At 68.9% G+C, this 42,315-nt stretch carries 38 protein-coding genes (1 of these 38 running past the window's edge); 21 read left to right on the top strand and 17 right to left on the bottom strand.

Annotation, left to right across the window (positions count from 1 at the left end; genetic code table 11):
* Positions 1-88 precede the first annotated feature (88 nt).
* The 6 genes from ftsY to FHX50_RS08760 form a co-directional block, all read right to left on the bottom strand.
* The gene (gene ftsY, locus FHX50_RS08785) at positions 89-1,450 is read right to left on the bottom strand and encodes a signal recognition particle-docking protein FtsY (RefSeq protein WP_221187295.1); all 1,362 of its coding nucleotides are present in this window, start codon (positions 1,448-1,450) and stop codon (positions 89-91) included.
* A 171-nt stretch (positions 1,451-1,621) separates the two neighbouring features.
* Complete coding sequence (locus FHX50_RS08780; protein ID WP_183376672.1) at positions 1,622-1,930, bottom strand: hypothetical protein; 309 nt, start codon at positions 1,928-1,930, stop codon at positions 1,622-1,624.
* 126 nt (positions 1,931-2,056) lie between these two features.
* Complete coding sequence (gene ndk / locus FHX50_RS08775) at positions 2,057-2,479, bottom strand: nucleoside-diphosphate kinase (RefSeq protein ID WP_183376670.1); 423 nt, start codon at positions 2,477-2,479, stop codon at positions 2,057-2,059.
* A 441-nt stretch (positions 2,480-2,920) separates the two neighbouring features.
* Entirely contained in the window at positions 2,921-3,307 is a 387-nt protein-coding gene (locus FHX50_RS08770) for a hypothetical protein (protein WP_183376668.1), read from the bottom strand.
* 40 nt (positions 3,308-3,347) lie between these two features.
* Complete coding sequence (locus FHX50_RS08765) at positions 3,348-3,755, bottom strand: DUF4233 domain-containing protein (protein ID WP_239376340.1); 408 nt, start codon at positions 3,753-3,755, stop codon at positions 3,348-3,350.
* A 2-nt stretch (positions 3,756-3,757) separates the two neighbouring features.
* A complete protein-coding gene (locus FHX50_RS08760; RefSeq protein ID WP_343064075.1) occupies positions 3,758-5,113 on the bottom strand; it encodes a bifunctional folylpolyglutamate synthase/dihydrofolate synthase in 1,356 nt (451 codons plus the stop codon).
* A gap of 187 nt (positions 5,114-5,300) precedes the next feature.
* Here FHX50_RS08760 and FHX50_RS08755 point away from each other — a divergent pair, with 187 nt between their 5' ends.
* On the top strand, positions 5,301-7,007 hold the full coding sequence (locus tag FHX50_RS08755) for an alpha/beta hydrolase (protein ID WP_183376666.1): 1,707 nt from the start codon (positions 5,301-5,303) through the stop codon (positions 7,005-7,007).
* A gap of 66 nt (positions 7,008-7,073) precedes the next feature.
* Here FHX50_RS08755 and ileS read toward each other — a convergent pair whose 3' ends face one another.
* The 3 genes from ileS to FHX50_RS11910 form a co-directional block, all read right to left on the bottom strand.
* Entirely contained in the window at positions 7,074-10,403 is a 3,330-nt protein-coding gene (gene ileS / locus FHX50_RS08750; protein ID WP_183376664.1) for an isoleucine--tRNA ligase, read from the bottom strand.
* 214 nt (positions 10,404-10,617) lie between these two features.
* Positions 10,618-10,896 carry a hypothetical protein gene (locus FHX50_RS08745; protein WP_183376662.1) on the bottom strand — a complete coding sequence of 93 codons (279 nt, stop codon included), beginning with the start codon at positions 10,894-10,896 and terminating at the stop codon, positions 10,618-10,620.
* Positions 10,893-12,263 carry a PspC domain-containing protein gene (locus FHX50_RS11910; RefSeq protein ID WP_221187294.1) on the bottom strand — a complete coding sequence of 457 codons (1,371 nt, stop codon included), beginning with the start codon at positions 12,261-12,263 and terminating at the stop codon, positions 10,893-10,895. The genes FHX50_RS08745 and FHX50_RS11910 overlap by 4 nt, the downstream gene beginning before the upstream one ends.
* Positions 12,264-12,277: 14 nt before the next feature.
* Here FHX50_RS11910 and FHX50_RS08735 point away from each other — a divergent pair, with 14 nt between their 5' ends.
* The 4 genes from FHX50_RS08735 to FHX50_RS08720 all read left to right on the top strand — a co-directional run bounded on the left by FHX50_RS08735 (position 12,278) and on the right by FHX50_RS08720 (position 15,005).
* Entirely contained in the window at positions 12,278-13,645 is a 1,368-nt protein-coding gene (locus FHX50_RS08735; protein ID WP_183376660.1) for a sensor histidine kinase, read from the top strand.
* Positions 13,642-14,295 (top strand): LuxR C-terminal-related transcriptional regulator, encoded by a 654-nt coding sequence (locus FHX50_RS08730; RefSeq protein WP_183376658.1) that lies wholly within the window; start codon positions 13,642-13,644, stop codon positions 14,293-14,295. Before FHX50_RS08735 ends, FHX50_RS08730 begins: the two co-directional genes overlap by 4 nt.
* A 93-nt stretch (positions 14,296-14,388) precedes the next feature.
* The gene (locus FHX50_RS08725; protein WP_183376656.1) at positions 14,389-14,661 is read left to right on the top strand and encodes a 2Fe-2S iron-sulfur cluster-binding protein; all 273 of its coding nucleotides are present in this window, start codon (positions 14,389-14,391) and stop codon (positions 14,659-14,661) included.
* A gap of 35 nt (positions 14,662-14,696) precedes the next feature.
* Positions 14,697-15,005 (top strand): 4a-hydroxytetrahydrobiopterin dehydratase, encoded by a 309-nt coding sequence (locus tag FHX50_RS08720; RefSeq protein ID WP_183376654.1) that lies wholly within the window; start codon positions 14,697-14,699, stop codon positions 15,003-15,005.
* On the opposite strand, the gene FHX50_RS08715 is transcribed toward FHX50_RS08720, so the two are convergent.
* Positions 14,989-15,777, bottom strand: coding sequence for an SDR family oxidoreductase (locus tag FHX50_RS08715; RefSeq protein ID WP_183376652.1), 789 nt, complete (start codon positions 15,775-15,777; stop codon positions 14,989-14,991). The genes FHX50_RS08720 and FHX50_RS08715 overlap by 17 nt on opposite strands.
* Before the next feature lie 192 nt (positions 15,778-15,969).
* Here FHX50_RS08715 and FHX50_RS08710 point away from each other — a divergent pair, with 192 nt between their 5' ends.
* The 10 genes from FHX50_RS08710 (at position 15,970) to FHX50_RS08665 (ending at position 27,699) form a co-directional block, all read left to right on the top strand.
* Positions 15,970-17,286 carry an MFS transporter gene (locus FHX50_RS08710; RefSeq protein ID WP_183376650.1) on the top strand — a complete coding sequence of 439 codons (1,317 nt, stop codon included), beginning with the start codon at positions 15,970-15,972 and terminating at the stop codon, positions 17,284-17,286.
* A gap of 111 nt (positions 17,287-17,397) precedes the next feature.
* A complete protein-coding gene (locus FHX50_RS08705) occupies positions 17,398-19,263 on the top strand; it encodes a BCCT family transporter (RefSeq protein WP_183376648.1) in 1,866 nt (621 codons plus the stop codon).
* Positions 19,260-20,063, top strand: coding sequence for a creatininase (locus FHX50_RS08700; protein WP_183376646.1), 804 nt, complete (start codon positions 19,260-19,262; stop codon positions 20,061-20,063). The genes FHX50_RS08705 and FHX50_RS08700 overlap by 4 nt, the downstream gene beginning before the upstream one ends.
* A 132-nt stretch (positions 20,064-20,195) precedes the next feature.
* A complete protein-coding gene (locus FHX50_RS08695; protein WP_183376644.1) occupies positions 20,196-21,440 on the top strand; it encodes an aminopeptidase P family protein in 1,245 nt (414 codons plus the stop codon).
* 164 nt (positions 21,441-21,604) lie between these two features.
* On the top strand, positions 21,605-22,384 hold the full coding sequence (locus FHX50_RS08690; RefSeq protein WP_183376642.1) for an IclR family transcriptional regulator: 780 nt from the start codon (positions 21,605-21,607) through the stop codon (positions 22,382-22,384).
* A 97-nt stretch (positions 22,385-22,481) separates the two neighbouring features.
* Positions 22,482-25,157 (top strand): valine--tRNA ligase, encoded by a 2,676-nt coding sequence (valS, locus tag FHX50_RS08685; protein ID WP_183376640.1) that lies wholly within the window; start codon positions 22,482-22,484, stop codon positions 25,155-25,157.
* Between the two features lie 8 nt (positions 25,158-25,165).
* On the top strand, positions 25,166-25,963 hold the full coding sequence (locus FHX50_RS08680) for a spermidine synthase (protein WP_285262501.1): 798 nt from the start codon (positions 25,166-25,168) through the stop codon (positions 25,961-25,963).
* 127 nt (positions 25,964-26,090) lie between these two features.
* Entirely contained in the window at positions 26,091-26,741 is a 651-nt protein-coding gene (locus FHX50_RS08675) for a hypothetical protein (protein ID WP_183376638.1), read from the top strand.
* Positions 26,738-27,175 carry an OmpA family protein gene (locus FHX50_RS08670; protein ID WP_183376636.1) on the top strand — a complete coding sequence of 146 codons (438 nt, stop codon included), beginning with the start codon at positions 26,738-26,740 and terminating at the stop codon, positions 27,173-27,175. The genes FHX50_RS08675 and FHX50_RS08670 overlap by 4 nt, the downstream gene beginning before the upstream one ends.
* Positions 27,176-27,219: 44 nt before the next feature.
* Positions 27,220-27,699: an SRPBCC family protein gene (locus FHX50_RS08665; RefSeq protein ID WP_183376634.1), complete on the top strand. Its 480-nt coding sequence runs from the start codon at positions 27,220-27,222 to the stop codon at positions 27,697-27,699.
* A gap of 28 nt (positions 27,700-27,727) precedes the next feature.
* Here the strand turns inward: FHX50_RS08665 and FHX50_RS08660 are convergent, their stop codons facing one another.
* A complete protein-coding gene (locus FHX50_RS08660; RefSeq protein ID WP_183376632.1) occupies positions 27,728-28,330 on the bottom strand; it encodes a hypothetical protein in 603 nt (200 codons plus the stop codon).
* Complete coding sequence (locus FHX50_RS08655) at positions 28,330-28,953, bottom strand: GntR family transcriptional regulator (protein WP_239375914.1); 624 nt, start codon at positions 28,951-28,953, stop codon at positions 28,330-28,332. The genes FHX50_RS08660 and FHX50_RS08655 overlap by 1 nt, the downstream gene beginning before the upstream one ends.
* Positions 28,954-29,221: 268 nt before the next feature.
* Here FHX50_RS08655 and FHX50_RS08650 point away from each other — a divergent pair, with 268 nt between their 5' ends.
* From FHX50_RS08650 to FHX50_RS08630, 5 genes are all read left to right on the top strand, one after another.
* Positions 29,222-30,442: a sarcosine oxidase subunit beta family protein gene (locus FHX50_RS08650; RefSeq protein WP_183376628.1), complete on the top strand. Its 1,221-nt coding sequence runs from the start codon at positions 29,222-29,224 to the stop codon at positions 30,440-30,442.
* A 33-nt stretch (positions 30,443-30,475) separates the two neighbouring features.
* A complete protein-coding gene (locus tag FHX50_RS08645) occupies positions 30,476-30,769 on the top strand; it encodes a sarcosine oxidase subunit delta (protein WP_183376626.1) in 294 nt (97 codons plus the stop codon).
* The gene (locus FHX50_RS08640) at positions 30,766-33,756 is read left to right on the top strand and encodes an FAD-dependent oxidoreductase (RefSeq protein ID WP_343064074.1); all 2,991 of its coding nucleotides are present in this window, start codon (positions 30,766-30,768) and stop codon (positions 33,754-33,756) included. The genes FHX50_RS08645 and FHX50_RS08640 overlap by 4 nt, the downstream gene beginning before the upstream one ends.
* Complete coding sequence (locus FHX50_RS08635) at positions 33,749-34,402, top strand: sarcosine oxidase subunit gamma (RefSeq protein ID WP_183376624.1); 654 nt, start codon at positions 33,749-33,751, stop codon at positions 34,400-34,402. Before FHX50_RS08640 ends, FHX50_RS08635 begins: the two co-directional genes overlap by 8 nt.
* Before the next feature lie 237 nt (positions 34,403-34,639).
* On the top strand, positions 34,640-35,686 hold the full coding sequence (locus tag FHX50_RS08630) for a homocysteine S-methyltransferase family protein (protein WP_183376622.1): 1,047 nt from the start codon (positions 34,640-34,642) through the stop codon (positions 35,684-35,686).
* A gap of 105 nt (positions 35,687-35,791) precedes the next feature.
* Here FHX50_RS08630 and FHX50_RS08625 read toward each other — a convergent pair whose 3' ends face one another.
* On the bottom strand, positions 35,792-37,213 hold the full coding sequence (locus FHX50_RS08625) for an MFS transporter (RefSeq protein ID WP_183376620.1): 1,422 nt from the start codon (positions 37,211-37,213) through the stop codon (positions 35,792-35,794).
* 98 nt (positions 37,214-37,311) lie between these two features.
* Positions 37,312-37,644, bottom strand: coding sequence for a chorismate mutase (locus FHX50_RS08620; RefSeq protein ID WP_183376690.1), 333 nt, complete (start codon positions 37,642-37,644; stop codon positions 37,312-37,314).
* A 173-nt stretch (positions 37,645-37,817) separates the two neighbouring features.
* Here FHX50_RS08620 and FHX50_RS08615 point away from each other — a divergent pair, with 173 nt between their 5' ends.
* On the top strand, positions 37,818-39,446 hold the full coding sequence (locus FHX50_RS08615) for an inorganic phosphate transporter (protein ID WP_183376618.1): 1,629 nt from the start codon (positions 37,818-37,820) through the stop codon (positions 39,444-39,446).
* A gap of 111 nt (positions 39,447-39,557) precedes the next feature.
* Here the strand turns inward: FHX50_RS08615 and clpX are convergent, their stop codons facing one another.
* The 3 genes from clpX to FHX50_RS08600 all read right to left on the bottom strand — a co-directional run.
* On the bottom strand, positions 39,558-40,865 hold the full coding sequence (clpX, locus tag FHX50_RS08610) for an ATP-dependent Clp protease ATP-binding subunit ClpX (RefSeq protein ID WP_183376616.1): 1,308 nt from the start codon (positions 40,863-40,865) through the stop codon (positions 39,558-39,560).
* Positions 40,866-41,101: 236 nt separating this feature from the next.
* Positions 41,102-41,785: an ATP-dependent Clp protease proteolytic subunit gene (locus FHX50_RS08605; RefSeq protein WP_246370930.1), complete on the bottom strand. Its 684-nt coding sequence runs from the start codon at positions 41,783-41,785 to the stop codon at positions 41,102-41,104.
* A gap of 26 nt (positions 41,786-41,811) precedes the next feature.
* Positions 41,812-42,315 carry the 3' portion of an ATP-dependent Clp protease proteolytic subunit gene (locus tag FHX50_RS08600; protein ID WP_183376614.1) on the bottom strand. Its footprint extends 114 nt past the window's final position, so the window shows 504 of its 618 coding nt (coding positions 115-618); the start codon falls outside the window, past its right edge; the stop codon is at positions 41,812-41,814.

Genomic DNA, 42,315 nt, shown 5'->3' with positions numbered 1-42,315 from the left:
CCCGCATGCCGGGCCCGACCATCCTACCGGTGGCGGATGGGGCCCCGCACGCGGGTGCGGCGGGTGAGGTGAGGAGTCCGTCGGCCGCTCAGGCCTCAAGCAGGGCGTCGACGAAGCCGTACGGGTCGAACGGGGTGAGGTCGTCCATGCCTTCGCCGAGGCCGACGAGCTTCACCGGCACGCCGAGTTCGCGCTGCACGTTGACGACGATGCCGCCCTTCGCGGTGCCGTCGAGCTTGGTGAGGGCGATGCCGGTGATGTCGACCGCTTCGGCGAACACGCGCGCCTGCTGCATGCCGTTCTGACCGGTGGTGGCGTCGATGACCAGGATGATCTCCTGGATCTTCGCCCCCTTGAGCGCCTTCGATGCGACGCGGCTGATCTTGCCGAGCTCGTCCATCAGGCCCTTCTTGTTCTGCAGGCGGCCCGCGGTGTCGATGACGACCACGTCCACATCCTGCTTGATGCCCTCGGTGACCGCATCGAACGCGACCGATGCGGGGTCGGCGCCCTCGCGGTCGCTGCGGACGGTGTCCACGCCGACCCGTTCACCCCAGGTGGTGAGCTGTTCAGCAGCCGCGGCGCGGAACGTGTCGGCGGCGCCGAACACGACGGTGCGCCCCTCCGCGATGAGGACGCGGCCGAACTTGCCGGTGGTGGTGGTCTTGCCGGTGCCGTTCACGCCGACCATCACGATGACCGACGGGACCCGTTCACCGCTGGGCGCTTCGATGGCGCTGGCGGCGATGCGGCGGTCCAGGGTTGGGTCCACGACCTTGACGAGCTCGTCGCGGAGGATGTCGTGCACCTCCGCGGGGTCGCGGGAGCCGAGCACCTGCACGCGGGCGCGCAGGCCGTCCATCAGCTCATCGGTGGCGGCGGGCCCAAGGTCGGCGAGCAGGAGGGTCTCTTCGATCTCCTCCCAGGTGGCGTCGTCGATCTCGTCGCGGGTGAGGAGGTTGAGCAGGCCGCGGCCCATGGCGCCGGAGCGCTGCAGGCGGGCGCGCAGGCGCACCATGCGGTCAGCGGTCGGTTCCGGCTGCTCGAGCTCGACCGGTGCTTCGTCCACCACCGTCTCATCGGCCGCTTCGGCTGGCGCGGCTGCCGACTCGGTCTCGGCCTCGGGGGCGGCGGCCGCGGGGGCGGCGGCCGCGGCGGTGGAGCCGCCGGCCGACGGAGCCTCTGCTTCACGCGCTTCCGGAGCTTCAGCGGTCTCGGGGCCTGCGTCGGCCGCCTCCTCCGACTTCTTCGGTGCGGCGGGGGCAGTCAGCGTGTCACCCCAGGTGGGTGCGGCGGGGCGCGGGCGCGCCGGCGGGCGGACGGTCTCCGCGCCGCGGCCTTCGGGGCGGCGCCCGTCGGTCTTGGTGGTGGGTTTGGTGCGCGAGCGCATGCCCGCCCAGATGCCGCCGCCGATGACGGCGAGTCCGCCGCCGCCGGCGAGAACGGCCATCAGAATGTCATTGGGATCCACAGGCACCTCCGTAGTGTTGCGCAGCCGGGCGCGGTGGGGCGCCGGTGCGGGATGCGGGCGGGCATGCGCCCGAGGGGTCAGTCAGCGCGCCGGAGCACCGGATGCGCGCGGGCGCACCGGTTCAGCGCTGAGACCAGTCTATGCGGGAGGTCAGGCGGCGATGGAGTCGCGGCGCGGGCGACGCGGCGAACGGTGGATGCCCGTTGCGCGGCGCAGCACGGTCGCCTCCTCATCGGGGACGATCCGACGGGGCGCGGGGCCCGTCGGCGCACTGCGATGGCGCACGCCCGGTGCGGCCGGCTCGGCCGGCGCGGGCGTGTGGGCCGGCACGCGCACGGCGGTCGGGGAATCGGTGACGCGGGAACGGCGCGATTCAGCGAGCGCAAGGGCTGCGACGACGATGAGCAGGACTGCTGACACGGCCACAGCGAAGAGGAGGAAGATCACGACGGAAGCCATGCCCATAGTGTGCACCAGCAGCCGCCCTCCCGGTAGGGGAATTCGTCACCAAGGATGAACCGGGAATGTGAAACGCGCGACCCCACAAGTGAGGCCGCGCGCATCGAACGGGTTCGGGGCAGAGGATCAGAGGTTCGGGAACCAGATCCCGATCTCGCGGTCAGCGGATTCGACGGAGTCTGAGCCGTGCACCAGGTTCTGGATCACCGGGGCGTCCCATTCGCGACCGAGGTCGCCGCGGATCGTACCCGGCGCGGCCTCGGTGGGGTTCGTTCCGCCGGCGAGGGAGCGGAAGCCCTTGATGACGTTCTCGCCCTCAGCAACCAGGGCGACGATCGGTCCGCCGGCCATGTAGGTCACGAGCGGGTCGTAGAAGGGCTTGCCCTCGTGCTCGGCGTAGTGAGCGGCGAGCTCTTCCTTGGTGGCGGTGCGCTGCGACAGGGCGACGATGTCGTAGCCCTTCGCCTCGATGCGGCGGATGATCTCACCGCGCAGGCTGCGCTGGACGGCGTCGGGCTTCAGCAGGACGAGTGTGCGTTCAGTGCTCATGGGCCCACACTATCCGGTGCGGCCAGCGGGGCACTCCCACGGGCCGGTCGGACCGGGTGTGGACGACCACTTCCCCACACCCGACAACACCCTTTAATACCCTGCGAACTGGGCATTCGCCGACCTCGACTTTAAATGTCGCACCCCTCCCCCAGCCTGACCGCACCCATCGGAACAGGACGCCGTCGGCCGGAAGGAGGAGAGATCATGGCGCTGGACATCGAGCCGCTGCGGACGCTGCCGAAGAGCGGTGACAGCACACTGGACAGCATCCACCAGGCCGCGGTGAACCTGGCAGCGCAGGCGTCCGCCCTGCACGCAGACCTGCTCGGTGCCCCTCTCGCGGCCGGTCAGGACTACGCCAGCGCCACCACTGCCGTCGCCGCTGCCCGTGACCAGATCACCCTGCTCCTCGGCACGCTCGCCGCGGAGGCCACCCGCTCAGCGGTCCACGAAGTCGCCACCTGGACCCGCCAGTCCCACCACCGCGCCCGCCGATTCATCACCGGGCACGCCCTGATGAACGCTGCGATGCCGCGCCTTCGGGAAGCCGTCGCCACCGGGGCCATGGAGCACGAAGCTGCCCTCACCATCACTCACGAAGCCTCCCTCGCACCGAGCCTGGATCATCAGCGTGAACTCGACCGGGTCCTGTCCGAGGACGCCCCTCAGCTCACCGCCGCGGGGACCCGAGCGTGGCGGGACCATACGCGGCGCCGCATGGCGGAGCTGGACCCGCAGACCGTGTACGACCGGGCTCAGCGCGCCCACCAGAACCGCCGCGTCACGCTCCGCGACGCCGACGACCAGGCGGGCCCTCGCCGCCATGATCGCTGCGCCTATGCGGGGCGCCGATCCGCGAATGCGCTCAGCCGCGCCCGTCGATGCCGAGGACCCGCGCGTCCACCGCGTCCTTCTCCCGGTCCATCGTGTGGCCCTTCACCACGCTCACTAGGTACAGGATCGCGAACGCTGCGCCCACCACCCACATGGCGGGAACCACCAGACCCATGAGGAGAACCGGGAGCTGCAGCACCAGGCCCAGCCAGTACCCGGCAGCCGTCGGCCGCCTCATCATGCCCACGGCGACCAGCAGCAGGACCACCAGGGCCAGACCGACCGTCCACGTCACCGTTCGGTGCTCCGGCGCCAGACCATGCGCCACCAGGACGGAGAAGAAGATGACCGCGGCCTCGCAGATCAGCGTGGTCGCCGCCAGCATGCGCTGCGCTGGACCCTTGCGGCGGGACGGGGTGAAATCGAACATTCCGGCCATGATCACACCTCACCATTCCGGCCGAGGAGCTGACGCACTTCAGCGGACAGCGTCACCGACCCCGCGGCCACGATGCCGCCGAACGAATCACCGCCGGCCTCCGCGATATCGACCGCGCGCTGGATCGCATCCGGCAGGTGCGCCGCTTCGATCACGCGGTCCTCATCACCGAAGACGTCCTCCGCGATCATCGACAGGCGGTCCGCCGGGATCGCCCGCGGCGACGACGTCTGCGTGATCACCACCGTGTCCATCAGCGGTTCGAAGATCGACAGGATCTCGTGCACGTCCTTCTCCTGCAGCACCGCCACGATCCCCGTGACCGAGGTGAAGCGGAAGTTCTCCCGCACCGTCTCCACCAGTGCTTCGGCACCCGCAGGGTTGTGCGCCGCGTCGACCACGATCGTCGGTGACTGGCGCACCACCTCGGCGCGGCCCGGCGAGGTCACCGACCCCGCCGCTTCGCGCAGCAGCTCCAGGTTCAGCGGCTCATCGCCGCCTCCGAGGAACGCCTCCGCCGCCGCAATCGCCAGCAGCGCGTTGGACGCCATGTGCTCCCCCAGCAGCGGCAGGAACACCTCGTCGTACCGGCCCGCGATGCCCTGCACGGACAGCATCTGCCCGCCCACACCGGGAACACGGTCCAGCACCGCGATCTGCTCGCCCTCAACAGCCGCCGTGATGCCGCGCTCCTCCGCGACCTCCTGCAGCACGTCCATGGCCGACGGGTGCTTCTGTGCGCCCAGCACAGCGATCGCACCCGGCTTCAGGATCCCGGCCTTCTCCCCCGCGATCTCCTCAATCGTGTCGCCCAGGTACTCCTGGTGGTCGAGGGAGATGGAGGTGATGACGGTGACGTCGCTGTCGATGATGTTGGTGGCGTCCCAGGTGCCGCCGAGCCCGGTCTCGATGACGGCGGCGTCGACCGGGGCGGTGGCGAACGCCTGGAACTGCATCGCGGTGAGGACCTCGAACATGGTCATGCGGGGGCCGCCGGCGGCGAGGGACTCCTGATCGACGCGCTCCACGAACGGCATGACGTCCTCGAACGCCTGCACGAAGTCGGCTTCGCTGATGGGGTCGCCGTCGATGGCGATGCGCTCCGTCGGAGAGTGCAGGTGGGGGCTGGTGATGCGGCCGACCCGCAGGCCCGCGCCCATGAGGATCGCTTCGGCGACCCGGGCGGTCGTGGTCTTGCCGTTCGTGCCGGCGATGTGGATGCTGCGGTAGGAGTTCTGCGGGTCGCCCATCAGCTCCATCACCCGACGGATGCGCTCCAGGCCCGGCTCGATCTCGTTCTCAGGGGCGCGCGCCACCAGTGCGGCGTAGGCGCGTGCGAAGTCCTCTGAGTGCTCCACGCTCTCTCCTCCACGAATCAGACAGGGACCGGGTGCTCCTGCGGCCCCGAGCCAGTCTACGGGCGCGATGTCCACATTCCCGCCCCCACCCGGTTGTCCACAGGCCGACGGGTGCCGTGCGTCTCCCCGCGCTGCTCTCCCTAGCCTGGACCGCATCATCCGCTCCACCCGGGAACGAGGACACTCCATGACTGCACCCGCCGCCGACCCCGCCGTCACCGCCCCCACCGCTGCTGACGCGATCGGGATGGACCCCGCCGCTGTCGAGGCCGCTGCGACAGCCCTCGAGGAGGCCGCCGCCACGATCCTCACCGGGCAGAAGGACATGGCGCACATCGCCACGTCCATGTCCTGGGACGGCCCCGATGCCGATGAGCACCGGCGATGGGTGCGTCAGGTGTTCGACCGCGACTGCCAGGAGGTCGCCTCGGAGATCAGCCGCATCGCCCGGGAACTGCACGACCAGGTCCGCCACCAGATCGACGCCTCCACCGCCCGCGGCATCATCCCCGACCCCGGGGGCTTCGGCTCCGCTCTGCGCAGCGGCTTCCAGCAGGGCGCGCCGCACATTGCCCGCGGCGTGCCGCTCGGCTACGGCCCCGCCCGCACATTCGGGGCGCCGACGGGTTCCACCAACGGATACCTCGACGACGATGACCCCGCGCCCGACTGGCTCGAAGGCCCGGTCGAGAAGGGACTGTCGCTCATCGGGCAGGGCGGCCGCGCGATTGTTGGGGCCTGGCAGGACGAGCGCGAGGCGAAGCTGCGTTCTCAGGGAGTCCACCCGGACATCGTGGAGCAGGCGCGCCGCAATGACGAGATCGCCGTGGAACCCCTGTTGAGGTTCATCGATGGGACCGGTCCCGCGCCTTCAGCGATGGAGACCGCATCCGGGGCCGCTCTGCTCCTGGCCAGCCCGTTCCTCGCCCATGGGCAGAACCTCCAGGGCATCGCCAACGCAGTCACCGCAGTCGTCAACGGTCAACCGATTCCCGATTTCGCCAATGCCGAACCGGCGGTCCTCGACGTCGCCACCACCGAGGGAGGCACAGTCCCCGCGAACACTGCTGAACTCGTCCTCGGCATTGAAGACGTCCGTGCACCCACGGTGGAGGCCGGCACCGACCAGGGCAGGATCTCCGTCACGCAACTGCGGGACGAGAACGGCCAGGCCACGGCGATCGTGCACGTCCCGCCCACAGAAGGAACACCGATCGATCAGATCGACGCATGGACCGGGGCGCAGGGAAACAACCGCGACTGGCTCAGCAACGTCCACCTCGCGTCTGCGGACCGCGACGCAGCGGCCGTGAAGGACATCGACGTGGCTCTGAAGGAGGCGGATCTGCCGCCGGGCACTCCTGTGCTCCTGGTCGGCCATTCACAGGGCGGGCTGGCGGCGGCGCGATTCGCCCAGGATCCGCAGTACAACGGCCCGGGGGCCCACCTCGTGACGGATGTCGTCACCGTCGGATCCCCCGTGGACTCCATTCAGCCCGCGCACACGAACACGCAGCTGACGTCGATCTCGCACGGGGACTCCTACCTCGAGGTCGGCGGCATGCGTGTGCCGCTCCCGACCGATGGCGACATCGTCCCCGCTCTCGACTTCAACGAGCGTTCGCTCAACGAACAACTGGTCGCGATCGACCTCCCCGATCAGGAACCGGCGCCGAACTCCGAGGTCAACTACCTGGATCTGAACCACAACAGCGGGCACACTCACCCGAACGGCGAGATCCGCAGGGACTGGGGCTACACCGGCTCCATTGCGAAGTTCGAGAACAGCAACGACCAGCTGATCGCCCTGAACCGGCGGCTTGAGGGGACGTACACCGGTGAGAACGTGACAGCGGTGCGCACCACCGTCGTCACCACAGGGGTGGAGAGGTGATGCGCACCGCTGACGCCGGGGCGCGGCCCGGCTATGCGGCGCGGCCGGTCACGCCGAGGAGCGTGATCACGCCTTCGCGAGCGCGATCGCCACGGGCCCGGCCGTCACCGATTCGTCGGTGCTGAAAAGGGGGTCGCCGCCGAACGCGTCGGCCGCGGACCCGCCGATGCTGACCTCACGCGCGAGGACCTCACCGGCGACCAGCTGCTCGAAGGAGCGGACTGCGGACTCGATCGACTCGGCGGATGCGGAATCGGCGCCGGCGATGTGCAGGCGGATGCGGTCGGAGATGTTCAGACCGGCGGAGCGGCGTGCGGACTGCACCGCACGCACCACGTCACGGGCGGTGCCTTCGGCTTCGAGCTCCGGCGTGAGCTGCGTGTCCAGCACGATGAACGCGCCGCCGCGCAGCACACCGATCGCGACACCGTCGGCGGCCGCATCGGACCCGGCCACGAGGTCGAGCGTGTATTCGCCGTCCACGAGGTCGATGCCGCCGGCAGTGACGGTGCCGTCCTCCGCCACGGACCAGTCGCCGCTCTTCGAGCCCTTGATCACCTGCTGCACCTGCTTGCCGAGGCGGGGCCCAGCGGCGCGGGCGTTGACCGTCAGCTTCTGCTCCACGCCGAGGTCCTGCGCCTCCGGCGAATCCAGGTCCAGCAGGCGCACCGACTTCACGTTCAGCTCATCGGCGATGATCGAAGCGAAGTCCTCCAGCGACGCCGACTGCGGGTGCACCACGGTCAGGCCCGCGAGCGGCAGGCGAGCACGCAGATGCTCCTTCTTCCGCAGCGCGTTGCCGGTGCTGGCGACCTCGCGGACCGCGTCCATCTCCTCCACCAGGGCGTCATCGGCGGGGAACACGGATGCGTCGGGCCAGTCGGTGAGGTGCACGGAGCGCTCACCGGTGAGCTGCTGGTAGATCTCCTCGGACAGCATCGGCAGCAGCGGGGCCATCACGCGCAGCAGGGTCTCCAGGACCGTGAACAGAGTGTCGATGGCCTGCTCGTCGCCCTCCCAGAAGCGGTCGCGGGAGCGGCGCACGTACCAGTTGGTGAGCATGTCCAGGAACGCCTGGATCTCCGCCGCGGCGCTCGCCACATGCAGACCCATCATCTGCCCGCGCACGGACTCCACGAGCTGCCCCGTGCGGGCCAGCAGGTAGCGGTCCATGACGTCCGTGGAGTCGTACCGCAGGCGCCCTTCGTACCCGGCGGGGCGGCCGTCGGCGTCCTTCGTCCCGGCGGCGTTCGCGTAGAGGGCGTAGAAGTACCAGACGTTCCACAGCGGCAGCACCACCTGGCGGGCGGCGTCGCGGATCGCGGCCTCCCCCACGATCAGGTTGCCGCCGCGCAGGATCGGGCTGGACATGAGGAACCAGCGCATCGCGTCCGCACCGTACTTGTCGTACATCTCGCGCACGTCCGGGTAGTTGCGGCGCGACTTCGACATCTTTTCGCCGTCGTCGCCGAGGACGATGCCGTGGCAGATCACCGAGGTGAACGCGGGACGGTCGAACAGGGCGGTGGACATGACGTGCATGACGTAGAACCAGCCGCGGGTCTGCCCGATGTACTCCACGATGAAGTCCGCCGGGTTGTGCGAATCGAACCAGTCCTGGTTCTCGAACGGGTAGTGCACCTGCGCGAACGGCATGGACGCGGAGTCGAACCAGACGTCGAACACGTCCTCCACGCGCCGCATCGTGGACTTCCCCGTCGGGTCGTCCGGGTTGGGGCGGGTGAGCTCGTCGATGTACGGGCGGTGCAGGTTCACCTCGCCGTTCTCATCGCGCGGCAGCTCACCGAACGCCTCCTCCAGCTCCGCGATGGAGCCGTACACCTCGGTGCGGGGATGGTTCGGGTCGTCGGACTTCCACACGGGGATCGGGGAGCCCCAGTAGCGGTTGCGGGAGATCGCCCAGTCGCGGGCGCCCTCGAGCCACTTGCCGAACTGGCCGTGCTTCACGTTGCCCGGCACCCATTCGATCTGCTCGTTCAGCTCGAGCATGCGCTCGCGCTGGTCGGCGACCTTGATGAACCAGGAGCTGACGGCCTTGTAGATCAGCGGGGTGCGGCAGCGCCAGCAGTGCGGGTAGGAGTGCACGTAGCTCTTCTCCTGGAAGAGCCGCTGATCCTTCTTCAGGATGGTGATGATGGGGCGGTTCGCCTCGAACACCTGCACACCGGCGATCTCGTCGAGCGCGGTGCCGCGGAAGTAGTCGAGGAACTGGGCGGCCTCATTGACCGAGACGATGACGGGGATGCCGTAGGCGGCGTTGACCTTCTGGTCCTCTTCACCGTACGCGGTGGCCTGGTGGACGATGCCGGTGCCGTCACCGGTGGTGACGTAGTCGGCGACCGTGATGATCCAGGCGTTCTCGGTGCCCCACTTCTCCCGGTCGGCGGAGTAGACGTCCCACAGCGGTTCGTAGGTGATGTGCTCCAGCTCGGTGCCGACGAAGCGCCGCTCCTCCACCGCGGCGTCGAGCGCCTCGGCGTCGTCGTAGCCGAGCTCCTTCGTGAACTGAGTGAGGAGGTCGGCGGCGACGATGTAGCGGGCGCCGTCGGACGCAGCGCCTCCGTCGGCCGCCCCGTTCGGGCCCGCCGGCACCACCACGTACTCCACCTCGGGGCCGACCGCGAGGGAGAAGTTCGTCGGCAGCGTCCACGGAGTCGTGGTCCAGGCGAGCGCGTGCACGCCGTCGAGACCGAGGCCGGCGGCCTTCTCGCCGGTGAGCGGGAAGGTGACCACGACCGACGGGTCCTGGCGGTCCTGGTAGACGTCGTCATCCATCCGCAGTTCGTGGTTCGACAGCGGGGTCTGGTCGCGCCAGCAGTACGGCAGCACGGAGTGGCCCTCATAGGCGCGGCCCTTGTCGTGCAGGGTCTTGAACGCCCACAGCACCGACTCCATGAACGGCAGGTTCAGGGTCTTGTAGTCGTTCTCGAAGTCCACCCAGCGGGCCTGCCGCTCCACGTACTCCTGCCACTGGTCCGTGAACTTCAGGACGGAGGAGCGGGCGGCGGCGTTGAACGTCGCGATGCCCATCTCTTCGATCTCGCGCTTCTCGGTCATGCCGAGCTCGCGCATCGCCTCCAGTTCGGCGGGCAGGCCGTGGGTGTCCCAGCCGAAGCGGCGGTCCACCTTGTAGCCGCACATGGTGCGGAAGCGCGGGATGACGTCCTTGACGAAGCCGGTCAGGAGGTGGCCGTAGTGCGGCAGGCCGTTGGCGAACGGCGGGCCGTCGTAGAACACGAACTCCTCGGCGCCGTCGCGGTTGGCAATGGAGGCGCGGAAGGTGTCGTCCTGCTTCCAGAAGCCGAGGACGTCGGACTCGACCTCGGGGAGGTTCGGGGAGGCGGTGAGGTCGTCACCGTTCTTCGGGTAGGCCATCGGGCACTGCTCCTTGCGCTGCTGCGGGTCGGGAAGTCTCAGACCCGGGAACGCTGGGCGCGCGGTACCACCCCGGTTGGCGCCCCGTGGGGCGCCCGCTCATTCATCAGCTGTGACGGGCTGGTCCCGGCGGGTTCTACTGAGGCCGCTCTGGGGCGGCCGGTTCTTCCCGCGGCTCTCCGGTGATGGCCGGGTCGATGCCGATGGGGTGAGTCTAACCGACCTCGTCGGCTGGGCGCGAGGGGGTCTCGGGCGCGGTGGGCGCGGACGCTGCGGTCTCGATGGGTGCGGGCTCGGTGGGCGCGGGGCGGGCGGGCCGGAGGAAGGCCGACGGCAGCATCGCCAGCACCCCGGCGCTGAGGATGCCCGCGGCGATCAGCCACAGCGGCAGCGCATCGCCGAGCACGAGCACCGCCGCGAACAGGCCGGTCAGCAGAACGAAGAACAGCCCGGCGCTCACGCCCCAGGCGCTCGAGGTCATGCGGGAGATCATCGTGCCTCCTTCCAGGTGACGTCGCCGACGCCGAGGCGCCCGATCACGCGGACCTGCACAGCCGACGGGTTCCACGCATCCGTGCCGCGATGCTCCGTGCCGCGCTGCCTGCCCATGCCGGTGGTGATGTCCGAGCCCACATCCCAGGAGTGCTTCGGCATGATCACGGTGACGTCCCCGACGGGCCGGTCGCACACCACCCGCATCGCCAGCTGCGGGGACTCGGCGGCGGGGGCCGACGGGTTCTTCGCCCGCCACTGCGCCTCCGCTTCCGCCGGGTCGGGCGGCGGCGGCAGCGCGGACATGTCCAGCACCACGGGCGTGGACCAGTCGCGCGGACCGCCCGGTGAACAGGGCACGACCGTGCCGGGCTCGTACTCGGCGACGCTCACCACCACCGGGTCCTGGTGGCGGGAATCGGTGAGCCGCACCCACATCACCGAGCCCGCGAGCGCGACGGCGCACACCGTGCCGAGGACCACGAGTCGCGTATCGGTGCGGCCGCGCAGGCCGAGCACGATCAGCGCCGCGCCGGTGAGTGCGAGGGTCGCCGAGGCGCCGGCGCCGATCCGGCCGATGAAGGCCAGCGGCCCGTCGGGGTTGAGGGTCGGCGCGAGGTGCGGGAAGAGGGACAGGATGCTGAACGCAGCGATGCCGGTGAGAGCGGCGATCGCGAACAGGACCGTGGAGGTGCGGGGATCCGTCGGCCTTCCACCCGGGTCGGTGGTGGCGTCGGCGCGGCCGGTGGCGCGGGGATCGGCGTCGGCGCCCCACGCCAGCGGTGCGTCGCGGCGCAGACGGCCCACGAGGTCGGCGAGTTCGTGCTCGGTGAGGATGCCGGCTCGGGCACCGAGCTGCCCGACGATGTAGGCGGAGCGGGCGCGGGAGGACTGCCAGCCGCCCACCACGACGATCGCCAGCAGCACCAGCAGCAGCGGCAGCAGGAATGCGAGGGCGAGCACGAACCAGCGGATGTAGGCCCAGACGGCGAGCCCGGCGAGGATCACCGCCGGGGGGATCGCGGCAGCGATGACGAGGTCGCCCGGCTGCGGGCGGCGCCGGCGCAGCGCCTGCAGGGGCGTGTCGAAGCGGGAGCCGGGCAGCTGGCGCGGCAGCAGGATCAGCAGGATCAGGTAGATGAGGGGGCCGATGCCGAGGATGCCGAGGAGGACCGCGCACGCGCGGACCAGGCGGGTGGGAAGGCCGAACCCGTCGGCGAGGGCGAGGCACACACCGCCGACGAAGCCGCCTCCGGGCCGGCGCACCACGCCGTAGCGCAGGGCGCGGTCGCGCGGTGTGAGGGAGCGGGGCGGCGCGATGACGGTGTCGAAGACGCTGCGGGACCCGTCGTCGTGGGGTTCTGCCATGGCACCATAGTGGCATGCCCGAGATCACCCAGCCGTCGGCCGATCGATGGGCGCGGACCCTCACCGACGCTCAACTGGTCGGCGTGTGCGGCGCCCTCGCCCGCGGCTGCGGTGTGCCGGTCGCCCCGATCCGGGGCCTGACCCTTCTGTCCTTCGTGATGATCTTCGCCGCTGTGCCGGTCACGCTCGGCCTCAACCAGCCGCCGATGGTCGCGCTGACGTTCGCGGGCCTGGCCAGCGGCATCGTGTTCGCCTACATGGTGGCCTGGTGGGCGCTGCCGCTGGACGAATCGGCGGAGCGGGAGCTGCTGATGGGGCTCTCGCAGGCGCCGATGCGGGGCCGGCCGGCGCTGTCGGATGCGTCGATGGCGCTGCGCTCCCCCGCCTCGCAGCTCCTGCAGTGGATGCTCATCGCTGCTCTCGTCGGCGCGGCCGTGATGCTGACGGTGACCGGCATCGGCACCACGGTGGTGTGGGCGCTGCCGAGCTGGCCTCAGATCGCCGCGTTCTGCGGCATCAGCGCCGCCGGCATCGCCCTCGGGGTGCTGCCGCTGAACGCGGTGGACCGCGCCCGGTGGGGCGGTCGGATCGCGCAGGTGCCCTCGGTCGCGATCGTGGCGCTGGGGCTGTCCGTGGTGCTGCTGCTCGCCGGGTCGCTCGGCATGGCCGCCGCCCTGTTCGGCCCCCGCGCTCTGCTGGTGGCGCTGGCCGTCGCGGTCATCGTGATGCTGCTGGTGGCGGCAGTGCTGGTGCCGTGGCTGCGGCGACTGTGGCGGGGCCTGCAGGAGGAGTCGCAGGAGCGGGCGCTCGCGCAGCAGCGCCAGGAGATCACCGCGCACCTGCACGATTCGGTGCTGCAGACCCTCACCGTGATCCAGCAGTCCGGCCGCGACGGCGAGTCGATGAAGCAGCTCGCGCGGCTGCAGGAAGCGGAGCTGCGGCGATGGCTGTACGGGCAGCAGGACGCCCAGGCGGAGGCGGACGGCAGCAGCCTGCGCACTGCGGTCGAGGAGATGTGCGCGGATCTGCAGGCGGAGCACGCCGTGGAGATCGTGACGGTCATCGTCGGCGACGCCCCCCTGTGCCCCCGGGCGCGGCCGCTGGTGAAGGCGCTGCGGGAGGCGACCAGCAACGCGGTTCGGCACGGCGGCACCGGTGTGCGGGTGTTCGTGGACATCTCCCCCGACGTCATCGAAGCGTTCGTGCGCGACCGCGGTGAGGGCTTCGACCTCGACGCGGTGCCGGAGGACCGCCTGGGTGTGCGAGAGTCGATCATCGGCCGGATGAGGCGCGCCGGCGGCACCGCCCGGGTGCGCCGCGCCGCCGGCGGCGGCATGGAGGTGGCGCTGCGACTGGAGCGCCCCGAGGAAGGACAGCCATGAGCACGAAGGACACGGTGAGGATCGTGGTGGTGGACGACCACCGCATCTTCCAGCTCGGCGTCATCGACGAACTGCAGCGGGCCGACCCGTCGATCGAAGTGGTCGGCACGGCCGCGACCGTCGACGAGGCGATCACCGTGATCGGGCGGGAGAAGCCCGACGTGGTGCTTCTCGACGTGCATCTGCCGGGCGGCCACGGCGGCGGGGGTGCGGAAGTGGCGCGCTCCGTCGGCGAGGAGGTGCGGTGCCTGGGCCTCAGCGTGTCCGACGCCGCCGATGACGTCATCGCCGTGATACGCGCCGGCGCCCGCGGCTACGTCACGAAGTCCATCACCGGCGAGGACCTCGCGGATGCGGTGCACCGGATCGCGGAGGGCGATGCGGTGTTCTCCCCGCGCCTGGCCGGGTTCGTGCTCGATGCGTTCCGGGGGCAGGCGCCGCCGAGGCCGACGGAGCTGGACCTCCTGTCACCGCGCGAGACCGAAGTGATGAAGCTGATCGCCCGCGGGTACACGTACCGGGAGACCGCGAGCGAACTGTTCATCTCCGACCGCACCGTGGAGACGCACATGTCGAAAGTGCTGAAGAAGCTGCAGGTATCCAACCGCTACGAGTTGACGCGGTGGGCGCGGGACCGGTTCGTGATCTGACCGATGTGATGGAGCAGGCAGACCCTTCGGGTCCACAGCGCCCGTGTGAGAACCTGTGTGCGCTGTTCCCATCAGCTGGATCGAGGAGATGACATGTCCCTGTTCGGAGAGCCGTTCACCGCGAAGTGCCTGAAGTCGCAGAAGACCGTCGAGGTCGAAGAGGGCCAGTCCCTGCTGCAGGCCCTGCTGGACGCCGGCATCGACATGGACTACTCCTGCGAGGGCGGCGTGTGCGGCACCTGCGTGGTGCCGCTGGTGTCCGGCGAGGTCGACCACCAGGACGAGTTCCTGATGGACGACGAGCACGAGACCCACATGACCACCTGCGTGTCCCGCGGAATCGGCGAGATCGAGATCGACGTCTGATCCTGCGCCCAGCGCACCTGGCCTAGCGTGGGGCCATGACGAAGAACCACGATTCCATCACCGACGCCGCGGCGGCTGAGCGCATGCCGCAGTGGCGCATTGAGGACTCCACCGCACACCTGCAGGCGAAGGGCCGGTCCTTCGCGGATGCGATCCGCTTCGTTACCGGCGTTGCGGAGCTCGCGGAGGCCGCTGACCACCACCCCGATATCGACATCCGGTTCAACCGGGTGCGCCTGGCGCTGTCCTCGCATGACGTCGGATCCCTCAGCGACAGGGACGTCGCGCTCGGCGAGCAGATCGTTCGGCTCGCAGAGGAGCAGGGGCTCACGGTGTCCGCTTGACCTCGAGGGGTCGGCGCATCAGTTTGTGGGCCGCCGCCTGCGCCACCGGCCGCATCGTGATGAGGTCGAGGTTGACGTGGGCGGGCAGTTCGATGCTGTAGGCGATGACATCGGCGACGTCCTGCGCGGTCAGCGGCTTCTCGACGCCCTCGTAGACGGCATCGGCCGCGGCCTGGTCGCCGCCGAGGCGGGTCAGGGAGAACTCGTCCGTGTGCACGAGACCGGGCGCGACTTCGATGACGCGGATCGGCTCGCCGGCGAGTTCGAGCCGCAGGGCCGCTGCGAGCATGTGCTCGGCCGCCTTCGCGGCGTTGTATCCGGAACCGCCCTCGTAGGCGACCTGTGCGGCGGTGGAGGTCAGGAAGACGATGTCGCCGCCGCCGGCGGTGCGGATCTGCGGCAGCAGCGCTTTGGTGACGCGCCCGGCGCCGAGGACGTTCGAGGCGTACATGCCGGTCCACTTCTCGAAGTCCGCGCGCTCCACCCAGTCCACTCCGAGGGCGCCTCCGGCCACGTTGATGAGGGCGCTGACGCCCTGGGGGAAGAGCTCGGCTGCGCGTTCGGCGAGGCGGTCCACGGATGCCCCATCGGAGACGTCCACGACGAGTGTCGAGACGCCGGTCTCGGCCGCAAGCGCCTCGAGCCGGTCGCCGCGGCGGGCGACGGCGAGGACGTGGAACCCGTCGGCCTGCAGGCGGCGGGCGACGGCGCGGCCGATGCCGGAGCTCGCGCCGGTGACGACGGCGGTGCGCTGATTCTCGTTCTGGTGCATGCGGATTCCTCCGGGGATCGGGGCGGGTGATGCTGTCATCGTACGGCGATGCCCGGGCACTCGCCGGGCGAAGCAGTAGACGCAGATCACAGTCGGTGGTTCAATAGCCAGCCAAGGAGTTGCAATTCCCGCAACCCGGTTGCCTTCGGCGCGGCGATGACGCCTGCAGCGCCCCCGACTCAAAGGATCACGATGAGTTCAGCACCCACCTCCACCACCCTGTCGGGCCAGCCCCGCAAGGCCGAGACCCTCCGCCAGACCCGCACGCGGGTCCTCACCGCCAGCTTCATCGGCAACTTCGTCGAATGGTTCGACTACGCCGTCTACGGCTACTTCGCGGTGGTCATCTCCGAAGTCTTCTTCCCGGATTCGAAGAACAAGCTGCTGCTGACCTTCGGCCTGTTCGCGATCTCCTTCCTCATCCGCCCGCTCGGCGGCTTCTTCTGGGGACACCTCGGCGACCGGATCGGTCGGCGCACAGCTCTGAGCTGGTCGATCCTCATCATGAGCGCCGCCACCTTCTGCATCGCCCTCATCCCCGGGTACGCCACGATCGGCGTGGCCGCTCCCCTGCTGCTGCTGGCGTGCCGCCTGGTGCAGGGATTCTCCGCCTCCGGCGAGTACGCGGGCGCCTCCGCATTCCTCGTGGAGTACGCCCCGGCGGACAAGCGGGGCCGCTACGCCGCAGTGGTCCCCGCCTCCACCGCCACCGGCCTGCTGATGGGCTCGCTGTTCGCAGCGGTGTCCACCGCCGTCCTCACCGATGCGCAGATGCACGACTGGGGATGGCGCGTCCCGTTCCTGCTCGCCGCACCGATGGGCCTGATCGGCCGCTACATCCGCAACAAGCTGGAGGACACCCCGGCCTTCCAGGAGATCTCCGCGGAGGACGAGGTCATCAAGGCCCCGATGATGCAGATGTTCCGCGACCACTGGCCTGCGCTGCTGCGAGCCTTCGGCGCGGTGCTGCTGAACGCAGTGGGCTTCTACGTGATCCTCAGCTACATGCCGACCTACTTGTCCGAGGTCGTGAAGCTGGATTCGACCCTGAGCTACATCGCCACCACGGTCGCGCTCATCACCTACATCGGCTTCATCTTCGTCACCGGCTCGCTGTCGGACCGCTTCGGGCGCCGACGGGTGCTGATGGCCGCGGCGGTCCTGGCCGTGGTGCTGACGATTCCGGCATTCATGCTGCTGAACACCGGCAGCTTCGTCGTGATCCTGCTGGTGCAGGTGGTCCTGGGCTTCGCCCTCACGCTCAACGACGGCACCCTGCCGAGCTTCCTGTCCGAACTGTTCCCCACCCGGGTGCGCTACTCCGGCTTCGCCGTCAGCTTCAACCTGGGCAATGCGATCTTCGGCGGCACCGCGCCGGCGATCTGCACCTGGCTGATCGCGACGTCCGGTTCGCAGATCGCGCCGTCCTACTACCTGATCGGCGCCGCTGTGGTGTCGTTCATCGCGGTGGCGCTGTCCCCCGAGACGAGTCGTCGCCCGCTGACCTGAGGAGTCCGTGATTCCATCGTGACCCCGGTCACGATATAGTCTTTTGCAACCTAGTTGTTGCTGACGCAACTTTTTGACCATCTGCGCCGCGCCTCGCAAGGAGGAGAACGCATGCCCTCATCATCCATCCCCCCAGCATCACCCGGCTCCCAGCCACCGACGGAGCAGGTGGGAGTCGATCTCCCCCGCTTCCGCGGACGGTCGATCCCGCCGATCGACTCCCTCATCATCAAGGTGCTGCCGCCGATCCTGATCGTCGCACTGGTCATCACCGTGACCGTGGCACCAGATGCGGCCTCGGACTTCATCTCCTATCTGCGCACCAAGGTCACCTCCGGCTGGACCTGGTACTTCGTGATGTACTCGCTGATCGCCGTGGCGCTGTGCACCTGGCTGTGCTTCTCGAAGGTCGGCAAGGTGCGCCTCGGTGGGCCGAAGGCGAAGCCCGAGCACTCGAACTTCGCCTGGTACTCCATGCTGTTCGCCTGCGGCCAGGGCATCGGCCTGATCTTCTGGTCGATCGCCGAGCCGATCATGCTCAAGCCGGAGAGCGAGCACCGCGTCATCGCCGGCGGCGCCAACACCGGTGATGTCGGCATCGTGTGGACGTACTTCCACTGGGGTCTGACCGCCTGGATCATGTACGGCGCCGTCGCCGTGTGCCTGGCGTACTCGCACCACAACCTCGGCAAGACCCTCACCTTCCGCGAGGCGACCGTGGACTTCCTGCCCCGCGCCGCGCAGCGCCCCGCCGGCGTGGTCGTGGAGATGCTCGCGATCATCGCCACCACGCTGGGCCTGGCCACCTCCTTCGGCTTCGCCGCCATGCAGTTCTCCTCCGGCATCGCCTCCTTCACCGGCCTGACCAGCTCGCCGGTGCTGTGGTTCACAGTCATCCTCGGCCTCGGCGCGCTCACCGCGGTATCCGCCTTCATGGGCGTCAACAAGGGCATGAAGCGGATCTCCGAGCTGAACTCCTACCTGTCGGTGGCCCTGATCGTCGGGGTGTTCGTATTCGGACCGACCGTCTACATCCTGTCCACCCTGTTCGAGACCTTCGGCTCGTTCATCCAGAACTTCATCTCGATGAGCTTCTACACCGGCGCCGACGGCGCCACCGGCCCGCTGGAGACCTGGCAGGACTCCTGGAACGGCTGGTGGACCGTGTTCATCTGGTGCTGGGTGATCGCCTTCAGCCCGTTCGTGGCCGGCTTCATCGCCCGCATCTCCCGCGGCCGCACCATCCGCAGCTTCGTCCTCGGCGTCACCATCGTCCCCTCCCTCATCGTCATGGTCTGGGTGGGCATCATCGGCGCCGCCGGCCTGTTCTACGACCAGCGATCGAATGAGGCGATCTCCGGCGCCATCGCGGAGGACACCTCCGCGGGCCTGTTCGCAATGCTGGACATGATCCCCGTGGTGGGCACCGTCCTGCTGGTCGTCGCGACCATCCTGGTGGCCACCTACTACGTGACCTCCCTGGACTCGGGCACCTACGCGCTCGCCGAGTTCGTGTCGGCCCCGAAGAAGTCCGGCCCGTGGTTCCGCGTGATCCTGGTGTTCTCGATCGCAACCGTGGCGGTGGTGCTGCTGTCCATCGGCGGCAGCGCCGTGGTGGACACCGTGCAGACCGGCACGATCCTCGGCGCATTCCCGTTCTCGTTCGTGCTGCTGATCATGTACTTCAACCTGTTCCGCCGCCTGCGCGCCCGCAACAAGAAGATCAAGCAGCTGGAGCGCGCGGTCAACGACCCGAACCATCGCCCTGAGGATGCATTCGTGGACGAGCACGGCATGCCGATCGAGGGAACTCCGCACCCGCACAACATCACCCTGGCGATGGAGGAGGGCAAGGACCCGTTCTCGCGAACCGGTGAGATCGAGATCCCCGAGGAGTTCCGCCGGGACCCGGCGGTCGCCGACATCGACTACGACTTCGACACCCGCAGCCCCAAGCCAAAGGGAGGACAGAAATGACCGAGCAGCCCATCGACCTGGCACTGTTCGATGCCGTCGCCTACCGCGAGTGGACGGAGGGGACCTCGGTGGTGCTGATCCCCGTCGGCGCGTTCGAGCAGCACGGCCCCCACATGCCGCTGGGGACGGACGCGATCCTGTCCACGGCGATGGCCCGCGGGACAGCGGAGCGGATCAACCGCGTCGCCCCCGGGGCGGCGGCGGTGGCGCAGCCGTTCACGCACGGCTACAAGTCGCAGCAGAAGTCCGGCGGCGGCGACCACCTGCCGGGCACCATCAGCCTCGACGCCTCCACGCTGATCGCCCAGACCCGCGACATCGCCCGCGGCTTCCTCCAGCAGGGGGTGAGCCACGTGGTGTTCGTCAACGGGCACTACGAGAACTACCAGTTCCTGTACGAGGGCATCGACCTGGCGCTGCGGGACCTCGGGATCAGCGAGGAGGGCGGGCAGTCGGCGATGCTGCTGAGCTATTGGGACTTCGTCACCGAGGACACTCTGCGCGCCGTCTACCCGGACGGCTTCCCCGGCTGGGACATCGAGCACGGCGGGGTGCTGGAGACATCGCTGATGCTGCATCTGCGTCCCGAGCACGTGCGGATGGAGCGGGCGGTGTCGCATCCTCCGGCGGAGCTGCCGCGCTTCGACCGTCTGCCGGTCATCGCCTCCCGCACCCCGGAGACGGGGTGCCTGTCGGCGCCCGACGGATCCTCGGCCGAGAAGGGTGAGCTGCTGTTCGCGCAGGCGGCGGGCCTGATGGCGGAGGACATCGCAGCCGAGCTCCGGCTGGCATCCGCGTGACGGAGCGCAGGACTTGACGTTCGTCACACCATGAGTATCCTTGAGGGGAACGGCGTTGCAGGTGCCGCAACAGGGCAGGCAGGTCCGTTCCCTTCAACTTTTCCACCGTTCTTTCGACCACAAAGGAGTGTCATGAATACCACCGTCACCTCGGTCAACGACCTCGACCGCCTGAAGACCCTGCACAACGGTGAGAAGCAGCAGCTCACCTTCTCCGATGCCGAGTTCGAGCGCCGCCTGAAGGGCCTGCGAGAGATCATGGCCGCCAAGGACATGGACGCGGTCATCCTCACCTCGTACCAGGGCATCAAGTACTACTCGGACTTCCTGTTCACCTACTTCGGCCGCTCCTACGCGCTCGTGGTGACCCAGAAGAACACCACCACCGTCACCGCGAACATCGATGCGGGCATGCCGTGGCGCACCAGCTTCGGCGACAACATCGTCTACACCGACTGGCGCCGCGACAACTTCTACTACGGCCTGCAGGAGGCCCTGAAGCGCGACGGCGTCAAGGCCAAGAAGATCGGCATCGAGGACGACACCGTCCCCGCCCTCATCCGCGAGCGCCTTCAGGATGCCTTCCCGGATGCGACCCTCGAGGACGTCTCGCAGGACGCCATGCGCCAGCGCATGATCAAGTCCGCCGAGGAGATCGAGGTCATCAAGCACGGCGCCCGCATCGGCGACCTCGGCGGTGAGGCGATCCGCCAGGCGATCCGTGAAGGCGTCATGGAGTACGAGGTGGCCCTCGCCGGCACCGAGGCGATGACCCACGAGATCGCGAAGACCTTCCCGCACCGCGAGGTGCGCGACACCTGGGTGTGGTTCCAGTCCGGCATCAACACCGACGGCGCCCACAACTGGGCCACCACCCGGAAGCTGCAGAAGGGCGACATCCTCTCCCTCAACTGCTTCCCCATGACCTCCGGGTACTACACGGCACTGGAGCGCACCCTGTTCCTCGGCGAGCCGGACGAGGAGTCGCTGCGCCTGTGGAACATCAACGTCGAGGTGCATGAGCGCGGCCTGGAGCTCATCAAGCCCGGCGCGGTCTGCAAGGACATCGCGCTCGAGCTCAACGAGATCTACGCCGGCTACGGCATCCTGCCCAAGCGCACCTTCGGCTACGGCCACTCCTTCGGCGTCCTCTCCCACTACTACGGCCGCGAAGCGGGCCTGGAGCTGCGCGAGGACATCGAGACCGTGATCGAGCCGGGCATGGTCGTCTCCATGGAGCCGATGATCACCATCGAGGACGGCCAGCCGGGCGCCGGCGGCTACCGCGAGCACGACATCCTCGTGGTCGGCGAGGACTCGGTGGAGAACATCACCAAGTTCCCGTACGGCCCGGAGAAGAACATCATCGAGGCCTGATCCTCCTCCGCCGCCGGGGCCGGTCGTTCACTGCGAACGGCCGGCCCCGGCGGCATGTGCGCACCCGGCCAGTCCGCGGTCACGGACGGAGGCCCGGTGCGCTTCGCCCCATTTACGCCGGATTCCTCAAGATTCCTTCCCGATTGCGATTGGCTGAGACGACTATGACCGACTCCGAATCCGCAAAGAACCCGTCGACCATCGGCACCATGATCGAGGTGCTGCGCTGCTTCACCGTGAACGAACCGGTGCGCGGCGTCACCGACATCGCCGCCCAGGTGGGACTGCACAAGTCGTCCGTGTCCCGCATCCTGCAGACCCTGCAGCAGGAGCGCCTGGTGGTACAGGACGAGCAGTCCCGCAAGTACGAACTCAGCTGGGGTCTGCTCGGCATCGCCGGGCCGCTGCTCAGCCAGCTGTCGGTGCGGAGGGTCGCCTACCCGCTGATGGAGGACCTGCGCGACTCCACGCAGGAGACGGTCTCCCTGGTGGTGTTCGACGGCCTGGAGGGCATCTCTGTGGAGCAGGTGGCGAGCCCCCGCCACATCAAGCACACCTCCCCCATGGGCACGCGGTACAGCACGGGCCATTCCGCCAGCATCCAGGTGTTCCTCGCCCACGTCGAGGAAGAGCGGGTGCGTGAGCTGCTGGCGGAGGGCCGCTTCGAGTTCACTACGGCCCCGTCGGCCGAGGACTACCTCGCGGCGCTGCGGCAGGCGCGCGCCGACGGGTTCGCGGCGAACGCCGGCCTCACCCACCCGGACGAGGTGGGCATCGCCGCGCCCGTGTTCGACCATCGGGGCATCGTGACGGCGGCGCTGATGATCGCAGCTCCGCGCTACCGCACCGATGACGCCCTCATCGCACAGCTGGGGCCCGCCTGCGCGGACGTCGCCTCGGTGATCAGTGAGCGGATGGGGTTCGCCGGCCACGTGGAGGACTGAGCGCGGCTCGGGCCGTCGCGCCCGCGCCCGGGGGGTGCGAGCAGTGCCACGCGCCGCAGCGTCGGGCTGCGGCGGGGCATCTGAGACAATGGGCCGCATGAGTGAGATCGATTCCCGCGCAGGCCACGACTCGGCCGCGAGCGCACCCGCCATCCCCGCCAAGCCCAGCCTGGAGGGCCTGGAAGAGAAATGGGACCAGAACTGGACTGACTCCCAGGTCTTCGCATTCGACCCGGACACCACCCGGTCCGAGGTCTTCTCGATCGACACCCCTCCCCCGACCGCGTCGGGCTCCCTGCACATCGGCCACGTGTTCGCGTACTCGCAGTCGGACATCATCGCCCGCTACCAGCGGATGACCGGCAAGAACGTGTTCTTCCCGATGGGCTGGGACGACAACGGCCTGCCCACCGAGCGCCGCGTCCAGAACTACTACGGTGTGCGCTGCGACCCGTCACTGCCGTACGAGGAGGGCTTCGAGCCCCCGCACCGCGGCGGCAACGCACAGACCGCGAAGCCGCAGAACCAGCAGCCGATCTCCCGCCGCAACTTCATCGAACTGTGCCTGGAGCTCACCGGTGAGGACGAGAAGGCGTTCGAGCACGTGTTCCGCACCCTCGGCCTGTCCGTCGACTGGGGCCGCCTCACCTACCAGACCATCAACGCGAAGGCCCAGGCCACGAGCCAGAAGGCGTTCCTCGACCATGTCGCCTCCGGCCACGCCTACCAGGCGGAGGCCCCCACCCCGTGGGACACCACATTCCGCACAGCGGTGGCGCAGGCCGAGCAGGAGGACCAGGACCGCCCGGGCGCGTACCACCGCGTCGGCTTCACGAAGCCGGACGGCGAGAAGGTCTTCATCGAGACAACCCGCCCGGAGCTGCTGCCCGCCTGTGTGGCACTGGTGGCCCACCCGGACGACGAGCGCTACCAGGACCTGTTCGGCACCACCGTCACCTCCCCGCTGTTCGGTGTGGAGGTGCCGGTGAAGGCGCACGAGCTGGCGCAGATGGACAAGGGCGCCGGCATCGCGATGATCTGTACGTTCGGTGACGCCACGGACGTGATCTGGTGGCGCGAACTGGACCTGCCGACCCGCGCCGTGATCGGCCGCGACGGCCGCTTCATTCCCGAGGCGGAGTGGATCACCTCCGAGGAGGGCGCGGCCCACTACGCCGAGGTCGCCGGCGCCACCGTCTTCACCGCGCAGAAGCGCATCGTGGAGAAGCTCACCGCCTCCGGTGATCTGGTGGGCGAGCCGAAGAGGATCACCCACCCGGTGAAGTTCTACGAGAAGGGCGATAAGCCCCTCGAATACGTGACGAGCCGCCAGTGGTACATCTCCAACGGCGGCCGCGATACGGACCTGCGCGCCGAGCTGGTCACGCGCGGCGAGGAGCTGGAGTGGTTCCCGCCGTTCATGGAGTCCCGCTACCGCAACTGGGTGGAGAACCTGACCGGTGACTGGCTGGTGTCCCGCCAGCGCTACTTCGGCGTGCCGATCCCCGTCTGGTACGGGGTCGCGGCCGACGGCTCCCCGGACTACGACACGCTGCTGACGCCGTCGGCGGAGCAGCTGCCGATCGATCCGACCCTGGACGTCCCGGAGGGCTTCACCGAGTCGCAGCGCGACCAGCCGGGCGGCTTCACCGCAGACCGGGACATCCTCGATACCTGGGCGACCAGTTCGCTGACCCCGCTGCTGGTGACGGACTGGCTGGGCGAGCAGGACATCCTGAACAAGGTGTACCCGTTCGATCTGCGGCCGCAGGGCCACGACATCATCCGCACCTGGCTGTTCTCCACCGTGGTGCGCTCCCACCTGCTCACGGATTCCCTGCCGTGGAAGGGCGCCACGATCAACGGCTGGATCCTGGATCCGGACCGCAAGAAGATGTCGAAGTCCAAGGGCAACGTGGTCACCCCGATCGACCTGTTGGAGCAGTACGGCTCCGACGGCGTCCGCTACTGGGCGGCACGTGCCCGCCAGGGCGCGGACACCGCGTTCGAGGAGGGGCAGATGAAGATCGGTCGCCGCCTGGCGATCAAAGTCCTCAACGCCTCGAAGTTCGCGCTCGGTTTCGGCGAGGCCCCGTCGGACCCCGCGGGTGTTCTCGCGGCTGACCCGGCCGCCGTCACCGAGGCGCTGGACCGCTCCATGCTGGCGGCGCTCGCCGACGTGGTGGAGCAGGCGTCCACCGCGCTCGCGAAGCACGACTACGCCCGTGCCCTCGAAGTGATCGAGCCGTTCTTCTGGACGTTCTGCGACGACTTCATCGAACTGGTGAAGTCCCGCGCCCACGGCCACGCCGGTGAGGAGGCCGCGCTCAGTGCCCGCGCCGCCCTCACGATCGCGCTGGATGTGCAGCTGCGCCTGTTCGCGCCGTACCTGCCGTTCGCGACCGACGAGGTGTGGTCCTGGTGGCGCACGGGCTCCGTGCACGCCCAGGCGTGGCCGCAGGCCGCTCCCCTGCGGGAGGCTGCGGGCACGGAGACCGGCGAGCTGCTCGATGTGGTCAGCGCCGCGATCATCGTGGTCCGCAAGGTTAAGAGCGATGCGAAGGTCTCGCAGCGCACCCCGCTGCTGCGGGCCGCTCTGCATGTGCCCGCCGCACAGGTGGAGCTGCTGCGCCGCGACGCGGACGACGTGTGCCGCCTGGGCTCCATCGAGGACCTGACGATCGAGGCGATCGATGAGGGTGCGGAGGACCAGTCGATCCGGGTGGAGGGCGCTGAGCTGGGCGAACCGCCGGCGAAGCGGCCGCGGAACTGACCGCTGCCGTGACCGCGCGAATCCGCCTTGCCGGCAGCGGCCAGGACGCCGTCATCGAGCCCGCTGAGGTGGGCGAGGGCCACGTACTGATCCTCGACGGCGCGGAGCAGTCCCACGTGGACCTCGCGGACCCGTCGGCGATCCGCCACGAGTACCTGCGCCGCGTTGCGAACGTCGTCGATTCGCTGCCGGCGGGGCCGCTGCGGGTGCTGCACCTCGGCGCCGGGGCGCTGACCCTGGTGCGGTACGTGCAGGCGCTGCGGCCCGGCTCGGAGCAGACCGTGGTGGAGCTGGAGGCGGAGCTGGTGGGCTGGGTGCTGCAGCACCTGCCGCTGCCGGCCGGCACCCGCCTCACCGCGGTGGCGGACGATGCGCTGGCGATCGTGCACCAGCTGGAGGCGTCCTCGTTCGACTGCGTGGTGGTGGACATCTTCACCGATACGGGGCCGACGGATCTGGGCGCCCCGCAGTTCTACACCGCCCTGCTGAAGCTGTTGACTGACCGGGGCGTCGCGATCGTCAACATCGGCGACTCCCCCGGTCTGCAGCTGTTCTCCCGCCACGCCGCTCTGATGGAGGGCGCCGCGGAGACCGCGGGCATGGGCGGGGTGTGGACGCTGACCGATGCGTCGATGCTCGCGGGGAACCGGCCGGGGAACCTGGTGCTGGCGGCCGGTCCGGGCCTCTCCCCCGCCGCGGGCATGGATGTGTCTGCCGAGGCGCAGCGGTGGCGCGCGGCGGGGCCGCACCCGTCGGCCGTGCTGGATCCGGACGGGACCGCGGAGCTGGTGCAACGCTTCGCCTGATGGGGTGGAGTGCCCAGGTGGGGACGGGGACCCGTCTCCGGGGCGCGACAGGGTACCCAGGGAGGCCCTAGTCTCGGAATCAGCGGCGGCACCGAGCCGCCCACGGTTTCGGGAAAGGACCAGCACGATGCACCCCACCACAGCAACCAGGCGCGGCGCCCTCGGCCTCCTCGCCGTCAGCAGTTTCGGCCTCACCGCCTGCGGCGCCAACTCGAAGGCCTCGGATTCGAGCGACCCGGCAGGCTCCGCGGCCGCACCGGCGGCCTCGAAGGCACCGGAGGCCGACAGCGCGTCCGACGGCGGAGGCGCGCGTGACAGCAGCGCCTCTGACGGAGGCGGCGCAGGCACCACCGCCGGCACGCCCAGCAGCACCGGCGCCGACCCCATCGCCACCGCGGAGGTCCCCATCACCCGGCCCGGGGATCCGGACGCCACAATGACTGTGTCGCTGCTGGCACTGACCCGCAGCGGCGACACCCTCGAGGCCACCTACGAATACACACTGCACGCCACCACCGATGGTGACTCCGGGCGGATCGACAGCCTGCACGAGTTCAACGGCGCCACCAAGTTCCGCCCGTTCCTCATCGACCAGAAGAACCTCAACAAGCATCTGGCGATCGATGAGGTCTCCACAGAATCCACCGAGCTGGTCCTCAACCCGGAGAAGCCGAAGCGCGGCCAGTGGGTGTTCGGCGCTCCGCCCGCGGACGTCACCGCCATGGACGTGGTGCTGTGGACCGGGGAGCCGCTGGTGAAGCAGGTGCCGATCCGATGAGCACCATCGAGCCCCTGAACCCCGAGATCATCCCGCTGAAGCCGCTGATCGAACCCCTGGAGCAGGAGTCCACGGACGGCGCCGACCGCGTCATCACCCTGAACTCGGACATCCTGTTCGACTTCGGTCGGCACGACCTCTCGAAGTCCGCCGCCGCAAAGATCGTGGCGCTGGTGTCGAAGCTGCCGGACGGCACTGAGGTGCGGGTTGAAGGGCACACGGACTCGGTCCCCTCCAGCATGGGCAACGATGTGCTCTCGCAGAAGCGCGCTCAGGCCGTGGCGGATGCGATCACGGCGGCTCGAGCGGACCTGACTCTGACGGTGAAGGGATTCGGCGAGTCGAAGCCGATCGAACCGAACGAGAAGAACGGTGAGGACAACCCGGAGGGGCGGGCGAAGAACCGTCGCGTGGAGATCCGCAGCGCGGCCTGACCGAGCGGGGCGGGTGTTCAGGTGATGGCCGTAGCGTCGGTGCCATGACTGCTGAGCACTCTGCTGCCCGTGTCCCGTCGAAGCCGTTCACCATGTCGTACAGCGTCCGCGTGGACGGACCTGCCGACGAGCTGTGGGCGATCGCCGCGAACCCGCACCGCCACCATGAACTCGACGGCTCCTCCTCCATTGGTACCGATGCGATCGGCCCGGACGAGCTGCGGCACGGCGACGTGTTCCGTGTCCGCACCACGAAGTTCGGCCTCACCTACCGCCTGCCGATGCGGGTCACCGAGTCGGTGCCGGGCCGCACGGTGGCGTTCCGCCACCCGCTCGGCTTCCGCTGGAGGTGGGACTTCGAACCGGTCCCGGGGGCCGACGGGGTCAGCATCGCCACCGAGACCTTCGACTATTCGCATGTCCCCTCGATCGTGCTGCGCGGGTGCCGGCGACTGGGTGTGTTCGAGGGGAACGAGGAGTCGATCTGCTCCTCGCTCGATCAGTTGGCGCGGCGGTACGCCTGAAATCGCGAGGGGGCCTCATCGGTCCGTGTCACTGGGCGGCAGACTCTGGTCGACTGCGCTGAACCGCCAGCGCGGTGATCACACCGGTGGGCAGGAGCAGCAGGTGCGGCAGGGGGATCGTCCAGTCGCCACTGAGCGCGCCGTACACGATCCAGGAGGCGCTCGCCGCGGCGGTCAGCCAGTACATGGCGGCGCTCACACCGGCGGCGCTGTCCGGTCGACGGATCACGCGGACCATCTGCGGCAGGTTGATCACCGCTGTCACCACCACGGCGGCGGCCGCCACCGCTGCAGGTGACAGCAGGCTCGTCCCGACGACCACGGCGAGGATGCTGAGCAGAGTCAGCAGCAGCCGCCCCCGCAGCTCGGGCCGGGCCCGACCCACGAGGAAGGCGATCACGGCGAACCCGATCGCGATCGGCACCTGGCCGACGAGCAGCGGCACATCGACCCCGCTGCCCTGCAGGGCGTGCACGGACCAGAGCACCCGGCCGGTGAAGCCCGCGATGATGGTGCCGAGCGCGATGCCCTCCACGCTGCGGAATGCGCGCGCCACCTGCGGCCAGGCGAGCAAGCAGTTCAGGGCGATGCCGAGCACGCCGGCGATGGAAGCGATGAGGGCGGTGGGCATCACAGCACGGCGCGGACCGCCGCTTCGAAGCCGTCCACGTGGGCGCTGACCATGTCGGCGGCACGGTCCGCGTCGCCGTCGATGATCGCCTCCATCAGTGCACGGTGCTCCACGATGTGCTCGGAGATCGTCGGCATCCGATCCAGCACCACGCACCAGATGCGGGTCACGAGGTTGTCCAGGCGGATGAGCTCCCCGGCGAGGTGGGTGTTCTCCGTGGCGGCGTAGATCAGGCGGTGGACGTCGACGTCGTACTCCAGCAGCTCCCGTCGGCTCATCGCCGACGGATCCAGCTGCCCGATGTCGTCCGCGACGCGCCGGAACACCTCCCGGTCACCAGGCGTGAGGCGCTCGGCCGCGAGGCGGGCACCGAGCGGCTCCAGCACCCGTCGGACCTCGAAGATCGACTGCAGCTCGGTGATGTCCACGTGCGTGGCGAAGGTGCCGCGGCGCGGATACGACACCACCAGCTGGTCGAGCTCCAGGCGCTTGAGCGCCTCGCGCAGCGGGGTGCGGCCCACGCCGAGCTCGGTGGCCAGGGCGCTCTCGTTGATCGGGTCGCCGGGACGGATGTCCAGCATGATGAGCCGCCGCAGCACGTCAGCGTAGGCGCGCTCGGACATCGACCCCTCGCCCGCCTCCGCGGTGCGCTGCCCCTGGATGATCGCGAGCCCGTTGCCGGCGGACAGCGGTGCGTCGTCGGTCGTGGTCTGCGAACTCATGCGGAAATCTCCATCGGATGGCGGTACTGAGCTGGACTGTTGCACTGATCAGAACAATGTTGCGAAAAATGCTTGACGGGGCGTGATGGCGGCCATACTATCAACCACAATGCTGATATATCAGTAGTCGGCTAAGCGAGGGCGCCTAGCTGAGGAAAGGAAGGACCCCATGGCTGAAACGCTCCCGGAGCACCCAGACTTCCTCTGGGCCGCAGACCCGGAACCGAAGAAGTCCTACGACGCCATCGTCGTCGGCGGCGGCGGCCACGGCCTCGCCACCGCGTACTACCTGGCGAAGAACCACGGCATGACCAACATCGCCATTCTCGAGAAGGGATGGCTCGCCGGCGGCAACATGGCCCGCAACACCACCATCATCCGCTCCAACTACCTGTGGGATGAATCCGCAGCCATGTACGAGCACGCGCTCAAGCTGTGGGAGGGGCTGACCGAAGAACTCGAGTACGAGATGTTCTTCTCCCAGCGCGGCGTCCTCAACCTCGCCCACACCCTCGGCGATGTCCGCGAATCGGTCCGCCGCGTGGAGGCGAACCGCCTCAACGGCGTGGACTCCGAGTTCCTCTCCCCCGAGGAGGTCAAGGAGGTCTGCCCGATCCTCAACATCTCCGACAACGTCCGCTACCCCATCATGGGCGGCACCTACCAGCCGCGCGCCGGCATCGCCAAGCACGACTGGGTCGCCTGGGCCTACGCACGCAAGTGCCAGGAGCTCGGCGTGGACATCATCCAGAACTGCGAGGTCACCAAGGTCCTCAAGGACGGCGAGAAGACCATCGGCGTGGACACCACCCGCGGCCGCATCCTCGCACCCCGCGTGGGCCTCGCCGCAGCCGGTCACTCCTCCGTGGTCGCCAAGACCGCCGGCGTGGACCTCCCGATCCAGTCGCACCCGCTGCAGGCGCTCGTGTCTGAGCTGTTCGAGCAGGTGCACCCCACGGTCGTGATGTCCAACCACGTCCACATGTACGTCTCCCAGGCGCACAAGGGCGAGCTCGTCATGGGCGCCGGCATCGACCAGTACAACGGCTACGGCCAGCGCGGATCCTTCCACGTGGTCGCCGAGCAGATGGCCGCGGCCGTGGAGCTCATGCCGATCTTCGCCCGCGCACACCTGCTGCGCACCTGGGGCGGCATCGTCGACGTCACGTTCGACGCCTCCCCCATCGTCTCCAAGACCGAGGTCGAGGGCCTCTACGTCAACTGCGGCTGGGGCACCGGCGGCTTCAAGTCCACCCCCGCCTGCGGCTGGACCTTCGCCCACACCATCGCCAACGACGAGCCGCACGAGATCAACGCACCGTTCTCCCTGGACCGGTTCACCACGGGCAAGCTCATCGACGAGCACGGCGCAGCCGCCGTCGCCCACTGACCCGACCAGATCTCGACAGACAAGGACACGCCAATGCTTCTGATCGACTGCCCCCACTGCGGACCGCGCGACGAAATCGAGTTCTCCTACGGCGGCGAAGCCCACGTGGTCTACCCCGAGGACCCGTCGGTCCTCAACGACGCCGAATGGGGCCGCTACCTCTTCTACCGCGAGAACCCCAAGGGCGACTTCGCTGAGCGCTGGATCCACTCCGGCGGCTGCCGCAAGTGGTTCAACGCCATCCGCAACACAGCAACCTACGAATTCAAGGGCACCTACGCCATGGGCGAGAAGGCCCCCACCATCAAGGAAGGAGACGCGAAGTGACCACCGCCAGCAGCTCGCCGTCGCGCCGCACCGACGCGGCCCCCGGCCACGGCATCGACCGTTCGCAGCCCATCACCATCACCTTCGGCGGCCAGAAGTACGACGCCTTCGCCGGGGACAGCCTCGCCTCCGCCCTCATCGCCGGCGGCAACCTCCAGACCGCGAACTCCATGTACCTCGACCGTCCCCGCGGCATCCTCGCCGCCGGCGTCGAAGAGCCCAACGGTCTGGTGACCGTCAAGGCCCGCTCCGAGGACGACATCGACGAGACCATGCTCCCGGTCACCTCCGTGGAGGCGACCGACGGCCTCGAAGCGTTCTACGTCTCCGGCCAGGGCGCCCTGGACCCGACCCCGGACCCGGCCCTGTACGACCGCAAGCACATGCACGCCGACGTCCTCATCGTCGGCGCCGGCCCCGCCGGTCTCGCCGCCGCCCGCGCCGCCCTCCAGGGTGAGGCGCGCGTCGTCCTCATCGACAAGGAGAACCGCCCCGGCGGCTCCCTCCTGTCCTCCCGGACCGCGCAGATCGACGGCACCGACGGCGCCCAGTGGGCCGCCGACACCATCGCCGAGCTCAGCGAGAACCCGGACTTCACCTACCTGTCGCGCACCACCGCGTTCGGCAACTACGACTCGAACTACGTGATCGCCCTGCAGTACCGCACCGATCACCTCGAGCCGAAGCACCGCGAAGGCGTGTCCCGTCAGCGCGTGTGGCACATCCGCGCCGACCAGGTGGTCCTCGCCCCGGGCGCCATGGAGCGGCCCATCGTGTTCTCCACCAACGACCGCCCCGGCGTCATGCTCGCCGGCGCAGCCCGCACCTACACCAACCGGTACGGTGCCCTGCCCGGCCAGAAGATCGCGGTCTTCACCACCAACGACTCCGCCTACGAGGCCGCGCTCGACCTCCACGCCGCCGGCGCCGAGATCGTCGCTCTCGTCGACTCCCGCGAGAAGGCCAGCGAAGCGGCCACCGCCGCGGCCGAGCGCACCGGCGCCGAACTGTCGCTGTCCTCAGCGGTCATCGGCACCAACGCATCCGTGATGGGTGACCGCCTCGCCGCCGTCAGCATCTCCGAGCTGGACGCCGACGGGGCCCTCACCGGTGAGACCCGCACCGTCGACGCGGACCTGCTCGCCGTCTCCGGCGGGTTCTCGCCCACCGTGCACCTGCACACCCACCGTCAGGGCACCACCACCTGGAACACCGAGATCGCCGGCTTCGTCCCCAACGACGATGTCACCGGCGAGCACTGCGCAGGCGCCCTCACCGGCGACTTCTCCACCCAGGGCGCGCTCGACACCGGCACCCGTGCCGGCGCGGCAGCCCTCGCGGCCGCTGCCGCCAACGCCGGGTTCGACCCCGGCTCCGGCTCCGGCGACGCGAAGGCTCCGTCGGCCCAGGTCGCCGATGAGGCGCCGCTGTGCGGCGCCGAGGTGAAGCCGCTGTGGCTGGTGCCGTCCGCCACCGGCAGCACGGACGACTCCTTCGTGGACCTCCAGCGCGACCAGGCCGTCTCGGACATCGAGCGGGCCTACGGTGCCGGCATGACCAACATCGAGCACATCAAGCGGTACACCTCCATCGGCACCGCCAACGACCAGGGCAAGACCTCCGGTGTCAACGCCATGGCCGTGCTCGCCCACATGATCGGCGAAGAGGACCTCGGCGCCGTGGGCGTCTCCGGCTACCGCCCGCCGTTCACCGCGCTCCCGTTCGCCGCCCTCGCCGGCCGCGAACGCGGGGACCTGTTCGACCCGGCACGCGTCACCGCCATCCAGCCGTGGCACCTCGAGGCCGGCTGCGAGTTCGAGGACGTCGGCCAGTGGAAGCGCCCCTGGTTCTTCGCCAAGGACGGCGAGGACATGCACCAGGCGGTGCAGCGCGAATCCAAGGCCGTGCGCGACAGCGTCGGCTACATGGACGGCACCACCCTCGGGAAGATCGAGATCCGCGGCCAGGACGCCGCCGAGTTCGTCAACCGGTTCTACACCAACGGCTTCAAGCTGCTGAAGGTGGGCAAGGGCCGCTACGGCGTCATGTGCGGTGTGGACGGCATGATCATGGACGACGGCGTCACCATGCGCATCGCCGACGACCGCTTCCTGATGACCACCACCTCCTCCGGTGCCGCTGCCGTGTTCGACTGGCTGGAGGAATGGCACCAGACCGAGTGGCCGGAGCTGGACGTCACCCTCACCTCGGTGACTGAGCAGTACTCCACCATCACCGTGGCCGGCCCGAAGTCCCGCGACGTCATCGCCAAGGTGGCGCCCGGCCTGGACGTCTCCAACGAGGCGTTCGCCTTCATGGAGTTCCAGGACGCCGAGCTGTCCAACGGCGTTCCCGCCCGCATCTGCCGCATCTCGTTCTCCGGTGAGCTCAGCTTCGAGATCAACGTGGACGCCTTCTACGGCCTGTCCGCGTGGAAGCTCGTCGAAGAGGCCGGCGCCGAGTTCGACATCACCCCGTACGGCACCGAGACGATGCACGTGCTGCGAGCCGAGAAGGGCCTGATCATCGTCGGCCAGGACACCGACGGCACCGTCACCCCCGACGACGCCGGGCTCGGCTGGGCCGTCTCCACGAAGAAGAAGCACTTCATCGGCAAGCGCTCCCTCGAACGCGAGGACTCCCAGCGCCCCGACCGCAAGCAGCTGGTCTCCGTGATGAGCGTGGACAAGAAGACCGTCCTGCCGGAAGGCGCGCAGCTCATCGCCAAGGACGCCGATCCGACGCCGAAGAAGGGCTCCGTCCAGGACCCCGTCACCCCGAGCAACGGCCAGGTCCACTCCTACGGCTTCGTCACCTCGTCGTACATGTCGCCGAACCTCGGCCGGCCGTTCGGCCTCGCCCTCATCGAGAGCGGCCGCGAACGCGAAGGCGAGATCATGAAGTCGCTGGTGAACGGCGAACTCGTTGAAGTGGAAATCGGGCCGCTGTGCCTGTTCGACCCGGAAGGAAAGCGCCGCGATGGCTGAGAACCCCACCACCCTGCACACGCCCGAGCCTCCGGCGGTCCCGCTGGACGAGCACCGACTCACCCCGGCCGCGCACCTCGCCGGCGACATGGAGGCCGCCACCGTCACCGGTGCGCGCTCAGTGTCCCTGCGGGAGCTGCAGTTCCCGCTGCAGATCGGTCTGCGCGGCGAGATCGGCTCCGAATCCGCTCAGCTCATCGAGAAGGAGCTCGGCTTCGAGCTCCCCTCCCGAGTCGGCCAGGTCACCGGCGACCCGATGGGTCTGCACGTCCTGTGGCTGTCCCCGGACGATTTCCTCGCCGTCGACGTCTCCACACGCCAGCAGCCCGGCGACTCCGACCGCTACATCGACGCACTGGCCGGCAAGCCCGGTCACGCAGTGGAGCTGTCGGCCAACCGGACCGTGCTGGAGCTCGTCGGCGCCGCCGCCCGTGACGTGCTCGCCAAGAGCTGCCACGCCGACCTGCACCCGCGCGAGTTCGGCGTCAACACCGCCATCACCACGAACCTCGGCAAGGTGCCGATCTACCTGCACCGCGCCGGCGAGGACGTGTGGCGCATCTACCCGCGCCAGTCGTTCGCGGACTTCACCGTCCGCTGGCTGCTGGACGGTATGAAGGAGTTCGCCCAGGACGAGGTGCTGTGAACCGCGCGTGAGCGCGGGCTCGCACGGAGCGATGACGAGGGGCGGGGGCTGGTCAGCGAGGACCGGCTCCCGCCCTTCGCTGTGCGGGGGTGCGATACGGCGTTCACGCCGGGTCGTGGGGCGCTATCTGTCGCCACAGTCCGCCACAGGCATTGGGCCGGGACCCGTCGGCCTGCCACGCTCAACCGGACCGCAGCGCCCACCCGGGCGCCCCGCCCCGCACCCCGTGGAGGACGAATGACCGACCTCAGCCTCACCCAGCGCCTCGACGCCGGGCCCGTGATCTGCGCCGAAGGATTCCTCTTCGAACTGGAGCGCCGCGGCTACCTCACCGCCGGCGAATTCGTGCCCGAGGTGGCCCTCGAACACCCGGACGCCCTCGCGACTCTGCACCGCGACTTCCAGCGCGCCGGCTCCGACATCGTGGAGGCGTTCACCTACAACGGTCACCGCGAGAAGATGCGGGTCATCGGCAAGGAGGACCTCCTGGAGCCGCTGAACCGCGCCGCCCTGCGGATCGCCCGCCAGGTGGCCGATGAGAAGCCCGGCAACCTCGTGGCCGGGAACATCTCGAACTCCAACATCTGGGACCCCGCCGACGAGGCCAGCCAGCGCGAAGTGCGATCCATCTTCGAGGAGATGGTCGGCTGGGCCGTCGAGGAGGGCGCCGACATCATCATCGGCGAAACCTTCTACTACGCCGGCGAAGCCCTCACCGCGCTCGAGGTCGCGAAGTCCTCCGGTCTGCCGGTGGTGCTGACGCTCGCGCCGATGGCGTTCCAGGAGATGGCCGAGGGGGCCGGCATCGTGGAGACCGCGCAGCGCCTCGAACAGGAGGGGGCCGACGTGGTCGGCCTCAACTGCTTCCGCGGCCCTGACACGCTCCTGCCGTGGCTGGAGAAGATCCGCGAGGCCGTCTCCTGCCATGTGGGCGCTCTCCCGATCCCCTACCGCACCACCGAGGCGGAGCCGACGTTCTTCAACCTGTCCGACCCGGGCGCCCGCGTCCCCTCACCGCACGGCCGCACCTTCCCCACGGCCCTGGACCCGCTGCGCGGCAACCGGTACGAACTGCGGGAGTTCGCGCAGACCGCCTACGGCCTCGGGGTCAACTACCTCGGAGTCTGCTGCGGCGCCTCCCCGGCCGACATCCGCGAGGTTGCCGAAGCCGTGGGCCTCACCACGGAGGCGAGCCGGTTCTCGGAGAACATGGCGAACCACTTCATGTACGGCACGAACGAGCGCCTGCCGGAGCACGTGAAGGGACTCGGCGCCCGCGCGTGAGACTCCCGGCGTGATCGGGCCGCAGCAGCCGGCGCCCGATCCGAGGCGCATGTGCAGGAGCGGCGGGGACATCCCCGCCGCTCCTGCACATCTCTGGGATGCCGATCAGATCTCGCGCATATCCCGGTCCCGGGTCTCCGGGGAGAGCCGCAGCGCCACGAACGTGATGACGCCTGCCAGTGACAGGTAGGCTCCCACTGCACCCACGCCCCACCGGGCGTTCAGCCACACCGCGATGAACGGGGTGATGGCCGCGCCGAGGATCGAGGCGACGTTGTAGGCGATGCCGCTGCCGGTGTACCGGACGTTCGTGGCGAACAGCTCCGGCAGCAGCGCGGACATCGACCCGAATGACAGACCCATCAGCATCATGCCGAGCGACAGGAACAGCAGCACCCGCCACATGGCAACGTCCTCGCCGACCCCGACCTTCGCCGGGTCCATCAGCGGAGTGAACAGCAGACCGAACACCACGATCAGGGCCGTGGTGACCGACAGCGAGCGTCGGCGCCCGAAGCGGTCCGCCGCCCAGCCCGACACGGGGATGAACGCCGCGAACAGCAGAACGCTCAGCAGCTGCTGGATGAGGAACGTGGTGTAGCTGATGCCCAGCCCGCCGGCCTCCGGCTTCGCAATGCCGTAGGACAGCACCCACGCGGTCATCAGGTAGAACACCACGTAGGTGGCCAGCATGATGAAGGTGCCCTGGATCAGCGGCAGCCACGCGGTGCGGAACACCTCGGTCACCGGCGACTTCACCTTCTTGTCCTCGTCGACCGCCTGCTGGAACACCGGCGTCTCTTCGAGCTTCACCCGGACCCACAGACCCAGCAGCACCATCGCCAGGGAAGCGAGGAACGGCACGCGCCAGCCCCACACGAGGAAGCTGTGGTCGAGCACGGCAGAGGTGGAGTCGAACGCGAACAGGACGGTCAGCACCAGGAAGAACCCGTTGGCGAGGATGAACCCGAACGGTGCCCCGAGCTGCGGCCACATCGCGGCGCGCCCCCGTCGGCCCTCTTCGGCGTACTCGGTGGCCAGCAGTGAGGCGCCGGACCATTCGCCGCCGAGGCCGAGGCCCTGGGTGAAGCGCAGGATCGTCAGCATGGCAGGTGCCCACAGCCCGATCTGGTGGGCGGTGGGCAGCAGCCCGATGAGGAAGGTGGCGATGCCCATGGTGAGCAGGGCGCCGATGAGGGTGGCCTTGCGGCCGATGCGGTCACCGAAGTGCCCGAACACGATGGAGCCGAGGGGCCGGGCGATGAACGCGGCCCCGAACGTCGCCATGGAGGCGAGCAGTTTGGAGGTGTCGTCACCGTCGAGGAAGAAGAGGGCCGGCAGAACGGCCACGGCGGCGGTGGCGTAGATGTAGAAGTCGTAGAACTCGATGGTCGTGCCGACCAGGGAGGCGATGATGACCCGCCGGCGCTCCTTCGATGTGAGTCGGCGGTCCGCTTCGGCTGGCGCGGTCCCGGCGGGGTCGGCGGCAGCTGTGCTCCCGGCCTGCGCGGATGTGGTCGCTGACAAGGTCCCTCCCTCAGGTCGTCTCGGGTGTTCGACCGGTCAGCCGAACGCAAAGGTGATCAGACTAGGCGGGAGGCGCCATATTCCGGGACGGCAGTCCGCTATGCGGACGGGCGCTCTTCGTCAGCGATCTGCTCGTGGTGGCGGATCACTTCGCGCACGATGAACCGGAGGAACCGCTCGGCGAACACGGGGTCCAGTCCGGACTCGTCGGCCAGGGCGCGCAGCCTCTCCACCTGCCGGGCCTCCCGAGCGGGGTCCGCCGGCGGCAGATCGTTCTCCGCCTTCAGGCGGCCCACCGCCTGCGTGCACTTGAACCGCTCAGCGAGCAGGTGCACGAGCGCGGCGTCCACATTGTCGATGGTCTGGCGGTGGCGACGCAGCAGCTCCTGGGCGCGGGCGGCGTCGTCAGCGGCGGGGCCGGAGTCGGTCATCGCGTTCATCAGGCCAGTCTCGCAGAGCGGGACCCACCTGCCCAGGCCGTCTCATCACCGGCAAGCGCGAGGAGTGGGCATCGATTCCCTCGCTGTCACTTCGATGTGGTGAGCCGTTCACACCGACCGGTCAGAGTGCAGATGGACCGTCCCCCACACGGAAGGAATCGGCGATGTCCTCCTCCATCAGCCAGTCCCCCGCTGCCGAGAACGACAGCGCCGGCGAGACCACAGCCAAGCCGCCCGGCGACGCCCGCTGGCACGTCGCCTTCGGTGTCATCCTCATCGGTGCGCTCGCCGCGTTCATCCCCTGGACCCTCGGTTACGTCGGCGACACCAGCGCCGTGGTCCTGCTGATCCTCGTGGTCCTCCTCGGCGTGTTCATGGCGTTCACCATCGGCGGCAACGACGTCGCGAACTCCTTCGGCACCTCCGTCGGCGCCGGCACGCTGTCGATGAAGCAGGCACTGTTGGTCGCCGCCGTGTTCGAGGTGTCCGGTGCGATCATCGCCGGCGGTGAGGTCACCGACACCGTCAAGAGCGGCATCGTGGAGCTCGACACCATCTCCCACTCCCCCATGGACTTCGTGTTCATCATGATGTCCGCGCTGGTGGGCGCCGCCGCCTGGCTGCTCTTCGCCACCCGCATGGGGTGGCCCGTTTCGACCACCCACTCGATCGTCGGCGGCATCGTCGGCGCCGCGCTGTGCATCGGCTTCACCACCGGCTCGGGCGGCTTCGACATGGTGCAGTGGAGCGAGATCTGGAAGATCGTCATTTCCTGGGTGCTGTCACCGCTGCTCGGCGGCATCGTGGCGTTCATCCTGTTCGGCCTGATCAAACGGCACATCCTGCGCTACAACGAGGAGGCCGACGCGGCGATGCGGGAGCTGAAGCTCAAGCGCATCGAGCACCGTCGCCGCGAACGCAGCGCCTTCGAACGCCTCTCCGAAATCCAGCAGATCGCGTACACCAACGCCATGGCGCGCGACTCCGCCACCGTCCGGACCGCCGACTACGACCGGGACGAGCTGGAGTCCACCTACTACCGCGACCTCCACGACATCGAGAAGCAGGCGCAGGACGTCGAGTCGCATCGCGCGATCGAGGTATGGGTGCCGCTGCTGGCCGCTTTCGGCTCGATGATCATCGGGTCGATGCTGCTGGTGAAGGGCCTGAAGAACCTGGAGCTGAACGTGTCACCGCTGGTGACCGCGCTGATGCTCGGCATGGTCGGCGCGACCGTGTGGATGGCGGTGTTCATCTTCGCGAAGTCGATGAAGAAGTACGACCTCGACCGCACCACCTTCCTGCTGTTCTCCTGGATGCAGGTGTTCACCGCCAGCGCCTTCGCGTTCTCCCACGGCTCCAACGACATCGCCAACGCCCTCGGTCCGTTCGCCGCGGTGCTGGACGTGCTGCGCACCGGACGCGTCGGAGAGGAGGCGGTCATCCCCACACCTGTGATGATCACCTTCGGCATCGGTCTGATCGCGGGTCTGTGGTTCATCGGCCGACGGGTGATCGCGACCGTCGGCTCCGGGCTGACCCGCATGCACCCCTCGAGCGGCTTCGCGGCGGAGCTCGCTGCTGCCGCGGTCGTAATGAGTGCATCGTCGCTGGGTCTGCCGGTGAGCTCCACCCACATCCTCATCGGTGCGGTGCTGGGTGTGGGCCTGGTGAACAAGGCAGCGAACTGGTCGCTGATGCGGCCCATTGCGCTCGCGTGGGTGGTGACCCTGCCGGCGGCGGCGCTGATCGGCGCGGTCGCCGTCTGGATTCTGCGCGTCGTGTTCGGCTGAGAATCCGGCCCGGCGGTGGGGGGTGCGCCCCGCCGCCGCGGCCTGCCCCGCCGGGATCCGCCCCGCCGCAGCCTGTCCCGCCTCGGGACGCTGATGCGCGGGGCGTGAGCGTCAGGCGCTGGTGCGCACCGACTCCTGCTGCTTCTGCGCTTCCTTCTGCGTCAGCATGATCGGCTCGCGTCCGCTGGTCACCACGCCCTCAGTGATGACGACCTTCGCGATGTCGCTGCGGGAGGGGATGTCGAACATGATCGGCTGAAGGGTCTCCTCCATGATGGCGCGCAGCCCGCGGGCGCCGGTGCCGCGCTGCAGGGCACGGTCCGCGATCGCATCCAGGGCCGCCGGTTCGAACGACAGCTCCACATCGTCATAGGCGAACATCTTCTGGTACTGCTTCACCATCGCGTTCTTCGGCTCCGTCAGGATGCGGATCAGCGCGTCCTTGTCGAGGCTCTTCACGGAGGTGAGCACGGGCAGGCGGCCGATGAACTCGGGGATCAGCCCGAACTTCAGCAGGTCCTCCGGCTGCACGTTGGAGTACAGCTCCTTCTCGTCCATGCGGCTGGGCAGCTGGGAGCCGAAGCCGATGCCGCCCTTGCCGGTGCGGTTCGCAACGATGTCCTCGATGCCGGCGAACGCACCTGCCACGATGAACAGGATGTTCGTGGTGTCCAGCTGAATGTAGTCCTGCTGCGGGTGCTTCCGGCCGCCCTGCGGCGGCACCGCCGCCACCGTGCCTTCGAGGATCTTCAGCAGCGCCTGCTGCACGCCCTCACCGGACACGTCACGGGTGATCGACGGGTTCTCCGCCTTGCGGCCGATCTTGTCGACCTCATCGATGTAGATGATGCCGCGCTCCGCCTTCTTCACGTCATGGTCCGCGGCCTGCAGCAGCTGCAGCAGGATGTTCTCCACGTCCTCGCCCACGTAGCCGGCCTCGGTGAGGGCGGTGGCGTCGGTCATGGTGAACGGCACGTTCAGCATCTTCGCGAGGGTTTGCGCGAGGTAGGTCTTGCCGCAGCCGGTGGGCCCCACGAGCATCACGTTCGATTTGGCGACGTCGACGTCGCTGAACTCGTCCTCGCGGCGGGGCGACGGGTGCTGCGCTGCCTCATCGCGGGCGCGCACGCGCTTGTAGTGGTTGTAGACGGCCACAGACAGGGCGCGCTTGGCCTCTTCCTGGCCGATGATATGGGTTTCGAGGAAGTCGAAGATCTCGCGGGGTGAGGGCAACTCCTGCTCCGGTTCGGCCTTCGCCTTCTCCGCCTGGGTCTCCTCAGCGATGATCTCGTTGCACAGTTCGATGCACTCTTCGCAGATGTACACGTGAGGGCCGGAGATCAGGCGTTCCACCTGCTTCTGCGACTTGCCGCAGAAGGAGCAGGAGAAAACGTCGGAATCGTCGCCGAGCTGCGCCATGGAGGAGTCCCTTTCGAAGCCGCTGTGGTCCGTTCAGCCTATCGAAGCCGTCGGCCCGCTCCCGGATTTCGGAGGCGGGGCGCGTCACCGTTCGCCACCAGCACACCCCGCTGTGACCTGCAGCTCACCGCCGCGCGCCCGCGCCCGGAACAGGTGCCCTGCGAACAGAAGCGCCGGGCCCCGCCCGTCGGTGGGGCGGGACCCGGCGCGTCCGGATCAGAGTGAAGCGGGCCGGATCAGTTGGGGATCTGGCCGGCCGCGTCGGTGCGGCGCTCCAGCACCTGGTCCACCAGGCCGTACTCGAGCGCAGCCTGAGCGGTCAGGATCTTGTCGCGCTCGATGTCCGTGTGGATGAGGTCCCGGTCGCGGCCCGTGTGGTGGGCGAGCGTGTCCTCCAGCCAGGTGCGCATACGCAGGATCTCGTTCGCCTGGATCTCGATGTCCGAGGCCTGGCCGCCGCCCTGGCCGCCCATCGCGGGCTGGTGGATCAGGATGCGGGCGTTCGGCAGTGCGAGGCGCTTGCCGGGGGCGCCGGCGGCGAGCAGCACAGCGGCCGCGGATGCGGCCTGGCCGAGGCACACGGTGGTGACGTCCGGCTTGATGTACTGCATGGTGTCGTAGATCGCGGTCAGGGCCGTGAACGAACCGCCGGGGCTGTTGATGTACAGCGTGATGTCACGGTCCGGGTCCTGCGACTCCAGCACGAGCAGCTGCGCCATCACGTCATCGGCGGAGGCGTCGTCCACCTGCACGCCGAGGAAGATGATGCGGTCCTCGAACAGCTTCGCGTACGGGTCCTGGCGCTTGAAGCCGTAAGGGGTGCGCTCCTCGTAGGTGGGCAGCACGTAGCGGGAGCTGGGCATCTGGCCGGCGGACGCGTACGGCATCGAACCGGAAGCCATCATGGGGTCAAAGGTCATGGAAGGGTCTCCTCAGTCTCGACGGGTCAGTTCTTCGCGGTGCCGCCGGCACCGGTGACGTCTTCCGCGCCGGAGACGATGTGGTCGATGAAGCCGTACTCGAGGGCTTCCTGGGCGGTGAACCAGTTGTCGCGGTCGCCGTCGGCGATGATCTGCTCAACGCTCTTGCCGGTCTGCTCCGCGGTCAGCTCCGCCATCTGCTTCTTCATCGAGAGGATGAGATCCGCCTGGATCTTGATCTCCGAGGCAGTGCCGCCGAGGCCGCCCAGCGGCTGGTGCATGAGCACGCGGGTGTGCGGCGTGGCGTAGCGCTTGCCCTTGGTGCCGGAGGACAGCAGGAACTGGCCCATGGATGCCGCCATGCCCATGGCGACCGTCACCACGTCCGGCTTGATGAACTGCATGGTGTCGTAGATGGCCATGCCAGCGGTGATCGAGCCGCCGGGGCTGTTGATGTAGAGGTAGATGTCCTTATCAGGGTCCTCAGCGGCGAGCAGCAGCAGCTTGGCGCAGATCGCGTTCGCGTTGTC

This window comes from Helcobacillus massiliensis, from assembly GCF_014191425.1.
In the GTDB taxonomy this organism is placed as follows: domain Bacteria; phylum Actinomycetota; class Actinomycetes; order Actinomycetales; family Dermabacteraceae; genus Helcobacillus; species Helcobacillus massiliensis.
The sequence above is the reverse complement of the archived record's forward strand: the minus strand, read 5'-3'. Positions and strand labels throughout refer to the sequence as shown.

Bases quoted from the DNA above. Each gene is read 5' to 3' on its own strand.
- FHX50_RS08665 (WP_183376634.1), top strand. From the start codon at position 27,220: ATGACTGCTGAGCACTCTGCTGCCCGTGTCCCGTCGAAGCCGTTCACC.
- ftsY (WP_221187295.1), bottom strand. From the start codon at position 1,450: ATGGCCGTTCTCGCCGGCGGCGGCGGACTCGCCGTCATCGGCGGCGGC.
- ndk (WP_183376670.1), bottom strand. From the start codon at position 2,479: ATGAGCACTGAACGCACACTCGTCCTGCTGAAGCCCGACGCCGTCCAG.
- FHX50_RS08705 (WP_183376648.1), top strand. From the start codon at position 17,398: ATGCCCTCATCATCCATCCCCCCAGCATCACCCGGCTCCCAGCCACCG.
- FHX50_RS08735 (WP_183376660.1), top strand. From the start codon at position 12,278: ATGCCCGAGATCACCCAGCCGTCGGCCGATCGATGGGCGCGGACCCTC.
- clpX (WP_183376616.1), bottom strand. From the start codon at position 40,865: ATGGCGCAGCTCGGCGACGATTCCGACGTTTTCTCCTGCTCCTTCTGC.
- FHX50_RS08620 (WP_183376690.1), bottom strand. From the start codon at position 37,644: ATGACCGACTCCGGCCCCGCCGCTGACGACGCCGCCCGCGCCCAGGAG.
- FHX50_RS08655 (WP_239375914.1), bottom strand. From the start codon at position 28,953: ATGTCCGAGCGCGCCTACGCTGACGTGCTGCGGCGGCTCATCATGCTG.
- FHX50_RS08755 (WP_183376666.1), top strand. From the start codon at position 5,301: ATGACTGCACCCGCCGCCGACCCCGCCGTCACCGCCCCCACCGCTGCT.
- FHX50_RS08615 (WP_183376618.1), top strand. From the start codon at position 37,818: ATGTCCTCCTCCATCAGCCAGTCCCCCGCTGCCGAGAACGACAGCGCC.
- FHX50_RS08675 (WP_183376638.1), top strand. From the start codon at position 26,091: ATGCACCCCACCACAGCAACCAGGCGCGGCGCCCTCGGCCTCCTCGCC.
- FHX50_RS08630 (WP_183376622.1), top strand. From the start codon at position 34,640: ATGACCGACCTCAGCCTCACCCAGCGCCTCGACGCCGGGCCCGTGATC.
- FHX50_RS08670 (WP_183376636.1), top strand. From the start codon at position 26,738: ATGAGCACCATCGAGCCCCTGAACCCCGAGATCATCCCGCTGAAGCCG.
- FHX50_RS08660 (WP_183376632.1), bottom strand. From the start codon at position 28,330: ATGCCCACCGCCCTCATCGCTTCCATCGCCGGCGTGCTCGGCATCGCC.
- FHX50_RS08720 (WP_183376654.1), top strand. From the start codon at position 14,697: ATGACGAAGAACCACGATTCCATCACCGACGCCGCGGCGGCTGAGCGC.
- FHX50_RS08700 (WP_183376646.1), top strand. From the start codon at position 19,260: ATGACCGAGCAGCCCATCGACCTGGCACTGTTCGATGCCGTCGCCTAC.
- FHX50_RS08730 (WP_183376658.1), top strand. From the start codon at position 13,642: ATGAGCACGAAGGACACGGTGAGGATCGTGGTGGTGGACGACCACCGC.
- FHX50_RS08695 (WP_183376644.1), top strand. From the start codon at position 20,196: ATGAATACCACCGTCACCTCGGTCAACGACCTCGACCGCCTGAAGACC.
- ileS (WP_183376664.1), bottom strand. From the start codon at position 10,403: ATGGCCTACCCGAAGAACGGTGACGACCTCACCGCCTCCCCGAACCTC.
- FHX50_RS08770 (WP_183376668.1), bottom strand. From the start codon at position 3,307: ATGGCGGCGAGGGCCCGCCTGGTCGTCGGCGTCGCGGAGCGTGACGCG.
- FHX50_RS08710 (WP_183376650.1), top strand. From the start codon at position 15,970: ATGAGTTCAGCACCCACCTCCACCACCCTGTCGGGCCAGCCCCGCAAG.
- FHX50_RS08780 (WP_183376672.1), bottom strand. From the start codon at position 1,930: ATGGCTTCCGTCGTGATCTTCCTCCTCTTCGCTGTGGCCGTGTCAGCA.
- FHX50_RS08725 (WP_183376656.1), top strand. From the start codon at position 14,389: ATGTCCCTGTTCGGAGAGCCGTTCACCGCGAAGTGCCTGAAGTCGCAG.
- FHX50_RS11910 (WP_221187294.1), bottom strand. From the start codon at position 12,263: ATGGCAGAACCCCACGACGACGGGTCCCGCAGCGTCTTCGACACCGTC.
- FHX50_RS08605 (WP_246370930.1), bottom strand. From the start codon at position 41,785: ATGACCTTTGACCCCATGATGGCTTCCGGTTCGATGCCGTACGCGTCC.
- FHX50_RS08765 (WP_239376340.1), bottom strand. From the start codon at position 3,755: ATGGCCGGAATGTTCGATTTCACCCCGTCCCGCCGCAAGGGTCCAGCG.
- FHX50_RS08690 (WP_183376642.1), top strand. From the start codon at position 21,605: ATGACCGACTCCGAATCCGCAAAGAACCCGTCGACCATCGGCACCATG.
- FHX50_RS08715 (WP_183376652.1), bottom strand. From the start codon at position 15,777: ATGCACCAGAACGAGAATCAGCGCACCGCCGTCGTCACCGGCGCGAGC.
- FHX50_RS08635 (WP_183376624.1), top strand. From the start codon at position 33,749: ATGGCTGAGAACCCCACCACCCTGCACACGCCCGAGCCTCCGGCGGTC.
- FHX50_RS08745 (WP_183376662.1), bottom strand. From the start codon at position 10,896: ATGATCTCCCGCATGACCTCGAGCGCCTGGGGCGTGAGCGCCGGGCTG.
- FHX50_RS08650 (WP_183376628.1), top strand. From the start codon at position 29,222: ATGGCTGAAACGCTCCCGGAGCACCCAGACTTCCTCTGGGCCGCAGAC.
- FHX50_RS08645 (WP_183376626.1), top strand. From the start codon at position 30,476: ATGCTTCTGATCGACTGCCCCCACTGCGGACCGCGCGACGAAATCGAG.
- valS (WP_183376640.1), top strand. From the start codon at position 22,482: ATGAGTGAGATCGATTCCCGCGCAGGCCACGACTCGGCCGCGAGCGCA.